The organism is Burkholderia anthinoferrum, assembly GCF_002925705.1.
Lineage (GTDB): Bacteria > Pseudomonadota > Gammaproteobacteria > Burkholderiales > Burkholderiaceae > Burkholderia > Burkholderia semiarida.
This window is the reverse complement of sequence record NZ_LFZP01000001.1, coordinates 113,049-170,719: the sequence shown is the minus strand read 5'-3', so window position 1 is coordinate 170,719 and position 57,671 is coordinate 113,049. Positions and strand designations below refer to the sequence as shown.

Below are 57,671 nucleotides of genomic sequence, written 5' to 3'. Positions count from 1 at the left end.
CTTTTTTTTTCGCCTGCAGGCGGGCGTGCGAGCCGGATCGCGCCGGCCACGCCCGCGTCGCCCGCCCGACGGCCGCCTCGATCATCCCGGGCGGCCGGCCCGACGATGCGCGAGCGCGGCTTCCCGCCGCGGCGCGATCCCGCTCGTCACGCGTCCCGGGGCGCCGTGTCGCCGCCGGCGTAGCGGGCCCACATGCCGTGCAGCGCGTCCTCGAGGTTGCGTGCGAAGCGCGACGCATCGCACAGCGGCGACGCCAGCGCGCGCTCGCGCAGCGTTGTACGCAGCGTCGCCAGCCCGTCGCGGTCGCGCGCGAACGCGACGGCCTTCGCGAGGTACGCCGCCTCGTCTTCCGCGATCCATTCGCCCATGCCCGCCGCGTGCAGCAGGCTCTCGCAAATGTGCGTGACGAACCGGCTGCCCTTCATCCCGAGCACCGGCACGCCCATCCACAGCGCTTCGGCGGTCGTCGTGCCGCCCGGGTACGGAAACGGGCTCAGCGCGATGTCGATGCGGTTGTATGCGGCGAAGTATTCCGCACGCGGCGAGCCGCCTTCGAGGATCAGCCGGTCCGCGCCGATGCCGTGCCGCGCGAAGCGGTCGAGCGTCGCCTGGTTCACGTCGCCGGCGCCGAGCTCATGCGCCTTCAGCAGCAGCCGCGCGTCCGGCAGCGCGTGCAGGATGCGCGACCACAGCGCGACGACCGCGTCGCTGATCTTGATCAGCTTGCCGAAGCAGCCGAACGTGACGCCGCCGTGAGCCGCCATCGGCAGCGGGCCGACCGCGACGTCGTACGGCGGCGGCGTGAAGCACAGGTAGCTGTCCGGCAGTCGCCACGGCCGTTCGGTGAAGTGATGCGCCTCGTCGGCCGGCAGCGTATACGCATCGCCGATGAAATAGTCGATCGCCCGGCACCCGGTCGTCGCGAAGAAACCCAGCCAGCTCGCCTGCACCGGCGCGGGCTTGTGCCCGAAGATCGGCAGGCCGCTCCAGTTGGTATGGCCCGCCATGTCGATCAGGATGTCGATGCCGTCGTCGCGAATCAGTTGCGCGGCCTCCTCGCGGCCCAGACTGACCACCTTCTTCCAGCTCGCGAAGTTCGGCCTGAGCCGCGCGGTCACATCGTCCTCGCCGACGAACGTCACATAGGCATGCGGCTCGATGCGCGACCGGTCGATCCGCGCGAGCACGCTTTCAAGGAAGATGCCGACCGGGTGCTGCCGCAGGTCGCCCGACACGAAGCCGACGCGCAGCGGGCGCCCCCGCGCCTGCGCGACGCGCTGTGCGCGGTCGTGCTCGAACGGACGCGCGTCGCGCTCGAGATGCTCGCCGTAGCGGCGCGCTTCGGCGACCCACTCCTGCGGCTCGAACGCGGGCGAACTCGACATGTTGAACAGCATCCGCGAGTACGCGCGATGCAGGTCGTGCCGGATCGCCGAGCGGAACGCATCCAGCGCGCCGGCGAGATCCCCTTTCGCCCACAGGATGTCGCCGAGCGTCATCTGCACCTTCAGCGGATCGATGCCGAGCTTCCGCGCGATCTCGGTATGCTTCATCGCCTCGTCGAGCTTCTCGAGCCGAAACAGCGCGGCGGCGAGGTTGTGATGTGCGTCGGCATCGTCCGGGTTCAGGTCGATCGCATGCCGGTGGCTCAACTCCGCGGCGGCCAGCAAGTTGAGGTTGTGATACGCGAAGCCAAGGAAGTTGTATGCGTCGGCCAGTTCGGGATCAAGCTCGATCGCGTGCCGGCACACCTGCACCGCCTGCCCGTATTCGCCCTGCTGGTTGCGCAAATCGCCGAGCCATGCCCATGCCCGTGCATGCGCGGGGTCGATCGCGATCGCCTGCTCGAGCAGTTCGAGCGCCTTGTCGAAATCGCCGATGCGCTGCAGCAGCCTTGCCAGTACGCAGTGCGCGTCCGCGTCGCCCGGATCGAGTCCCTCGCGCGCATGGTCGACCGCCCCCCGCAGATCGCCTGCCGCGCGCAGCGTCGCGCTCAACCCCTGGTGCGCGACGCGCAAGCCCGGTTGCAGCGCGATGGCGCGACGATAGGCATCCGCGGCCTCGTCGAATTTCTCCTGCGCATGCAGCGCGTTGCCGAGATTGCAGTACGCCTCCGCGTATTGCGGCTGGTGCGCGACCGCCTTGGCGTAGCTCGCCGCCGCCGCCTCGTGCTCGCCCAGATCCTGCAGCGCGTTGCCGAGGTTGTTGTACGCCTGCGCGTAGCCGGGGCGCAGCTCGATCGCGCGCGCGCAGCTCTGCATCGCGGCCGTCGGTTCGCGCGCGTCGCGCAACGCGTTGCCGAGGTTGTTGTGCGCTTCCGGATAGTCCGGCCGCAGCGCCACCGCGCGCCGATAGTGCGCGATGGCGTCGTCGAGCCGCCCGCTTTCGCGCAGCATGTTGCCCAGATTGTTGAAGTACGACGCGTCCGGCCGCTCGACGAGCGATTGCTCCATCAGCGCGAGCCCTGCGTCGTACTGCTTCAACTGGCACGCCAGCAGCCCGAGGAAATGCAGCGCATCCGGCTGGCCCGGCCGCGCGGTGAGGATCGCGTCGTACAGCGTCTTCGCTTCCGCGAGACGCCCCGCCTGATGATGCGCCAGCGCGGACTGCAGCGTGTCGTGGATATCGTTCATGCTTCCTGCTCCGAGTTCGTATAGCGTTGCCACATGGCGACGAACGCCGCTTCGAGATGCGCGGCGAACCGGCGCGCGTCGCACAACGGCGATGCGAGCAGCTGCGCGCGCAGCCCGGCGCGCAGCGCCGCGAGCTGCTCGCGATCGCGCATCGCCGCGATCGCCTTCGCGACATAGGCGTCCTCGCCGTCAGCGACCCATTCGCCCATGCCCGCCGCGTGCAGCACGCTTTCGCAAATGTGCGTGACGAACCGGCTGCCCTTCATCCCGAGCACCGGCACGCCCATCCACAGCGCTTCGGCCGTGGTCGTGCCGCCCGGATACGGGAACGGGCTCAGCGCGACGTCGATGCGGTTGTATGCGCCGAAGTATTCCGCGCGCGGCGAACCGCCCTCGAGGATCAGCCGGTCCGCGTCGATGCCATGCCGCGCGAAGCGCGCGACGGTCGCATCGCGCACGCCGTCGCGGCCGAGCTCGTGCGCCTTGAGCAGCAGCCGCGCGTCCGGCAGCGTGTGCAGGATGCGCGACCACGCGCGCACGACGTCGTCGCCGATCTTCACGAGCTGGCCGAAGCAGCCGAACGTCGGATGGCCGCTCGCCGCCATCGGCAGCGGGCCGACCTCGACGTCGCAGGCCGGCGGCGTGAAGCACAGGAAGCTGTCCGGCAGCCGCCACGGCTTCTCGACGAAGTGATGCGCTTCGGCATCCGGCAGCGTATAGCGGTCGCCGATGAAGTAGTCGATCGCGTCGCAGCCGGTCGACGCGAAGAAGCCGAGCCAGCTCGCCTGCACCGGCGCGGGTTTCCAGCCGAACACGGGAAGCCCGCTCGACTGCGTATGGCCCGCGAGGTCGACGAGGACGTCGATCTCGTCGTCGTGAATCATCCGCGCGGCCGCCTCCGGACCCAGCGCGGCAATCGAGCGCCAGCCGTTCGCGTGCGGCTTCAGTTTCGCGGTGATCGCGTCCTCGTCGTCCGTGGTCACGTACACGCGCAGGTCGATGCGCGTGCGCTCGAGGTGCGCAAGCACGCTTTCCAGGAAGATCCCGACCGGGTGCAGGCGCAGGTCGCCGGACACGAAGCCGACGCGCAGCGGCCGCCCTTGCGCGCGCGCGGCCCGCTCGCGCGGATCGTGCACATGGCGCGTCGAACGCGCGGCCACGTGCCGGCCGTAGCGCCGCGCGTCGGCCAGATAGTCGGCGGGGTTCACGCAAGCGGACGCCGCCGCGCTGAACAGCAGCCGGTTCAGCACGGTCGCCGCGACGTCGTCGGCGTCGTCGCGCACCAGCGCAAGCGCATCGCGATACGCGTGGACCGCGGCATCGACGTTGCCCTGCGCGCGCAGGATGTCGCCGAGATTGACGTGCATCAACACGGCCGGCGGGCCGGCCTGCAACGCCTGCCGGCAATACACAAGCGCCTCGTCGAGCCGCTGCAGCTTCAGCAGCACGACGGACAGGTTGTGGCACGCGCCGGCGTCCGCCGGATTCAGCGCGACCGCCGTGCGATGGCACGCTTGCGCGTCGTCGAGCCGGTTCAGTCCGTGGTACGCGTTGCCCGCGTGGTTGTGTGCGTCGCCGAGGTTCGGCGCGAGCCGGATCGCGTCCAGCGCGTGCGCGAGCGCCTCCGCGCAGCGCAATTGCTTGTGACGCACGGCGCTCAGGTTCGCGTGGGCCATCGCCATCGACGCGTCCAGCTCGATCGCGCGGCCGTAATGCGTGGCGGCGCCGTCGAGGTCGCCCAGATCCTGCAGCGCGTTGCCGAGGTTGTTGTACGCCTGCGCGTAACCGGGGCGCAGCTCGATCGCGCGCGCGCAGCTCCGCATCGCGGCCGTCGGTTCGCGTGCGTCGCGCAACGCGTTGCCAAGGTTGTTGTGCGCTTCCGGATAGTCCGGCCGCAGCGCCACCGCGCGCCGATAGTGCGCGATGGCGTCGTCGAGCCGCCCGCTTTCGCGCAGCATGTTGCCCAGATTGTTGAAGTACGACGCGTCCGGCCGCTCGACGAGCGATTGCTCCATCAGTGCGAGCCCCGCGTCGTACTGCTTCAACTGGCACGCCAGCAGCCCGAGGAAATGCAGCGCGTCCGGCTGGCCCGGCTGCGCGGTGAGGATCGCGTCGTACAGCGTCTTCGCTTCCGCGAGACGCCCCGCCTGATGATGCGTGAGCGCCGCCTGCAATGCCTGTCCTGTTCCGTCCATCTCGTCTGCTCTGCTCAATAGGGATGCGGTGCGCGTCCGAAGTCGATCAGCCTGCCGCCGTGCCCGATCGTCACGGCCGGCGCCGCCATCCCGTCGCGCGCCATCCCGACGACGGCGTCGCGCACGCGCCGCCGGTCGGAACGCCGATCACGCCGGCCGGCGCGGCGTTCAGCGCGACGGGCGCCATGTTCCGCTTGCCGCCGCGTGGAAATGACCCCGCACGTCACGTCGTGCGCGGCCTCACACGGATGCGCCCGCCGCGGCTTCGACGTGCTGCGCCCACATGCCGTGCAGTGCGTCCTCGAAGTGGCGCGCGAAGCGGGGCGCGTCGCACAGCGGCGACGCGAGCACCTGCGCGCGCAGCGTCGTGCGCAGCGCCGCCAGCCCGGCGGGCTGGCCGACCTGCACGACGGCCTTCGCGACATACGCGTCGTCGTCGTCCGCGATCCACTCGGGCAGCCGCGCCGAATGCAGCAGGCTCTCGGCGATGTGCGACAGGAAGCGCTCGCCGCGCCGGCAAAGAACGGGCACGCCCATCCACAGCGCTTCGGCGGTCGTCGTGCCGCCCGGATACGGGAACGGGCTCAGCATCAGGTCGACGCGCCGGTACGCGGCCAGGTATTCGGCGCGCGGCGAGCGGCCTTCGAGGATCAGGCGCCGCGCATCGATGCCGTGCGCCGCGAAGCGCGCGGCAAGCGCCTGCTGCTCGCGCGGATCGTCGAGATGCTCCGCCTTCACGAACAGCTTCGCGCCCGCGACCGATTGCAGCACGCGCGACCAGACCGCGACGACGTGAGCGGTGATCTTCGCGAGCTTGCCGAAATAGCCGAAGGTCGGATGGCCGTTCGCGAGCATCGGCAGCGCGCCGACGTCGACAGGCTCGGCCGGCGGCGTGAAGCACAGATAGCTGTCCGGCAGATGCCACGGCCGCTCGGTGAAATGCGCGGCCTCGGCGGGCGGCAGCACGTGACGGTCGCCGATCACGTAGTCGATCGCGCGCACGCCGGTGCTCGCGAAATAACCGGGCCAGCTCGCCTGCAGCGGCGCCGGCTTCCACGCGAACAGCGGCAGGCGGTTGTAGACCGTGTGGCCCGCCGCGTCGAGCAGCACGTCGATGCGGTCCGCACGGATGCGCGCGGCCGCCGCTTCGTCGCTCAGGCCGGCAATGCAGGTCCACGTCGCGAAGGCCGGCTTGATGCGGGCGGTCACGTCGTCCTCGACGTCGCGCGTCGGGTACGCATGCATCTCGATCCGGTTCGCGTCGAGATGCTCGAGCATGCTCTCGATGAAATAGCCGACCGGATGCGCCTTCAGGTCGCCAGACACGATGCCGACCTTGAGCGGCCGCCCGGCGCGCGGGGTCAGGTCGACGAGCCAGTCCGTCCACGGCGTCGCGCAGCGCGTGACGACTTCGTCGTAGCGCGCGGCCTCGGCGAGATAGGCGTCGTGGTCGAACGCTTCGCTGCAGTGGCTCGCGAACAGCAGGTTGCTGCGCGGCTCCGGCAGCTCGGGGCGCAGCGCCACCGCGTGCCGGTAAGCCTCGAGCGCGGCCGGAATCTCGTTCACGTCGAACAGCGCATTCGCAAGGTTGTTGTAGGCCTGGCCGTTGTCCGGCTTCAGCGAGATCGCGTGGCAGAACGCATCGACGGCCGCGCGGGCGTCGCCGGCGAGCCGCAGCGCGTTGCCGAGGTTGTTGTACGCATCGACGTAGTCGGGCCGCAGCTCGATTGCGAGACGGAAGCACTCGGCGGCGGCGGCGTGACGATTGTCCGCCTGCATGACGTTGCCGAGGTTGTAGTAGTACATCGCGTCCGGCCTGATCTCGATCGCCGCCATGATCAGGTCGGATGCCTCCTGATAGCGCCCGTACCGATGGCCGATCAGGCCGAGCAGGTGAAGCGCGTCCGCGTGCCGGGGATCGGTGTCGAGGATCTGCCGGTACAGCGTCTCGGCCTCTTCCAGCCGGTCGGCCTGATGGTGTGCCAGCGCCTGTTCGATCGTGGCGGCGGCGGGGGAGGTGGGCATCATGAGCTATGTCGTCCTGGTAGCCAATACGGATTCGAATCGCGGCCGGCTCCGCTGCGTCGGCGCACGCCTTCGCCCGCGGACGCACGCACCGACGGTCTCCGACGTGTCCGAATTCTCCTCGCGCACGCCGCGTTCCAATCTGGCGAGCAAGTGCTGGAATTGGTCGCTATTCCCGCTACTGCGAGCCGCACCCGCGGGTGCCCCGAATTCGCGCCGGACAGCCGCGAATCCATCGAAATGCGGGGTGAAACCACCCGCTAATCCGACATTCGATCCTGGCGGCGCTCGCTAGACTTGATCGCAGAAAGATGTCCGACCTGCGACGCTCGGACGGCTGCGCATTCCGATGCCGCCGCGCCGACGCGCGCTCGTCCGGTCACACCCTTTGTGCCTGGAGCCCTGTGTATGCACGAATCAGCGATCATCACCAACGCAGATGGCGATCAGCTCGCGGCGCGCCGCGAACTGTTCGACCTGATGCAGACCTACCCCGCGACGCGCGAGGAACTGGAACGGTCGCTCGGCCTGTTCGTGCGCGGCTCGCTCCTCGCACGCATTCTCGCGACCTTCGAGATCTATCAAAAAATCGTGCCGCTGCCGGGCGCGATCCTCGATCTCGGCACGTGGCGCGGACAGACCGCCGTGCTGTGCGAGAACTTCCGCGCGATTCTCGAGCCGCTGAACTTCCAGCGCCGCATCCACGCATTCGATACGTTCACGGGCTACACGGGCTTCGCCGAGCACGACACGCGCGACCGCAAGCTGTTCTCCGACGGCACGTACTCGCTGTCCGGCGAGTACGCCGACCTGCTGCGCAAGCTGCTGAACCTGCACGAGCGCAGCAACGCGATGGGGCACGTGCATGACAAGCACCACGTGTGGGAAGGCGATTGCCGCGACACGCTGGCGGCGTTCGACGAAGCGCATCCCGGCGAGATGGTCGCGCTCGCGTGGTTCGACCTGAACGTGATCGAGCCGACCCGGCACGCGTTCGACGCGGTGATGGAGCGGCTGGTGCCCGGCGGCGTCGTCGCGTTCTGGCAGCTTACCCGCGGCGGCCAGCTGCCCGCGGAAGGTATCCATTACCTGCGCGACCTGCTCGGCAACCGTCCGCACCAGATCCACAAGGCAGCGGCCTATCCGTCGCTCTGCTACCTGTCATTCCCCGAAGGCGGGGGCGCACGCAAATGAAGATCGCGATCCTCGGCAACGGCATTCTTGGCCTGATGACGGCCCGCGCATGGCAGCAGGCCGACCCGGGCGTCGAGCTCGTGATCGTCGGCCACGCGCATCGGCCCGGCTCGGCCACGCGCGCCGCGGCGGCGATGCTCAATTCGTTCACCGAACTGGAAGGCGATTCGCTCGGCACGCCGATCGACCGCTTCAAGTTCGAACTGAGCCGCGGTGCGACGGCAGCCTGGCCCGCCGTATTCGCCGAAATCTGCACGCCGGAGCGCGCGATCGCGTACGGCTTCGGCACTTTCGTGCTGAACAACGCGGCGACCGACGCACTCGACGACGAGAACTTCGCGGCCATGCAGCGGTTCTGCCGCGAATTCGAGGAGCCCTGCGAGGCGGTCGATCCGTCAGGCATCCCGAACTATCATCCGGACCCGCGCTATCGCGCGCTGAAGGCGGTCTTCCTGAAGCGCGAGGGCTGGGTCAATCCGAAACAGTTTCTCGACGCGCTGACCGAGTCGGTCGCGCGAGCCGGCAACGTGCGCTTCATCGACGCCGAGGTCGAGCGGCTCGAGACCGCGGCCGGACGCGTCACCGGGGCGCGCCTGTCCGATGGTGGCGTGCTCGGCGCGGACCGCTTCATCCTCTGCAACGGCGCCAACGTGACGCGCGTGCTGCAGGCGAGCCTGCCCGAGTTGCCGGTGCAGCGGATGTTCTATGGCATCGGCATGTCGATCGAACTGCAGAGCGCGGAGAACGTGCACACGCACTGCGTGCGCACGACCAACCGCGGCCTCGCGTGCGGCGTGTATTCGGCGCCGTACGGGCCCGACCGGACCCTCGTCGGCGCCAGCAACTACATCAGCCCGGTGCCGCACGAGCACGGCCACGCCGGCAGCGCGTACACGCTGCTCAAGTCGGCGATGGACCAGATCAACACCCGCTTCTCGCGCGCGAACCTGGTCAACGTCAACGTCGGCTGGCGGCCGACGACGTCCGACCTGTATCCGCTGTTCGGCGAAACCAGCGTGCGCGACCTGTGGATTCTCGGCGGCACCAAGCGCGACGGCTTCCACCTGTCGCCGGTACTGTGCCGCGATCTCGTCGCGGCGATGCGCGGCGAGCCGATCGATCCGCGCTACGCGGAACTGGCGCCCGAACGCCCGCTGATCCGCAACATGACGCGCGAGGCCGCGATCGCGAAGACGGTGCGCCATCAGATCAATGCCGCGTACCAGCACGACTTCGTGCCGGCGCGCAACCGCATGGTCGACCAGCTCCGGAACGCGATGCGCGCGGACCTGGAGGCGCTGCACGACAAGCTGGGCGCAACGGACTGGGGCATTCCGCCCGAGCTCGTCGACATGTACCGGTACGGCCACATTCCGGCATGAGCGGTGCGACCATGAACCGCGACGCGAAGCGGGTGGCGATCGTCCAGTCCAACTACATTCCGTGGAAGGGCTACTTCGACCTGATCGCCGCCAGCGACGAGTTCATCCTCTACGACGACGCGCAGTACACGCGCCGCGACTGGCGCAACCGCAACCAGATCAAGACGCCGCAGGGCGTGCAATGGCTGAGCGTGCCGGTGAAGGTGAAGGGCAAGTATCACCAGTCGATCCGCGAAACCGAGATCGACGGCGCCGACTGGGCGCCGCTGCACTGGAAGGCCCTGCAGCAGAACTACGCGCGCGCGCCGCACTTCGCGCGCTATGCGGACGAGCTCGAGGCACTCTACACCGGCCGCACCTACGGGATGCTGAGCGAGCTGAATGTCGCGATGCTGACGTGGGTCCTCCGGCAACTGGAGATCGGCACGCGCGTGTCGTCGACGTCGGACTATGCGCTGCACGGCGACCGCACCGAGAAGCTGCTGAACCTGTGCGTGCAGGCGGGCGCGACCGAGTACCTGTCCGGCCCGGCCGCGCGCAGCTACCTCGACGAGAACCTGTTCGCCGATGCCGGCATCGCGGTGCGCTGGTTCGACTATCCGGCCTATCCCGAGTATCCGCAGCAGTGGGGCGATTTCGTCCACGGCGTGACGGTGCTCGACGTGCTGTTCAACTGCGGTCCCGAAGCGCGCCGGTACGCGCTGACCTCGAAAGATTGAGGTGATGTCCATGAGCGAATCCCGGCATGCGAGCCTGCTGGAAGAAGTGGCCGCGTACTACAGCGCGCGGCTGGCGGAGCACGGCGCGACCGCGCGCGGCGTCGACTGGAACGGCGAATCCGGCCAGTTCCTGCGCTTCGAACAACTGACCAGAATCCTGCCCGCGTCCGGCGGACACTCGGTGAACGATATCGGCTGCGGCTACGGCGCGCTGGTCGATTTCCTGAAGGCGCGCGCGCTGCCGGACGGCTTCGCGTATGCCGGCTACGACATCTCGTCCGACATGGTCGACGCCGCGCGGCAGCGCTACCGCGACGACGCGAACGTCACGTTTCATGTCGGCGCGGTGCCGCAGGCCGCGTCGGACTACGGGATCGCATCCGGCATCTTCAACGTCAGGCGCGGTCACGGCGACGACGCGTGGCTCGACTACATCCACGCGACGCTCGACACGCTGCACGCGACGAGCCGGCTGGGCTTCGCGTTCAACTGCCTGACGTCGTATTCCGATCCGCCGTTCATGCGCCCGGACCTCCTGTACTACGCGGACCCGTGCGCGCTGTTCGATCGCTGCAAGCGCCGCTATTCGCGCCACGTCGCGCTGCTGCACGACTACGGCCTGTACGAATTCACGATTCTCGTCCGCAAGGACATCTGAGCGGTGCCGCGCGCAAGCTGCGCGGCCGAACGTCCCACCCTTACCGCGGAGCCTGACCATGTTCGGCCCACCCAATCTCGACAGCATTCCGTTCGGCCGCCCGTTCGTGGTCGGCAAGGAGCTCTACTACATCGCGAAAGCGGTCGAGCAGGGCGGCCTCGCCGGCGACCAGGCGTTCACGAAGCTCTGCCACCGCTGGCTGGAAGCGCGCATCGGCTGCCAGCGCGCGCTGCTCACGCACTCGTGCACGGCCGCGCTCGAGATGGCCGCGATCCTCGCCGACGTGCAGCCCGGCGACGAAGTGATCATGCCGTCCTACACGTTCGTGTCGACCGCCAACGCGTTCGTGCTGCGCGGCGCGACGCCGGTGTTCGTCGACATTCGCCGCGACACGCTGAACCTTGACGAGACGCAGATCGCCGCCGCGATCACCAAGCGCACGCGCGCGATCGTGCCGGTGCACTACGCGGGCGTCGCATGCGACATGGACGTGATCGGGCAGCTCGCGGCGGACCATGACCTGTGGGTGATCGAGGACGCCGCTCAGGCGCTGCAGTCGACGTGGAACGGCAAGCCGCTCGGCGGCCTCGGCCACCTCGCGTGCCTCAGCTTCCACGAGACCAAGAACGTGATTTCGGGCGAAGGCGGCGCGCTGCTGGTCAACGACCCGCGCCTCGTCGAGCGCGCGGAGATCATCCGCGAGAAGGGCACCAACCGTAGTCAGTTCTTCCGCGGGCAGGTGGACAAGTACACCTGGGTCGACGTCGGCTCGTCGTTCCTGCCGGGCGAGCTGATCGCGGCGTTCCTGTACGCGCAGTTCGAGCACGCGGACGTGATCACCGCGCAGCGGCGCACGACCGTGCAGCGCTACCAGGACGCGCTGCAGCCGCTGCACGCGGACGGGCTGATCGAGCTGCCCGCGATTTCGCTCGCCGAGCGCGGCAACGGCCACATGTTCTATTTCCTCGCACGCGACCTCGCCGAACGCACCGCGCTGCTGCAGCAGATCCGCGCGGTGGGCGTGAACGCCGTGTTCCACTACGTGCCGCTGCACAGTTCGCCGGCCGGCCAGCGCTACGGGCGCTGCGGGTCCGGCATGGCGGTGACGGACCTCGTCGCCGACCGGCTCGTCCGGCTGCCGCTGTACCACGACATGACCGAAGCCGAACAGGATCGCATCCTCGACGTGGTCTTCGATTTCTACCGCACCCGATAACGATGACGATTCCCCAATCTGGCCTGGCGCACGGCGGTTCGCGCATCTTTACGCGACTCGACCACCCGTACTACATACTCGCGCCGAATTTCCGGCAAACCTCCGGCGGGATCCGCGCGATGCACTACCTGTGCCACGTGCTGAACCTGCTCGGCCACGAAGCGTACGTCTGCACGCCGGTCGTGCATCCCGACCTGCGCACGCCGCCGCTGACCAACGACATCGTACAGGCGCACGCCCGCGCGAATCGCAGCCCGATCGTCGTCTACCCGGACGTCGTCACCGGCAATCCGTTCAACGCGCGCTGCGTCGTGCGCTACCTGCTGGCCGAGCCCGGCCGCATCAACGGCGAACCGATCGCCCTGCAGCCGGACGACCTCATCTTCACGTTCGGGCCGTCGCTGGTGCCCGAAGAATGGAACGCGGACCTGCTGCGCATGCCGCTGGTCGACACGCGCATCTTCAACAGCGACGGTGTCGACGACGCCCGCCGCAACGGCACGGCCGTCTTCATCAATCGCCACCTGCGGCGCGGCGGCACGCTGCATCCGGTCACCGCCGAGTCGATCGAAATCTCGACCCGCGTGCCGGAACGTTCGGCGCACGAACTCGCGGCGCTGTTCCGACAGGTCGAGTGCTTGTACACGTACGAATGGTCCACCGCCGTGTTCGAAGCGCTGCTGTGCGGCTGCCCGGTCGTGTGCATCATGAATGACGCGTCGCTGTCGGAGCCGACCCGGTGGGTGATGGACGGCAAGGGCATCGCGTGGGGGCTCGACGAACACGAGATCGCCCATGCGAAGGCCACGGTTCACGAAGCGCGCAGCGTCTACCTGAAGGAAGAGGAGACGTTCTGGCAGCAGTTGCAGAACTTCGTCGAGCGAACCCAGGCCCACGCGGACAAGCTCGATGCGCGGGCCGTCGCGCCGGGCGCCGCCGCCCGGGAACAGGCCGCGTCCGCGCCGCGCTCGTGCATCGCGGTCGTCACCGCGGAACCGGCCGACCACGCGCGCGCCAGCCTGCGCTTCGCGCAGCCGTTCGCGCGGCTGGACCGCGAATGGGCACTGACGTTCCCTGTCACGCCAGCCGGCATCGATCCCGACGCGCTGCAGCGCGCGGACCTGATCGTGCTGCAGGGCGACACGCCGGGCCTGCTGTCCGCCGCCACGCTGGAACACCTGTTCTCGCTCGGCAAGCCGGTCGTCCTCGAGATCGACGCGCCGCTCGACACGCTGCTCGCCGACATCCCCGGCGCGGCCGACAACGCGCGCCGCAAGGCGGGCATCCGCAGCGCCGTGCAGCGCGCGCATGCGCTCGTCGTGCCGTCGGAAACGCTGGTGCGGGAATACCGTCACGTCAACGCATCGGTCCACGTGCTGCCGACCGGCGTCGATCTCGAGCGTCTGCACCGCGCGGCGCCCGGCGCGCGTGACCACGTGAACCTCGCGGTTTCCGGCACCGGTCTCGACGGCGTGCGTCTCGAGCAGGTCCGCCTGGCGCTGGCCGAGCTACGCCGCCGATTTCCGGGGAAGCTCCGGGTGTCGTTCGTCGGCGCGGCGCTGCCGGCCGGCTGGGACGGTGAACCGGACGTCACGCTGATCGCGGAGCCTGCCCCTTACGACAGCTACGCCGACGCGCTGAAGCGCGCGGACCTCGACATCGCGCTGGTCGCGGCGCCGGTCACGTTGCGCGACGATGCGCCGCCGCGCGCATGGCTCGAATGTTCGGCGGCCGGCGCGGCCACGGTGCTCGTCGCCACGCCGGCCGAAGGCTGCCCGGTTGTCCACGGCCGCACAGGCTGGCTCGTCGCCGACACCGCCGACGCGTGGGTCGACGCGATCGCGCACCTGATCGAGCATCCGCACACCCGCTCGCAACTCGCCGCGGCCGCGCAGGATGCAATCCGCGCGCAGCACGACATCGGCCGCAACGCCGCGCGCCACGGTGCGCTGTATGCGCGGCTGCTGGCGGAGAACCGCACGCTGGCGCCCGTCGCCGCGACCGCGGACGCCGCACCGCGCCGCAAGCGCCTGATCGTGTATTCGATCGATCCGGACGCATGCGCGTCGTCGCGAATTCGCCTCACGCTGCCGTTCGGTCTGCTGAGCGACGAATGGGAACTCGTCCCGGGCATCCGGGACGGCCAGATCGACAGCAGCGTGCTGGCCACGGCCGACGCCGTCCTGCTGCATCGGCTGACGCCCGGCCTGCTGACGGGCAACGACCTGTACACGATCTTCAAGCATGAAAAGCCGGTGATCTACGAGACCGACGACCTGCTAACCGACCTGCCGGCCGCGCATCCGCTCGCCGCGCAAGGCGGGATGGCCCGCGCGGGGATCGAGCTCATGCTGCGCAACGCAGACGCCGTGATCGTATCCACGCCGTTCATCGCCAGCCGCTACCGGCTGTCGCACCCGCGCGTTCACGTGCTGCCCGACAGCGTGGACTTCGACCGGTTCTACCGCCCCGTGACGGCGCGCGACGACGACTGCGTGACGATCGGCGTCGCCGGTGCGTCGCTGCGCGCCGACAACTTCGCGCTCGTCGACGCGGCGCTGCACGCGATCTGCGCACGCCATCCCGGCAAGGTCAGGGTGAGTTTCGTCGGCGCGGACGTCCCGCCGGGCTGGGCTGGCCACCCGGCCGCCGGGTGCGAGCCCGAGCTTCACGACTACGACGCGCACGCACGACGCCTGCGGGAACGGTGCTGGGACATCGCGCTGCTGCCGCTCGCCGACCATGACTACAACGCCTGCACGAGCACGATCCAGTGGCAGGAATACGCGGCGGCCGGCATCGCGTCGATCGTCAGCGACCGGCCAGCCTATCGCTTCGCGCTGCACGACGGCTGCGACGGCCTGCTGGTCCCGGATGCGCCGCAGGCCTGGGTCGACGCGCTCGACCGGCTGATCGCGAATCCGGCGCTGCGCCGCGGGCTCGCGCGCACGGCGCAGGCGAAGGTCCGCAAGCATCACGCGCTGCAGCAGGCGCTGCCGCGCTATCGCCATGTGTATCAGCAGTGCATCGACAAAGGCGCGGTCGGCCACCCGCCCGCCCGGCCGGATGCGCCGATCGCCGGCGCGCTGATTCTGGACGCCGAAGGCGACCTCGACAAGGTCCGGCTGAGCCTGCAGGAAATCGCAAGGCGGCCGGAACAGGATCTGCTGGCGGTCGTGCTGACGACGTCGCAGGCGCCGCTTCCCGAATGGACCGACAAGGTGCGCTATCTGCACGCGCCCGCGCACGAGTACACGGCCACCGTCGAGCACCTCTGCGCACTGCCGGCGTTCGACTGGACGCTGATCGTCGAGGCGGGCGACGGACGTGCTGCGCAGGCACGAACGCCCGCCGATGCCGCGATCGCGTAGTCCGGCGCGCGCCGTGCCGCTTGCGCGATGCTGGCGGCCCGGCGCGCTGCCCCGGCAGTGCGCCCTGTGCTCAGTTGCTCGAACAGCCGCCGCAACTGCTCGAGCTGCATGAGCTCGACGAACTGCAAGAACTCGAACTGCTGTCCCCGGCGGCCAGAGCCAGCCTTTGCGCTGCAACGCCACGGCACAGTCCGCTTCGCGCCACGCGAGACGCTGACGAAACGCGTGGCAGCTCGTCTCCCCGCCGGGTTTCGAAAGGACCGGTTTGAGCTTTCGTTACAAGCAAGCCGGCGTCTTCTTTGATGCGAGTTCGTTGCCTTGCAGGTGTCGATGCACGTAGCGGGGCGGGCGGCCGTAAGAGCGAAGGCCGCCGGGGACTACCACGGGAAAACTGTCCAGATACGGACTGATATCGACGGGAAAGCAACCAATTCATGTCGAAAACGACACTAATTGATTATCCGCAGGGAGTGTGCAGTTATTCAATTCCTGTCGCTCGCAGACAGGCAATTCTTGGCGCGGAAAGACCGAAAATCCCCTGTCCAGCCCACGCCCACGCCTGCCATCCCAGCTATTCGTGTCGTGCGTGTCTACGGGCGCTTAATCGTTGCATGGTCGAGACCCAAATTCAGCCGAGGGTGCTGGAGTGTGTTGACACGACGCTCCGACCGGGAACCGAGCCTCTCCTCCGAACGCAGCCCGAGCCGTTGCGCGCAGTCGTATGCAGGGACTACGCCCGGCGTTTCAGGGGCTCGCTCTACAATCTGACGACCAACCGATGATTCATCTTTACGATTCACGCATTGAAAAAATCGAGAATGCTCGATATATGGCACTTGCCTACACGCCAAACATATGCTCATATATAAATAAAATCCAACTCAATTACAGAGCAGACTATCTATGCGCTTCGTTTCAATGTTACGCGTTCAGCAGGGTCAACCACGACTCGTCCCTGACCCATTGGAACCGCGGTTCGACCTCTCCGTATTTCTTGCAGCCTTTGAGGCAAATCATGATGGGTCTGCGGAGGACTTTCAAGCACGTAGATTCGGAGAGCTCATTGCGTGGCGGGCAAAACGTCTCTTTGACACACTTGATGACGTAGAGAAAAGGTGTCGGCGTTTTAGCTATGATGAGGTAGCAACAGCGGTGGCAATCTTTACGCATAGGCAGCAACTTACGTTGTCTACGGAATATGCAGACGCACTATCCAATGTCACTGAAATTACTCGCGATGCCTTATTCACGCTGCGAACCGCCACTGACCACTGCGGAAACTCCTATACCCCGCCAGAAATATTAGAGGCCACAATTGACAGCGTTCGACATGTTCTCCGTCACACGCATGACAGAAAAGGGTTTGGCGGAACTGGTGACAACCCAGAATCCGCAAGCATTGATGCCGTGTTACCGGTAGTTATCAGACTTGGTTACTTGTTCGAATCTCTCCGAAATCTATGGCATTCCGTTCTGTGGGGCAGCGCTCACGCCTATGTAGGGCCCAACCCGCCACACAACTATGCCATTGATAAAACAGCCTCTGCTTTGGAACTAATGGCATGCGTCGATTTGCAGAGAAGACAGGTTGTAATCGCACGCGACGTAGACGAATTCACTGATTTTGACCTTCATCATCAGCTGGGTAGACGCCAAATTCTCGCACTAAATCGAATAGGTTCAGAAGAATCGCGCCTAGTAGCCACCACAATCGATGCATTGCCTGAGGAGCAACGGCAAGTTGCGTTGGAGCTTGCAATTTTACAGGCCACACAAATCAACCTTCACGTTAAATTCTTTTTGGAAAAATCCCATCCATCATTGAAAGAACTTACTTACCAAAAAGTTCTTGACGCTTGGTATTGCATCGCACTTTTGACGACTGACGATTTTATTTACTTCAAAAGGGCATCTGAGGAAAATCGGTTGAATGATAGCCTCCCCCTTACAATTCTACCAGCCGAACAACTTTATCAAGCCTTATCTAGGGTTATAGATGTCCAACCTCAAGAGGCAAAAGCGATTGTCAACTTCCTAACATACAAGGGCGGGCGTCAGACTATCTGGACCCGGCCGCTTCTCGAAATCGGCGCCGGCCTGATACCGCTTTGGCAACCGCTTCAAAACGGCCACCTCATGAGACTTGTGGCAGATTGGGGGACGTCTGACACGGAAAGTGGTGTCAGGTTTTCCGACAAGGGGCACAAATACGAGGATGTCGTACACCTTGCGCTAGATGCACTGGCCCGTTTCGGACACCCAGCCATAGGGCGTCCGGCGATGCACTACATACCGCTTGGACCACGGCTACCCGTTCCCGAGAAGGCGGCAGACGGAAATGAGGTCGGTGATGTCGACGCCGCAATTATTTCTGGCACAACTCTTTTCATTCTCGAATGTCTAGCAATCGGATATCCAGCCGAGCCCTATGAGTTTTGGTCTGCTCACGAAGCACTTCAGGACAAGATACATCAAGTTATGAGAAAGAGAGAACATCTCGTTTCGAATCCCAGCGTTATCGCGTCATGGCTTAGGCGGATACAAGCGACAGAAACTCCCCCCAAGATTGAAAGAGTCGTGGCTCTTGTGGTGTCAAATTCATTTCTTCTAGAGGGGGAACGTACCGAAGAGCCTTACTTCGTGCACGCGGATACACTGTTCAATATTTTGCTATCTGGCAGCAGTATCTTTGGAGGGGGATTTGACGCGGAAGGAAGGGAGATAGAATTTCATGTGGACTTTCGCAGCGAGGGGGTACCCGATGCGGATGCCATCATCATGGCAGTGAAGAACCCGCCCAAGCGAGAATCGTACGGAGCTTGCGTCAAGCCGTTGGATATGGAAATCCCTCCATTTGACGAAACTGATTCGGCAGGCCGAGTACGCAGTCCGGTCGTCGAGATGCCTAGCAATACTCGAGAAATCGAAGCCCTCATCAAGCGTTGCAGTTTCGCTCAGCACACCAGGCGAGTAGTGAAGCCTGTGAAAGTGTAGTGCCCCTCACTTGACCCGGCTCAGCACGCTCGATGGGACCTTAAGCTACCTGCGGTAGACTTACGGCAATCCACACGCCCGGCACGATTTTCGTGTCGCAATCGGCGCGTCGAAAATGGGCATGCTGTACGTCTTGCTGGCGCCCACAACGCGTGCACGACCTCTGCTTGCCCTTTGTGTGTCAGTCGAAAGAGTCCCGCTTGCCACGCTGCGCGGTGGGCAGAGTCCAGACGGGATTGCCCCATACGCCCTGCACGCTTATCGCACAGGTCCGCTCCCCAGTGTAGAGGAGCTTCGCCAGTTCTCCGCGCGCCTGCAGAACGCGGAGCTGTACTGTGGAGATTTCGCCCAGGCGGTCCGGGGCACGACCGAGAACGATTTCATCTACCTCGACCCTCCGTACTACTATGGCAGCGTTCGCAACCGTGGCGAATACGGCTGGAACGCCTTTTCAGACGATGATGTCGAGCGACTGATTGACGAGGTCCGTTCGGCGGACGAGCGTGGCGTCCGGATTTTGATTTCCTACAACCAGGCGCACACGCTACGCAAGGCCCTCCCGGGCTGGCACCTGACATACGCGCCGGTACGCCGGAGCATCGCGGGGTTCTCGAAAGGTCGGAAGTCCGTACGCGAGTACCAGCTCCGCAACTACGAGTAGGTGTGGACGGATGAGCCAGCAACCTATCACGTTTGCGGTCTTGAGCGAGCCTTTGGGCGAGCAAGAGAGACAGCGTTCTTCGTAAGGCTGCACCTGTCGCGGCAGTTCGTGACTTTTTCTTGCACGAGTCCAAAAAGGGCGAGGTAGCTGCGCGTCAACGAAAGACGCTCGAGCTTTATGCTGGGGCCGACTCGATTTTCGCCATTACGGAGGGCAATCCTCGGTGGTTCATCAGTCTTGTTTCACCACTTATCAACTTTCTTGTCGAAAGTGGTGAGCGAAGAGTTCCTGGGTCCGAACAGGCGAAGGAAATTGACGCCGCGGCCGACAGGATGATTGCGCTTCTAAAGACGATTCCTGTAGAGCACACTGGCGCTCAAGGTGACGAATTGCCGCTGGACGCGCTTTTAGAGGAAATCGGCTCCCGGTTGCATGCCGAGCTTGTCGAGCAGCACTTCAGCATTGACCCAGCACAAAGTTTCATGGTGGACGAAAACGTCTCCGAGAGAACTCAGGCCCTATTGGCTTCTGCGGTAAATCGCGGGGCGGTCATGCTCGTCGATGAGTCATCTTCGAAAGCGATTGTCGGCGAGATGCTCAACGCGAACTTGCGATTGAGTTTTCTGCTCGCGGCAAAATATGGGTTGCTCCTTCGCAAAGGAAAAACTGTTCGCCTCTCGAACCTCCTACCGCGTCGTGAGCGCCAGCCTGAGAGGCAGGGGAACGGGCAAACCCAACTCTCATTTGATATGGATTGAAATGCTCACACTGACTTCGATTCGAAATGTTGAGAGCAAACCTTCGGACGACATCGACGTATTTATCGCCGCATGTGGCTACGAAGGTCGTGCCCGGGCAGCCGCCCGGGAATTTCACGAAACTGCGAAGAAGAGACTAGCCATTGGCTTCGTGTCGCAGCGTGAACTCGAATATGAGACAAACAAAGCATGGTTCGAGAGCGCAGGCTTTGATTTGATTGAGGTCGATGACGACGCATTTCGAGAAACGCTCGACCAGTATCTACGCCATCAAGCACGGGACGGCGGCATACGAAAGGTGGAAGTCGATATCTCGTGCTTCAATCGCTTCCGCTTGGCCCATCTAGTTGATGCACTGCGCGCCCTATCCAGTACCGAGGTGACCGTCACATTTCGGTATTCCATCGCTGAATTTACGCCGCCGGTGGAAGACACTGCGCCTACCGTCACAGTGGAACCCGTCATTCCACAGTTTGCTGGCTGGACAACCCGGCCGGACCGGCCGCCGGCTGCCATCGTGGGCCTTGGCTACGAGCCGAACAAGGCTATTGGAATTGTGGACCATCTGGAAATCAACAACGCCACGTGGGCCTACTATCCGCTCGGGCCAATTCCTGAGTATTACCAGCAAGTCCTAGCGGCAAACCAGTCCTTGCTCGACATCATTCAGGCTGACGGGCGGTGTCAGCCGTATGACCTAAACGAACCTGCTCAACTATTCCACGAGATGAACTCGCTCGTCGATATGTTGAAGCCACACTTCAATGCGGTGCTGATTCCATTCGGCCCGAAGCTTTTTGCCTTGGTCACGCTCCTGGTCGCCAGCTTGAATGATGATGTTGGGGTCTGGAGGGTAAGCAGCGGTTCGTTGGAGGCTCCGGTTAATCGCAAGCCGTCGGGACACATTGTGTCTGTCTCTGTAATTTTTCGCGCAGCACACTGAAAGCAATAACAAATTCGTCAGTGGATTGAGTGGCCGGCGTGCCTCTTCACCGCGCCGGCGACAAGAAGCTCATGCTCTGCGTTCAAGCTCCCCGAGCGCGGGTTGGGAGCGATATGCGCCTGACCGGTCCGGAGCGAACACTTCCGGCATGCGCTCGCCTTGTCGCACCATAGAGCCTGGAACGTGATGCCCTTGCGCTTTCCAGATGCCGACCAAATTTCTGCGTTCGCTCTCGCCCACGCTGAACCAGCAACTCGTGCATGCCGGGCAGGAGCGTGTGCGCCGCACCGCAAGGGAATTGGAAGATTTAAAGTTCGACGAGTTTCGGAAATCGTTCGACGCTATTGTCGCGAAACAGGAAAAGCCCGTGAGACGGCGAATACAGCAGGATGTTTTCGAAAGGACCGGTTTGAGCTTCCGGTACAAGCAAGCCGGCATCTTCCTTGAGCGAGTGCGTTGCCTTGCAGGCGTCGATGCAAGCAGCGAAGCGGGCGGCCGTAAGAGCGGAGGCCGTCGCAGACGACGACAGGAAAATCGTCCAGCTATGGACTGATATCTATGGCAAAACAACCAATTCGTGTCGAAAACGACATTAATTGGTTAACTCCACAGGAAGGAAACCGCTGAGAGCCTGACTAGACTTGGCGCGCCCGGCTGGGATCGAACCAGCAACCCCTGCCTTCGGAGGGCAGTACTCTATCCATTGAGCTACGGGCGCGTGAGACAGTGAAACGACCCCATATACAGGCCGTCCACGATTGGCAAGATGGCAAGGATACCCGGTTTCCCATGACGCGTCCACCTTGCCCGACGAATCGGCGTCAGAGCGCGATCCGTGCGGGTAAACACGCGCCATCGCGCCGCTCGCCGTGATGTAAACGTTCCGTCTATAATCGTCCGTGCTTCATTGGACTGCCATTTTGCCGTTGCACCGCGCTCACAATTCCTATTCACGGAGACGAGGCAAGCATGAGCGAAGCACCCCACGAATCTCCCGTCAAAACCCCCGGGCAGTTGATTGCCGTCATCATCGCGTCGTTCGCGATTCCGATCGTCCTGATCGTCCTGTTCGCCAATTACGCGAACCATGCATTCCGTTCCGGCGCCGGCACGGACGCGCTATCCGACGAGCAGGTCGCCGCCCGTATCGCGCCGATCGCGAAGGTCGACGTGAAGGACGCCAACGCACCCCGCACGTACAAGACCGGCGAGGAAGTCTACAAGGCCGTCTGCGTGACCTGTCACGGCACCGGCGCCGCCGGCGCGCCGAAATTCGGCAACAAGGACGACTGGGCGCCGCGCATCTCGCAAGGCTTCGACACGCTGCTGAAGACGGCCCTCGCGGGCAAGGGCGCGATGCCGCCGCGCGGCGGCACGAGCCCCGACGACGTCAGCGACTATGAAATCGCCCGCGCGATCGTCTACATGGCGAACAACGACGGCGCGAACTTCCCCGAACCGGCCGCGCCGGCCGCCAACGCGGCGCAACCCGCCAGCGGCGCACCCGCGTCGGGCGCCGACGCATCGAACGCGCAGGCCGCCGCGGCCATGGCCGCGATCGCCGCGATCCCGAAGGCCGGCGAAAAGCCCGCGGCCGCGCCGACCAGCGCCGACGCCGCATCGGCCGGCAAAGCGCTGTATACGCAGGTGTGCCAGGCTTGCCACGCGGCCGGCGTGCTCGGCGCGCCGAAGTTCGGCAGCAAGGAAGACTGGGCGCCGCGCCTGAAGGAATCGATGGATACGGTCTACAACTACGCGCTGCACGGCAAGGGCGCGATGCCGCCGAAGGGCGGGTCGAACGCGTCGGATGCCGACGTGAAGGCGGCCGTCGACTACATGGTCAACGCGTCGAAGTAACGCCTCACCCGGCCATCCGTAAAAGACCCCCGCGGCGCCTGCGCATCGCGGGGGTTTCGTTTTCGGGTTGCCGGTTCGCCGCGCCCTCGTGCGCGCGGCAGCGCCGCCACGTCACTTCTGCAACAACGCCTTCAGGCTGGCGAGCCGATCCTTCGGCGACATCGGCGCCTCTTCCGGCGTCGGCGGCGGCGCTTCGTCGAGCCCCATCTCGGGAATGAAGCGCGACGGTTCGCACACGACCGTCTCGCGCGCCCGCTTGCGCTTCTTGCACCAGTTCAGGTGCAGGCTGCGCTGCGCGCGGGTGATCGCGACATACATCAGCCGGCGCTCCTCCTCGATCCGCTCGTTGTCGATCGGGCCGTCGTCGTCGCTGCCGCCGCGGTGCGGCATGATGCCTTCCTCGACGCCGACCAGGAACACGTGCGGATACTCGAGCCCCTTCGACGCATGGACGGTCGACAGCCGCACGGCGTCCGGGTCCTCGTCCTTGCCCTCGAGCATCGACATCAGCGCGACGGTCTGGATCAGGCCGAGCAGGTTCTTGCCCGTATCGGCGAGCCCGTCCGCGTTGTGGAAACCTTCGGCCTCGCCGTCGACGGCCTCCGTCTCCGGCTTGGTGCCCTTGCGCTTCAGCCATTCGAGGAATTCGAGCACGTTCTGCCACTTCGACTGCGCCTGCCGCTCGTCGAACGCGTCGTACAGGTACGCCTCGTAGTGGATCGCCTCCATCATGTCGTCGAGCACGACGGTCGCCGGCTCCTTGTCCGCGCGTTCGGTCAGGCGCTGGATGAAGTCGCAGAACATCCGCAGCGGCTCGACCTGGCGCGCCGACAGCCGCGCCTCGATCCCGCCCATGTACACGGCCTCGAACAGCGACACCTTCGCCTGCCCCGCGAACGAGCCGAGCGCCTCGAGCGTCGTGTTGCCGATGCCGCGGCGCGGCGTCGTGACGGCACGGATGAACGCGGGATCGTCGTCGGCGTTCGCGATCAGGCGCAGGTACGCGCACAGATCCTTGATCTCGGCCTTGTCGAAGAACGACTGCCCGCCCGACAGCACGTACGGGATGCGCTCGCGCCGCAGCACCTGTTCGAAGATGCGCGCCTGGAAGTTGCCGCGGTACAGGATCGCGTAGTCGCGGAACTGCGCGCGCCGCTCGAACTTGTGCGCGGACAGCCGGAACACGACCGATTCGGCCTCGTGTTCCTCGTCGTTGCACGCCGTGACGGTGATCGAATCGCCCATTCCGTGCTCGGACCACAGCTTCTTCTCGAACAGCTTCGGGTTGTTCGCGATCACGTTGTTCGCGGCGGTCAGGATCCGCACCGTCGACCGGTAGTTCTGCTCGAGCTTGATCACGTGCAGCTTCGGGAAATCCTTGCCGAGCTGCGCGAGGTTCTCCAGCGTCGCGCCGCGCCAGCCGTAGATCGCCTGATCGTCGTCGCCGACCGCCGTGAACGCGGCGCGCGGGCCCGCGAGCAGCTTCAGCAGCTCGTACTGGCACGCGTTGGTGTCCTGGTATTCGTCGATCAGCAGGTAGCGCAGCTTGTTCTGCCAGCGGTCGCGCACCTGCTCGTTCTTCGCGAACAATTCGGCCGGCAGGCGGATCAGGTCGTCGAAGTCGACCGCCTGGTACGCGTGCAGCGTCGCCACGTAGTTGCGGTAGACCAGCGCGGCCTGATGCTCGTCCTCGTTGGCCGCGATCGCCATCGCCTCGTCGGGCATGATCAGGCCGTTCTTCCACAGCGAGATGATGCTCTGGATCTTGCGGATCAGCCCCTTGTCGGTCGTGCCCAGTTGCTCCTGGATCATCCCGAAGCAGTCGTCCGAATCCATGATCGAGAACTGCGGCTTCAGGCCGACGTGCTCGGCCTCCTGGCGCAGGATCTGCACGCCGAGCGAGTGGAACGTGCAGACGGTGAGCTGGTTGACGGGCACCTTGCGGCCTTCCTTGCCCGGCGTGGTGAGCGTCTTGCCTTCCAGCAGCTTCGACACGCGCTCGCGCATTTCGGCGGCCGCCTTGTTCGTGAACGTGACGGCGGCGATGTGGCGCGGCTCGAAGCCTTTCGCCTCGATCAGGTGCGCGATCTTCTGCGTGATCACGCGGGTCTTGCCGCTGCCCGCGCCGGCGAGCACGAGACAGGGACCGTCGAGATAGCGCACCGCTTCGTTCTGAGCGGGATTGAGGCCTGCTGACATGATGGCGGATGGTGTTGCGGGTTGACGGCGGAACGCCGGGAGGATGCCGTGCGCGGCAGGCTGGCGAAGCAGGCGGACACGCAGGCAGGACGCGCATGTTAACACGTCGGCGGCGCGTATTTCGGGCGCACCGCCGGACGGGGGCGCGCGGGCTCGCCGGGCGGGCGCCCCCTGTCCGTTCGGCGTGGTCGTGGCTGGCCGCTCGGCCAATCGGGCCCTGTCGGCGCCGTGATCGGACACAATAGGCCCTTCTCCCGCGCCACCTCGCGCCGCGCCGCTTCGACTCACTTGAACCCTCACCGGATCGACCTCATGGGATACCCGTTCGCCACCGCCGCCCTCGGCCCGCTGCTGTTCGCACAGGGGCGCTACGTGCGCCGCGTCACGCCGCGGCTGCCCGAGGCGGCCGGCCCGCGCAGCGGCGTGGCGGGCGACGGCCCGCCGCTGCGCGTGCTGGTGGTCGGCGATTCGGCCGCTGCGGGCGTCGGCGTCGCGACGCAGCACGATGCGCTCGCCGGGCAACTGGCGAACGCGCTGGCGGCCACGCACCGCGTGAGCTGGAAACTGCTCGCGCGCACCGGCCTGACCACGCGGGAGCTGGTCGACTGGCTCGCCACCGAACCGGCCGAGCCGTTCCACGTGGCGGTCACGTCGCTCGGCGTCAACGACGTGACGGGCGGCGTGCCGCCCGCACGCTGGGTCGCGCAGCAGGCCGAGCTGGTCCAGCTGCTCGGCACGCGCTTCCAGGTCGGGCACGCGATCCTGTCGGCGGTGCCGCCGATGGAGCGCTTCCCGGCGCTGCCGCAGCCGCTCGCGTGGTATCTCGGGCGGCGCGCGCGGCGGCTCAACGCGGCGCTCGCGGCTTGGGCCGGCGCGCAGCCGCACTGCACGTTCCTGCGGGTCGACCTGCCGCTCGAACGCCATCTGATGGCCGCCGACGGCTTCCATCCCGGCGCATCCGCGTGCGCGGTGTGGGCCGCGCAGGTCGCGGCCGCCATGCGCCAACGGGTGGGCGGATGATGTGGCACGCGATGAGGCCGCTGGCGGCTCGGAGCGCCGAGCAGCGCCGCGCCGAGCCCGAGCCCGAGCCCGAGCCCGAGCCCGGGTCCGGGTCCGGGTCCGCGTCCGGGTCCGCGTCCGCGTCCGAGCCGAGCCGAGCCCGGAGCCCGGAGCCCGGAGCCCGGAGCCCGGAGCCCGGAGCCCGGAGCCTGGAGCCTGGAGCCTGGAGCCTGGAGCCTGGAGCCCGGAGCCCGGAGCTGGAAGCTGGAAGCTGGGAGCTGGAGGCGGGCAGTCGAGAGCCGGACCCGGTCAACCGTACCGCACTGCGCCCCGTCCCGCGCAAAATGCCGGCATTCCTTGCGCAAGCGCCGCTCCGCCTCGCGCGTTTCGCCCGACACGTCTGTGCAAGCGACGCCGCCATGCCAAAATAGCCGGTCGTCTTCGCGCCGCTCCGGCGCGCCATCCTTTAGTTTCCTTCGCAGCCAGGAATTGCCATGTCGTCATTGCTCAGGATTGGTTTGATGGGTTTCGGTTTCGCCGGCGCGACGTTTCACGCGCCCGTGATCGCCACGAGCGGCCGCACTGAAGTCGCGGCGATCGCGACGGGTCAGCCCGATCGCGCGCACGCCGCGTATCCGGGCGCGCGCATCGTCCCCGACCTCGACGCGCTGCTCGGCCTCGACGACATCGAATGCGTGGTGATCGCCACGCCGAACGACACCCACTTCACGCTCGCGCGCCAGGTGCTAGAAGCCGGCCGCCACGTGGTCGTCGACAAGCCCGTGACGCTCACCGCCGACGAGGCGCTCGCGCTCGCGCGGCTCGCTAACGCGCGCAGCCGGCTGTTCGCGCCGTTCCACAACCGCCGCTGGGACGGCGATTTCCTCACCGTGCGCCGCATCGTCGAATCGGGCGAACTCGGCCGCCTCACCTACTTTGCATCGCACTTCGACCGCTTCCGGCCGACGCCACGCACGCGCTGGCGCGAGGAACCGGCCCGCGGCGGCGGCCTGCTGCTCGACCTCGGCCCGCACCTGATCGACCAGGCGCTCGCGCTGTTCGGCACGCCGGAAACGGTGAGCGCCACCGTCAAGACGCGCCGCGACAACGGCACGGCGCCCGATTTCGTGCACCTGCTGCTCGGCTATCCGGACAAGGACGTCGCGCTGCATGCGAGCGCGCTGTCGGCGATCGAGCCCGCGCGCTTCACGCTGCACGGCACGCGCGGCAGCTACCAGAAATTCGGGCTCGACACGCAGGAAGACCAGCTCAAGGCCGGCCTCACCGCGGACGACGTCGAATTCGGCGGCGGCAATCCGCCCGGCCTGCTGCGCGTGCTCGACGGCGAGGTCGAGGTCGAGCGTCCGGTGCCGACGCTCGACGGCCAGTACGCGGAGTTCTACCGCGCGCTCGCCGCGTCGATCCGCGACGGCGCACCCTTCCCCGTCACCGCGCAGGACGCGGTCGACGTGATGACGATCATCGAGCTCGCCGCGCAGAGCGAACACGACGGCCGCCGGCTGCCGTTCGTGCGCCGCATCGTCTGACGGGCGCCGGCCGGGGCGGCACCGGCCCGGCCGCCCATCGCGCCACGCCGCCACGCGCCGGCGGCGGCGCTGCCGTCTGCCGCCGCCCCGCCCCGTCGGCACGGCCGGAACATTCCGTTACAAATGGTGCGGGAACGAAAGTCAGCGGTCGTCCGGTCTGACGCGTTTCTCAAAAAGTCGATTCGACACCTATCCGTCAGGAGAATGTGATGCAACGGTTGATTCGCGCAGCGGCATGCTGCGTCCTGGTTTCCTCGCTCGCGGCGTGTATCGTGCAGCCGCAGCGGCCGGCCCGGCAGGCGCCGCCGCCGCCGCGACCGAATCCGCAGGTCGTCGCGAACGACCGCATGCAGGAGGTCCAGGGCCGGATCGATAACCTGCATCGCCGCATCGACGCGCGCGTGAACGGCGGCTACTACCCGCCGCCTTACGGCGCGCAGCTTCACCACCGCCTCGACGTGATCCGCCAGGAAGCCAACGACATGTCGGCCCAGCACAACGGCGGCCTGTCCGGCGACGAGCAGCGCGTGCTGAACCAGGAACTCGACACGGCCGCGCGCGCGATCGGCGAATAACGCGCCGGCGCCTGCCGGAGCAAAGAAAAGCGGCGGCGCCCGTTGCCGCCGCTTGTCGCGAAGCGACATTCTTTTGCTCAAATTGACAACGCCCACCCGCTCGCGTACAGTCGCCCGCACGCGTCGGGAGAGCGTGTGACCGGGTGTTCCGACACCGGTTGCGCCGCCGAAGGGGCACACCCGCAAACTCTCAGGCAAAAGGACCGACCGCGTCGGGGAATCGCGTCCGCGCACTGCGCGGGCCATACGCTCCCCGCACTCTGGAGAGCGGCAGTAGCCCGCAGCGCATCGGCTGCGCGGGCAAGCTGCCCACCGAAGGGGCGCGCGTTCGCCGGGCTTGGCCCGCAGCGCAATCTCTCAGGTATCGAGGACAGAGGGGCATGTACCGGATCGCTCGAGGCCATCGGCCGCGGCGGTCGGCACATGGCCGTTCTGATCCGCGCGCAAGCGCCTTGCCTGAGGCCTCGATGACTGCACTGAATCACACCCCGCTCAACGCCGCGCACCGCGCGCTCAACGCCCGCATGGTCGACTTCGGCGGCTGGGACATGCCCGTCAACTACGGCTCGCAGATCGAAGAACACGCGGCCGTGCGCACCGACGCCGGCATGTTCGACGTGTCGCACATGTGCGTCGTCGATTTCACCGGCAGCCGCGTGCGCGCGTTCTTCGAGCATGCGATCGCGAACAACGTCGGCAAGCTCAAGACGCCCGGCAAGGCGCTCTACTCGTGCCTGCTCAACCCGCAGGGCGGCGTCATCGACGATCTGATCGTCTATTATTTCACCGAAGAATTCTTCCGCGTGGTCGTCAACGCCGGCACCGCCGAGAAGGACATCGCGTGGTTCAACCAGCTGAACGAGCAAGGCGGCTACGGCCTGACGATCGCGCCGCGCCGCGATTTCGCGATCATCGCCGTCCAGGGTCCGAACGCCCGTGAAAAGGTCTGGGCGACGGTGCCCGCCGCCCGCGCGGCCACCAGCGAGCTCAAGCCGTTCAACGCCGCGCAGGTTGCCGGCACGCCGTTCGGCGATCTCACCGTCGCGCGCACCGGCTACACCGGCGAGGACGGCTTCGAGGTGATCGTCCCGGCCGTGCACGTCGAAGCGCTGTGGCATGCGCTGCAGCAAAACGGCGTGCGCCCGTGCGGGCTCGGCGCGCGCGACACGCTGCGCCTCGAGGCCGGCATGAACCTGTACGGCCAGGACATGGACGACACCGTGTCCCCGCTCGACGCGGGCCTCGCGTGGACGGTCGACCTCACCGCGCCGCGCGACTTCGTCGGCCGCGCCGCACTCGAAGCCAACGGCACGCGCGCCGCGTTCGTCGGCCTGATCCTGCAGAAGGAAAACGGCAAGGCGGGCGGCGTGCTGCGCGCGCACCAGAAGGTCGTCACGTCGCATGGCGAAGGCGAGATCACGAGCGGCACGTTCTCGCCTTCGATGCAGGAATCGATCGCGTTCGCGCGCGTGCCGGCAGCCGTCCAGATCGGCGACACCGTCCAGGTGCAAATTCGAGACAAGCATCTTCCCGCACGCGTGGTAAAACTGCCGTTCGTGCGCAACGGCAAGGTCCTCGCTGCGTAACGACCGAGAAGCGGCCCGGCAGGCCGCCTCCCGGCAAGCCGGGAGATGGCGCCCGGCGCAACCCCATCCGGCGCACCATGGCGGCGCGCCAGCAGAACGAACAAACCCTTTTATCCAGGAGCATCCGATGAGCAACGTCCCGGCCGATCTGAAGTACACCGACGAACACGAGTGGATCCGCACCGAGGCGGACGGCACGCTGACGGTCGGCATCACCGATCACGCGCAGAGCACGCTCGGCGACATCGTCTTCCTCGAGCTGCCCGAAGTCGGCAAGTCGGTGAGCGCGGGCGACGCCGTCGGCGTCGTCGAATCGGTGAAGGCGGCATCCGACATCTACTCGCCGGTGTCCGGCGAGATCGTCGCCATCAACGAAGCCGCCACCGATGCGCCCGAAGAAGTGAACGGCGACGCGTACGGCGTGTGGCTCTTCAAGATCAAGCTCGCGGCCGGCGCATCGACCGACAAGCTGATCGACGCCGACGCCTACAGCAAGCTGATCGACTAATTTCCCTACCCGAACCGCGCGGCGCCGGCCTCGGCGCGCGCGGGACCAGAGTCACGCCATGAAGCTCGAACACCCGGACCGTCTGATGAACCGCACGCCCCTCTCGCTCGCCGCGCTCGAAACGCATGACGCGTTCGCCGAACGCCACATCGGCCCCGATGCCGCCAGCCAGCAGGCCATGCTCGACACGCTCGGCTTCGCGTCGCGCGCCGCGCTGATCGACGCCGTGATCCCGGCATCGATCCGCCGCGCCGACACGCTGCCGCTCGGCCCGTTCGCGCAGCCCAAGAGCGAGGCCGAAGCGCTCGCCGCGCTGCGTGCGCTCGCGGACAAGAACCAGGTGTTCCGCTCGTATATCGGCCAGGGCTACCACGACACGCACACGCCGGCCGTGATCCTGCGCAACGTGCTCGAAAACCCGGCGTGGTACACGGCCTACACGCCGTACCAGCCCGAAATTTCCCAGGGCCGCCTCGAGGCGCTCCTGAACTTCCAGCAGATGGTGGCCGATCTCACCGGCCTCGCGATCTCGAACGCATCGCTGCTCGACGAAGCCACCGCCGCGGCCGAAGCGATGACGCTGCTGCAGCGCACCGGCAAGCCGAAGTCGAACGTGTTCTACGTCGCCGACGACGTGCTGCCGCAAACGCTCGAAGTGATCCGCACGCGCGCGCTGCCGATCGGCATCGAGGTCAAGACGGGCCCGGCCGCCGACGCCGCGAACGCGAACGCGTTCGGCGTGCTGCTGCAGTACCCGGGCGTGAACGGCGACGTGCGCGACTACCGCGCGCTCACCGAAGCGATCCACGCGGCCGGCGGCCACGTGGTCGTCGCGGCCGACCTGCTCGCGCTGACCGTGCTGACGCCGCCCGGCGAATGGGGCGCGGACGTCGCGATCGGCAACACGCAGCGCTTCGGCGTGCCGATGGGCTTCGGCGGCCCGCACGCCGCTTACATGGCCGTACGCGACGAATTCAAGCGGCAGATGCCGGGCCGCCTCGTCGGCGTGACGGTCGACGCGCAGGGCAAGCCCGCGCTGCGCCTCGCGCTGCAGACGCGCGAACAGCACATCCGCCGCGAGAAGGCGACGTCGAACGTGTGTACCGCGCAGGCGCTGCTCGCGATCATGGCGAGCATGTACGCGGTCTACCACGGCCCGCACGGCCTGAAGACGATCGCGCTGCGCGTGAACCGCATCGCGGCGCTGCTCGCCGCCGGCGTGAAGCAGCTCGGCTTCGCGACCGTCAACGACACGTTCTTCGACACGCTGACGATCGACACCGGCACGCGCACCGCGCAGATCCACGAATTCGCGAAAGCCAAGCGCATCAACCTGCGCCGCGTGAGCGACACGCAAGTCGGCGTGTCGGTCGACGAAACGACGACGCGCGACGACCTCGCCGATCTTCTCGACGTGTTCGCGCAGGCCGCGGGCGGCACGGCACCGGCCGTCGATGCGCTGGACGCGGGCCTCGCCGGCGTCGCCGCGCTGCCGGCCGGCCTCGAGCGCACGAGCGCGTACCTGACGCACCCGGTGTTCAACCGCCACCATTCCGAAACCGAAATGCTGCGCTACCTGCGCAGCCTGTCGGACAAGGATCTCGCGCTCGACCGCTCGATGATCCCGCTCGGCTCGTGCACGATGAAGCTGAACGCGACGTCGGAAATGCTGCCCGTCACGTGGCCCGAGTTCGGCGGCATCCATCCGTTCGCGCCGGCCGAGCAGACCGTCGGCTACCGCGAGATGATCGACCAGCTCGAACAGATGCTCGTCGCGGCCACCGGCTACGCGGCCGTGTCGCTGCAACCGAACGCGGGCTCGCAGGGCGAGTACGCGGGCCTGCTGATCATCCACGCGTACCACGCGTCGCGCGGCGAAGGCCATCGCGACGTGTGCCTGATCCCGGCGTCCGCGCACGGCACGAACCCGGCGTCCGCGCACATGGCCGGCATGAAGGTCGTGGTCGTCGCGTGCGACGCGCAGGGCAACGTCGACATCGACGACCTGAAGGCGAAGGCCGAGCAGCATTCGGCGAACCTCGCGGCGATCATGATCACGTATCCGTCGACGCACGGCGTGTTCGAGCAGAACGTGCGCGAGATCTGCGAGATCGTCCACGCGCACGGCGGCCAGGTGTACGTCGACGGCGCGAACATGAACGCGATGGTCGGCCTGACCGCGCCCGGCCAGTTCGGCGGCGACGTGTCGCACCTGAACCTGCACAAGACCTTCTGCATCCCGCACGGCGGCGGCGGCCCGGGCGTCGGCCCGGTGGCGGTCGGCACGCACCTCGCGAAGTTCCTGCCGAACCAGCGCTCGACCGGCTACGCCCGCGCGGAAGACGGCATCGGCGCGGTGTCGGCCGCGCCGTACGGCTCGGCGTCGATCCTGCCGATCTCGTGGATGTACATCGCGATGATGGGCGCGAAGAACCTGACCGCCGCGACCGAAACCGCGATCCTCAACGCGAACTACATCGCGAAGCGCCTCGCGCCGCATTACCCGGTGCTGTATTCGGGCCCGGGCGGGCTGGTCGCGCACGAGTGCATTCTCGACCTGCGTCCGATCAAGGAAACGAGCGGCATCACCGTCGACGACGTCGCGAAGCGCCTGATGGACTACGGCTTCCACGCGCCGACGATGAGCTTCCCGGTGCCGGGCACGCTGATGGTCGAGCCGACCGAATCCGAATCGCAGGAAGAACTCGACCGCTTCATCGCCGCGATGATCGCGATCCGCGAGGAAATCCGCGCGGTCGAGGAAGGCCGCGCCGATCGCGAGGACAACCCGCTGCGTCACGCGCCGCACACGGCGGCCGTCGTCACCGCGAACGAATGGCCGCACGCGTACTCGCGCGAGCAGGCCGCGTACCCGGTCGCGTCGCTCGGCACGAACAAGTACTGGCCGCCGGTCGGCCGCGCGGACAACGCCTATGGCGACCGCAACCTGTTCTGCTCGTGCGTGCCGATGTCGGACTACGCATAACGCACGTCTCGCACCGGAGCGTCCGACCGTGACCACCCCGCACGCAGCCACCGGTTGCGTGCGGTTTTTACGTTCGCCGCCCGGCCAACCGTTTCACGCTTGCGCGCCAATCCGGCTAACATCACACGCGATCCAGCCAATGAAGGAGTTCCGCATGGTGCGTCCGATGTTTCCGGGCCATGGCGCAACCGCGCGGCGGCCGCGCGTGCGCGCAGGCCGCTACGTGCCGATGCTCGTCGCATCGTTGTCGCTGGCCGCCGCCGGCCTCGGCGTGTCCGGCAGTGCGCGCGCGGCAATGAATTTCTGCGCGGCGCCCGCACTGCAGGCAAGCGAGACGACGCAGGCCGAGCCGGGCGTGCAGGCGCTGATCCGCAGCGTCGACGCACGCATCGGCGAGCAGCCGAAGGCGATGGCGCGCGTGCATACCGAGGGCACGCTGCCGCATGAAGGCATCCACGACCAGAGTGAAGCCGCGCTCAAGGACATGGACCTGATGCGCGATGCGGCGCTCGCGTGGCGCGTGACGAACGCGCCGCGCTATCTGCAGCTCGTCGACCGCTTCCTGTCCGCGTGGGTCTCGACCTACCAGCCGAGCTTCAACCCGATCGACGAGACGCGCTTCGACAGCCTGATCGTCGCGTACGACATGACCGCGAGCGCGCTGCCGGTGAAAACGCGCAACGCGACGGCCGCGTTCATCGCGAAGCTCGGCGCCGGCTACGTCGCGCAGGTCGACGCGCAGAAACGCCCGCTCACCGGCATCTGGCGCAACAACTGGCAGAGCCACCGGATCAAGCTGATCGCGTTGTCCGCGTTCACGCTCGGCGACCGCAAGATGATGAACGCCGCACAGCGGCTGTTCGTCGAGCATCTCGCCGACAACATCGGCCCGGACGGCAAGACCTGGGATTTCGAGGAACGCGATGCGCTGCATTACGCGGTCTACGATCTGCAGCCGCTGGTGACGGCCGCGCTCGCCGCGCGCCGCTTCAACCGCAACTGGCTGCGCGAGCGCGGCGCGAACGGCGCGACGCTCGCGGCCGCGCTCGACTGGCTCGTGCCGTACGCGCTCGGCGAGAAAACCCACGAGGAATTCGTGAATTCGCCGGTGCCGTTCGACGCGAAGCGCCGCGAGGCCGGCTTGCCGGGTTATACGGGGCAGTGGGACCCGAAAAACGCCACCGAACTCTTTCATCTGGCCGTGCGGCTCGACGGGCGCTATGCCCGCGTCGCGCAGCAGCTTTCCCCAACGCCGCCCGCATGGCTCGCCGCGTGCCTGCCATTGCAGGCGCGCTAGCACCATTCTCACAGCAAGGCAGGTATCGAAATGGCAGTCAGCGTGTTTGACCTCTTCAAGATCGGCATCGGTCCGTCCAGTTCGCATACGGTCGGGCCGATGCGCGCCGCGCTGATGTTCGTCCAGGGCCTCGAGCGCGACGGGCTGCTCGACGCGACGGCTCACGTGAAGGTCGAGCTGTACGGCTCGCTCGGCGCCACCGGCAAGGGCCACGGCACCGACCGCGGCGTGATGCTCGGCTTGCTCGGCGACGCGCCCGACACCGTCGATCCCGACACGATCGACGCGCGGCTCGAAGAAGTCCGCAAGACGAAGCAACTCGCGCTGCTCGGCACGCACCCGGTGCCGTTCGTGCTGAAGGAGCACATCGCGTTCTACCGCCAGGCGCTGCCCGAACATCCGAACGGGATGAAGCTGCGCGCGAGCGATGCGAACGGCGCGGTACTGGTCGAGCGCACGTACCTGTCGGTCGGCGGCGGCTTCGTCGTGACGGCCGGCGCGCCGAACACGAAGGTGCTGAGCGCGGCCGAGCAGATGACGCACCCGTTCCGCACCGGCGCGGAGCTGCTCGCGCTGACCGCGTCGACCGGCAAGTCGATCGCGCAACTGATGTGGGAAAACGAGCGCGCGTGGCACACCGAGGAAGAAACGCGCGACGGGCTGCTGAAGATCTGGGCCGTGATGCAGTCGTGCGTGTCGCGCGGGTGCGGGATCGGCAACCCGGACGCCGACGGCAACCTGCCCGGCCCGTTCCAGGTCAAGCGCCGCGCGCCGCAGTTGTACCGCACGCTGACCGGCAGCCCCGAGCGCGCGCTGCAGGATCCGCTGTCGATGATCGACTGGATCAACCTGTACGCGATCGCGGTCAACGAGGAAAACGCGGCCGGCGGCCGCGTCGTCACCGCGCCGACCAACGGCGCGGCCGGCATCATCCCGGCCGTGCTCCACTACTACACGCGCTTCACGCCCGGCGCGAACGAACAGGGCGTGATCGACTTCCTGCTGACGGCCGCCGCGATCGGCATCCTGTACAAGCTCAACGCATCGATCTCGGGCGCGGAAGTCGGCTGCCAGGGTGAAGTGGGCGTTGCGTGCTCGATGGCGGCCGGCGCGCTCGCGGCCGTGCTCGGCGGCACGCCCCAGCAGGTCGAGAACGCGGCCGAGATCGGGATGGAGCACAACCTCGGCCTGACCTGCGACCCGGTCGGCGGGATGGTGCAGATCCCGTGCATCGAGCGCAACGCGATGGCGTCGGTCAAGGCCGTCAACGCGGCGCGCATGGCGCTGCGCGGCGACGGCTCGCACTACGTGTCGCTCGACTCGGTGATCAAGACGATGCGCGAGACGGGCGCCGACATGAAGACCAAGTACAAGGAAACGTCGCGCGGCGGGCTGGCGGTGAATATCGTCGAGTGCTGATGCGGGACCCGGCGGCAATGCGAGGCCCGTCGGCCGACGTATTGCCGCCGGGCTCGACACCCGGCACTAATCGTTCAGCCAGTTCTCCACGCGCAATCCCGGATAGCTGACGAAATCCCGCTCGTTGTTGGTCACCAGGACGACATCGAGCGACACCGCATGCGCGGCGATCAATTTGTCGAGGTGATCCTTCTTCCGTTCGCGGGTGGCCTCGCGGATCGGACCATACGCTTGCGCGGCCGGGGCGTCGAAAGGCGCGACGGGAATATCCTCGATCAACGCCGCGAGATTGCGGCGCTCGCGGGCAGGGCTCGTGCATGCGGTCACGCCGTACTCGAGCTCCGCATAAGTGACCGCCGACATGACGACGTCGCCCGTGTAGCACTGCGCAAATCGTCTCGCGACCTGCTCCGGCTGATTTTTCATCAGATAGATGCACATGTTGGTGTCGAGCATGAAGCGCGGCATCACAAGCCCTCGCGTTCGGCCTGTTCATGGTCGCCACGCCCTTCGGTCATGAAGTCCGGCCCGAATTTCGCGAATTTCTCGAGTACGTTGGTCAGAGGCCGCCGCATCGGCCGAATGCGGATTTCGTCACCGACCCGCTCGATTTCCAGTTCGATATCGCTGCGTTCATAGGCAAGGTCCGCAGGAATACGCACGGCCTGCGAGTTGCCGTTTCTGAATACCCTCGTGGTATGCATGTCGATCTCCGCCCGGATGTACATTGTATGTACATTATCCGATGCGGGCCGAGATGTAAATCCATGTGTGTACATAACAGGTGTTCCTTCGGCTGACGAGCCGGCAGTGAATACGCGCGTCACGGCCATTGCCGTCGCGCATGCAGCACGCGGAGGATCTCCACGATGCCCTCGGCCGGCCGGATGCGATACACGAGCACATCGTTCGGCGCGACCACCAGCTCACGCGTGCCGGCCACCCGCCCTCGCCGATACAACTTGGCATGGGCCGGTAACGCCGCCGCCCTTTCTTCCAGCAGTTCGTCGAGTTCGAGGGCGGCCAGCGGGTCGTCCTCGGCGATGGCGTCCATGATCGCGGCGCGATCCTCGTACGCCTTCGGATTCCAGTGCAACGCAAGGGTCAAGAAGCATCCCCGCGCTTGCCGGCAAGCCGGTCACGCAGCGCCGCACGTCGCGACGCGAAGTCGGCGCTGACTTCGGCATCCGGAATCGACGCACGCGGGTCGTCCAGCGCCTGCTGCACCTGCTCGCGAAACCAGCGATCGTGGGCCGCCGCCTCGTGTGCCGCCTTCAGCGCCGCCGCGCGATCGGGCCGGGTCGCCCGGCCGGCCGCATCCGGGTCGAATGCCGACGCGTCCACATCGAATCGGCTGATACCGATATCGCGCAGAAAGCCGACCAGCGTTTCAAAACGGCGAAACACCCGCACGTCGCCGCGCTTGGCCGACAGGAAACGTTCGTGTGCGCCGCACCGGGCCGAGAACGCCCAACCGTTGCCGCAACCGACCACGCGGGCCGCACGCACCGCGCCGGCTGCGACCAGCTCCGTCAGCGTCTTTTGATCAATCGTTTCGGTCGTCATGGCGATTCTCGCCCCTTTCTCCACGCATTCGCTGAAATTTTACTATTGAGTGGCATCCCAATTTATTGTTAGTTGGGATGCCCCGCTCCAGATCGAGACAAGCGTCAGCCCGCCATCCATAGCACTCACTTTCCGCCGTCGCGCCAGTCTGCACAAGCTGGCCGGTCGGCCAACCGAAGCCGGTGCGCGCTCGCCGAACCGCCCAGCGTTCCGACACTTTTCATCGTCCGCCGTACCGGCGCGCCGCCAACCGGCGTAAGCTGTACGTCCCGCTACCCAGGGAGACGGCAGCCCATGTCGCATTCCAAGGATCTCGAGCCGCGCGCCACCACCGGTGCGCGCTTGCTCGTCGATGCGTTGCTCGCCAATCACGTCGAACGCGTGTTCTGCGTGCCGGGCGAGAGCTTCCTCGCCGTGCTCGATGCGCTGGCGGACGACACCGCCCGCATCCAGACGGTCGTCTGCCGCCACGAGGCGGCCGCCGCGAACATGGCCGAGGCGGTCGGCAAGCTGACCGGCCGCCCCGGCGTCGCATTCGTCACGCGCGGGCCCGGCGCGACCCATGCGTCGATCGGCGTGCACACCGCGTTCCAGGATTCGACGCCGATGATCCTGTTCGTCGGCCAGTGCGCACGCGAGCACCTCGACCGCGAAGCCTTCCAGGAAATCGACTACCGCCGGATGTTCGGCCAGATGGCCAAATGGGTCGCGCAGATCGACGATCCGCGCCGCATTCCCGAATACCTGAGCCACGCGTTCCACGTCGCGACGTCCGGCCGGCCCGGCCCGGTCGTGCTCGCGCTGCCGGAGGACGTGCTGTCCGACGCGTGCGCGCCGCAGCCCGTCGCGCCAGCCGCGAAACGCATCGCGGCCGCGCCGTCGGCCGCGCAGATCGACGAGTTGCGCGAGCGGCTCGCGCGCGCGGAACGGCCGTTCGCGATCGTCGGCGGCAGCGGCTGGACGCCGGACGCCTGCGCGAACCTGCGCACCTTCGTCGAACGCTGGCAACTGCCGGTCGCGTGCGCGTTCCGCTTTCAGGACACGATCGACAACGCGCACCCGAACTACGCGGGCGACGTCGGGCTCGGAATCAACCCGGCGCTCGCGAAACGCATCCGCGACGCCGACCTGCTGCTCGTGATCGGGCCGCGCCTCGGCGAAGCGACGACCGGCGGCTACACGCTGCTCGACATCCCGAAGACGCGCCAGACGCTGGTCCACGTGCACCAGGGCGCGGACGAACTCGGCCGCGTGTACGCCGCCGACCTGCCGATCGTGTCGGGCATGCCGGAGATCGCCGCGCCGCTGGCCGCGCTCGAACCGCCCGAGCGGCCCGCGTGGGCCGGTACGGCCGCCGACGCGCACCGCGCATACCGCGAATGGCATGCGCCGCTGCCGATGCCCGGCGACGTGCAGCTCGGCGACGTGATGGTGCAGTTGCGCGAGCGCCTGCCGCACGACGCGATCCTGACCAACGGCGCGGGCAACTATGCGATCTGGCTGCATCGCCACTTCGCGTACCGGCACTTCCGTTCGCAGCTCGCGCCGACGAGCGGCGCGATGGGCTACGGGCTGCCGGCCGCGCTCGCCGCGAAGTCGCTGTATCCGCAGCGCGCCGTCGTCGCGCTCGCCGGCGACGGCTGCTTCATGATGGCCGGCAACGAGCTCGCGACCGCGATGCAATACGGGCTGAACATCGTCGCGATCGTCGTCAACAACGGCCATTTCGGCACGATCCGCATGCATCAGGAGCGCAACTACCCGGGCCGCGTGCACGGCACCGGGCTCACGAACCCGGATTTCGCGGCCTATGCGCGTGCGTTCGGCGCGCATGGCGAGACGGTCGAGCGCACCGCCGATTTCGCGCCCGCGCTCGAACGCGCATTGACGTGCGGGCTGCCCGCGGTGATCGAGATCCGCATCCCGCAGGACGCGAGCACGCCGGCCGCGACACTTGAGCAAATCCGCGAGCAAGGCCGCCGCGCGCGCGGCGCATGACGGCGATGGACATGCACGCCGCACCGCCCGCCGCCGTGCTGTCGCACCACGACGCACTGGCCTGCCCCGGCACGCTGCTCTCGCCCGACGGCACGCTCGTCGCGCCGTACGATCTCGAGCATGGCGACGAGCGCGCCGACGGCTACGTGCCTGCCGCATCCGCACTCGGCCTGCTGCACGCCGCGCACCGGCCGTTCCGGCTCGATTACGGCGACGCGCGGCACGTGCACGTGATCAACGGGATGGGCGTCGCGCTCGGCGATTCGGTGATCGGGCTGACGGCCGTCGCCGCGCTGCGTGCGGCCCATCCGGGCCTGCGCTTCACGCTGTACCGGCCCGCGCGCGCACCGCGCTATGTCGAGGCGCTGTATGCGCTCGCGGCCGACGTCGTCGCGCCGTCGCGCGCGCTGCCGTGCCCTGCCGAAGCGCTGCCTGCCGATGCGCACCGCATCGACGTCGGCAATCACCTGTACTGGCCCGCATTCGCGCGGCTGCCGATGATCGACTTCTTCCTCGACGCGCTCGGCGTCGATCCGGCCGCCGTGCCGGCCGCCGGGAAACGCAACCGCTGGCTCGCGCGGCTGCCGCTGCCCGCGCTGCCGGCCGAATGGCGGCGGCCTTACGTGCTGTTCTGCCCGAATGCGAGCACCGCGGTGCGCAGCGTGCCGCCCGCGTTGCGCGTCGCGTTCGTGGAACGGCTCGCGCAACGTTACGGGTTGCCGGTGGTCGGCTTCGGCCCGATCGCGCATCCGGCTTACGTGGACGTGAGCCGCCACGCGACCGACACCGCGCGCTTCATCGCGTGGATCAAGGGCGCGAGCCTGCTGTTCGCGCCGGACACGGCGGCGCTGCATCTCGCCGACGGTTTCGACGTGCCGACGCTCGCGTGCTTCACGACGATCGGGCCGGCGCTGCGCGTGCGCGACTATCCGCATTGCGTGCCGGTCACGCTCGACGTGCCGGCCGAATTGCACGGGCTGCATCGCAGCGAACAGCCGGACGATCTGGCGGCGGTCGACGCCGCTTACCGTGCAATCGACTGGGACGCGCTGGCGTGGCCCGCGCCGCGCGACGCGGCGGCAGCGGCCACCTGAGCAAGTCGGCGCGTCGGCGAGCGTGGCGATCGAATCGGCAGCGGCACACGCACTGCGCCGGCACGGGCGCCGCTTCGGCTGCCCGGCTGATCCCGCCAGGCTCGCACCGGCCGCCTGAGCGAAGCCGGCGCGGCGGCGCGCGGAACGATCGAACCGGCAACAGCGCGCGCGGCACCACCACCGCCGCGAGCGCCGCGCCGGCCGCCCGGCTCACCGCGCCGAACGCGTCACGCGCGATCGCGCAGCGTCTCGGATGGCCGTTTGCCGAACAGGCGCCGGTAATCGGTCGCGAACTGGCTCAGATGCCAGAAGCCCCACGCCTCCGCGACGTCCTGCACCGAGCCGGCCGCGCGCCCGCACAGGTCGCGCCGCGCGCCGTTCAGCCGCAGCGTGCGCAGGTAGGTCGCGGGCGCCATCCCGAGCACGTCCTGGAAGCAGTATTGCAGCGTGCGCCGGCTCACGTGCAACTGTTCGCACAGCTCGGGCACGCCCACCGGGCGCGTGCGGTGCGCGAGCACGTAGTCGCGCGCCTGGTCGACGATCCAGCGGCGCGTCGACGGCGCGGCGCCGCTGCCGTCGTCGGCCGGTTGCGCGCACGCATCGAACAGCGCGGCCAGCACTTCGGCCTGCAGATCGTCGCGCTGCGCATCGGGCAGCGGGCCGGCCATCGCCACCGCGCCGTCGAGCCGGCGGCCGAGCAGCGCGCACAGATGCGCGAGCCGCGCGTCGCCGACCTGCATCACGCGCTGCGTGAACAGCCGCTCGTCGAGCGCACGGTGCTCGACTTCCTCCGCGTAGCGGCGCAGCACGTCGCCGCGCACGACGACGCCGTAGATCGAGAACTGCGCGGGCGTCACCAGTTCGAATTCGACGTTGCCGGGCCGGAACGCGAGCGCGCCGGGGCCGATGCGGCACGCATCGACGCGCGCCGAGCCGTCGCACACGAGCGGGATGCCGAACCAGTACGCATCGCCGCGCACTTCGCAGGCCTGGCGCAGCAGGTGGCTGGTCGATTCGCGGAACAGCTTCATCGTGTCGAGCGGCAGCTCGGTCAGCGTGCCGACGAAGCGGCCGGCCGCGAGCTGGTCGTAGGTCTGCCGCCAGCCGATCAGGTTGCGCGCCTGCTCGTCCGCATCGTGCGCGACGCTGACGACGGCCTGCCCGGCGAACGCGTCGTCGCCCTGCGCGCTGCGCCGCGTGTCTTCGGCGGTCGGCTCCTCCGTACACGCCACATGTCGATTCATCGTGTCCTCCCTCACCTGCGCGGAACCCTGCGTATCACGCAAGTCCCGTGCCGAACCGCACGGCCCGGCGAACCATCCGCCATTGCACGCTGTCCGGCCGATGGGCGCCATGCGGGCGCACCCGAACGCGGCATGCCGCGCACGCCGCCGGTGCGCTCCGCGCGGCCACCGCGCATGCGCGCCGCCATACGCAGGCCGGGTACCGGGCCGGCTACGGGGCCGGCCTCAGCCGCACGACCCGCGTACCGCAATTGCCGTATGCCTGCGCGATCGCCAGTTCGACGATCGCGCTGCCGGCCGCCCACGGCGCCGCGTCCGCTTCCGGCAGATCCGCGCGCAGCGTGGCGCGACCGTTGATCCGGTAGCGCAGGCCGCGCACGAAATCGACGAACAGCAATCCGACGCCGCGGCCGTCGCAGGCGGCCGCGTCGATCCGGGCGCCGTCGCCGTCATGCGCGGCGGGCAGCGCGAAGCGCAGCGTCTTCGTGTCGATGACGCGCACCACCGGCAGCAGATCGCCGTTCGCGTCGCGCCGGCTCTGCACGATGTCGCAGGTCATCGACGCACCGGCGCCCGATGCCATGCCGACGAACATGAACGGCTGCGATTCGACGAACTGCCGCACGCCGACGCTCAGCCGCGTGGTCACGGCGTCGCTCATCCGCTCGGCTTCGTCGGCGACGCCGAAGCGGTGCTGCGCATCGAGTTCGCCCGGATGGAATACCGGGTGGCGCGGAAAGGATCGGGGCGGTTCTGCCATGCTGGGAGCGGTTGCATGCATCGGCGCACCGTGCCGCCGCGAACAGGCGGCAGCCGGCGGCGTTGCCGGCGCCGGCCGTGCAGGGAAACGCAGCCGGCGCTGACTGTCGAACAAGGAAATCGAACCGGGCGACGTGCCGGGCCCGACCGGCCACGACACGTCGCCACGGCTTCGGCGATCAGAAGAACCCGAGCGCCTCGGCCTGATAGCTGACCAGCAGGCACTTCGTCTGCTGATAGTTCGACAGCGCCATCTTGTGCGTCTCGCGGCCGATGCCCGACTGCTTGTAGCCGCCGAACGCCGCATGCGCGGGATACAGGTGATAGCAGTTGGTCCACACGCGGCCGGCCTCGATCTCGCGGCCCATGCGGTACGCACGCGTGCCGTTGCGGGTCCACACACCCGCGCCGAGCCCGTAGAACGTGTCGTTCGCGAGTTCGATCGCTTCCTGCTCGTCCTTGAACGTCATCACCGACGCGACCGGCCCGAAGATCTCTTCCTGGAACACGCGCATCTTGTTGTTGCCGAGCAGCATCGTCGGCTTCACGTAGTAGCCCGTGCCGAGTTCGGCGGCCGGCGCCGTGCGCTCGCCGCCCGTCAGGCATTGCGCGCCTTCGCCGCGGCCGATGTCGATGTACGACAGGATCTTGTCGAGCTGCTGCTGCGACGCCTGCGCGCCGATCATCGTCTGCATGTCGAGCGGGTGGCCGGCCTTGATGCGCTCGACGCGCGCGACGGCCTTCTCGATGAAGCGGTCGTAGATCGATTCCTGGATCAGGATCCGCGACGGGCACGTGCACACTTCGCCCTGGTTCAGCGCGAACATCGCGAGCCCTTCGAGCGCCTTGTCGAGGAACGCGTCGTCCTGGTCGAGCACGTCGGCGAAGAAGATGTTCGGGCTCTTGCCGCCCAGTTCCACCGTCGACGGGATCAGGCTTTCGGCCGCCGCGCGCAGCACGTGCTTGCCGACCGGCGTCGAGCCCGTGAACGCGATCTTCGCGATCCGCTTGCTGGTCGCGAGCGCTTCGCCCGCTTCCTTGCCGAAGCCGTTCACGATGTTGATCGCGCCGGCCGGGAACAGGTCGCCGATCAGTTCCATCAGCACGAGCACCGATGCGGGCGTCTGCTCGGCCGGCTTCATCACCACGCAGCAGCCGGCCGCGAGCGCGGGCGCGAGCTTCCACGCGGCCATCAGCAGCGGGAAATTCCACGGGATGATCTGGCCGACCACGCCGAGCGGCTCGTGGAAGTGGTACGCGACGGTGTTGTCGTCGATTTCGGAGATACCGCCTTCCTGCGCGCGGATGCAGCCCGCGAAGTAGCGGAAGTGGTCGATCGCGAGCGGCAGGTCGGCCGCCATCGTCTCGCGCAGCGGCTTGCCGTTGTCGATCGTCTCGGCCACGGCCAGCAGCTTCAGGTTCTTTTCCATCCGGTCGGCGGCGGCGAGCAGCAGGTTCGCGCGTTCGGCAACCGACGTCTTGCCCCACTTGCGGCGCGCGGCATGCGCGGCGTCGAGCGCCAGCTCGATGTCGTCGGCGCCGGAGCGCGGCACGCGGCAGAACGGCTGGCCGTTGATCGGCGACACGTTCTCGAAATACTCGCCCTTCACGGGCGCCACCCACTTGCCGCCGATGTAGTTGTCGTATTGCTGGCGGTACGGGTATTCGACGTCGAGGCCCAGTTGTTTCAGGTCAAACGGGTTCATACATGTCTCCTGTTCATCGTGCTTGTGTGAGTACAGCGCCGGTTGGAATGCGCTGATCCCGTTTACGCAACATGCGTGCCAAACGGAACGGGAGCATGTCGATCGCGGCCGGCGCGCGTGCGCACCGTGCGGTGTTCACGCAAGCAACACGACGGGTGTACCGATTCTGAACACCGCGGTTGCGCAGCGCTGCGGCCGGTGTTCGGAATTTCCACAGTGCGCGGCTGGGCGCTGCACGCGCAGAACGCCGCGTCGCGTGGCATGTCGCTTGCGTGCTTGTTGCGGATCCACACGCCACGGCGCACGCGCCGACCGACACCATGAACGATCGCGGCCCCCTGACCGACGACGCCATCGCGTTCATCCGCGAGCAGGCTTTCCTGATCGTCGCGACCGCCGACGCGGCCGGCAACGGCGACTGTTCGTATCGCGGCCGCCAGCCGCGCGCCGACGGTTCGTTCACGCCGCTCGTCGATATCCCGGACCGCCGCACGCTGGTGCTGCCCGACTTCGCGGGCAACAACCTGCTCAACACGATCGGCAACCTGCTGGTGAATCCGGCCATCGCGTTGCTGTTCGTCGATTTCGTGCGCCAGACGACCTGGCTCGTGCAGGGCCGCGCGACGCTCGACGAGGATGCGCGACGCCACGCGGACCTGTGGCCGGATGCGCTGCGGTGTCTGGTGATCGACGTGGAATGCGCGCAGGCGCGAACGGATGCGGACTTGCCGCCGCTCGTGCTGGCGTGATGCGCGGCGGGTGACGCGCTCATCGACGGAGGACCATGCGGGTACGGCGGCTGCGTCGACCGATGTGCTGATGTGCTGATACGCCGATGCGCCGATGAGTCGATGGGCCGACCCGCCGACCCGCCGAATCACCGCGCTGCAACGCTCAACGCCCATGCGTCTCCGCACCGGCCGGCGCGACGCGGCCGCGCGCCGACGCCTCGGCATGCGCGCGGCCGTCCGCGTCGTCGCCCGCTTCGTCGGCAACCGGCCGCCCACCGAGGAACCCGAACACCACCACCGCGCACAGCACCGTGACGACGGCCAGCCCGATCAGCAGCCGGTCGAACGCGTGCGCGTAGCTCGAGATCAACGCGGCACGGCCGACACCCGGCAACGCGGCAGCCGCGCCCGCGAGATCGCCGGTCGCAAGCCGCGCGGCGGCGCGCAGCGTCGCGTCCGGCGCGCCGACAGCTCCTGCCGCCTGCACGAGGCCCGTTTGGGCGAGCGCGGCCAGCACCGCGCCGACGATCGCCAGCGCGATTCCCTCGCCGGCCACGCGCGTCGTGCTGAAAATGCCCGTCGCCATCCCCGCGCGCTCCTTCGGCACGACGCTCACCGACAGCCCGTCCATCAGCCCCCACGGCATGCCGGCGCCGACGCCGATCGCGAGCATCGGCGCGATCGCCGCCGGCCCCGCGCCGCCGCGCAGCGCGATGCCGAGCCACACGAGCCCGCCCGCCGCGACCAGCAGCCCGAGCCCCGAAATCACGCCAGCCGACAGCCAGCGCGTGAGCGTCGCCGCGACGAGCGGCACGAAGAGCATCGGCGCGGAGATCGCGAGCATCAGCCAGCCGGCGTCGATCTCGCTGAAGCCGTCGATGCCGATGAAGCGCAGCGGCAGCACGACGAGCAGCACGATGTAGCAGCAGCAGGTCGACACCGGCAGCACCTGCACGCCGACGAAGCGCGCGATGCGAAATAGCGACAGGTCGAGCATCGGCCGCGCGACGCGCGTCTCGATCGTCACGAACGCGCACGCGCCGAGCGCCGCGCCGGCCAGCAACGCGATCACGAGCGGGCTCGACCAGCCGCGCGCGGGCGCTTCGATCACGCCGAACGTGAACAGCGTCAGCGCGGCCGTGAACGCGGCCGTGCCGGGCCAGTCGAGCCCCGTTGCGTGCGGGTCGCGCGACTCGTGCATGCGCGGCAGCCCGAACGCGAGCGACAGCACGCCGGCCACCGCGCTCGTCACGAAGATCGCGCGCCAGCCGTAATGCCCGATCAGCCCGCCGGCGAGCACGGGCCCGAACGCGAGCCCGATCCCGAAGGTCGTGCCGAGCAGGCTGAACGCACGCGTGCGCGCCGCGCCGTCGAATTCCTGCGCGAGCGCGGCCGTGCCGCCGGCCAGCGCCGCGGCCGCCGCGAGCCCTTGCGCGGCGCGCAGCAAGTCAACGGCGAGCATCGACGGCGCGAACGCGAGCGCGACCGACATCAGCGTGAAGCCGCCGACGCCGATCGCGAACAGGCGCTTGCGGCCGAACTGGTCGGCCAGCGCGCCCGACGCCATCAGAAAGCTGCCGAACGCGAGCATGAACGCGTTGGTGATCCAGTTCATCGCGACCGGGCTGCCGTGCAGGTCGCGGCCGATCGCCGGCGTCGCGACCGCACCGCCGGAAAACGACAGCGGCAGCGCGACGGCGGCCATGCAGACGGCGGCCAGCACCCATGCGTGCCGGCGCGCGGCCAGGGCTGCAGCAGTAGAAACAGGGTGATCCATCATCGCTCCTCGAAAAGCCGGCGCGGATGCGCCATCAGAGCGACAGAAGATAAATCGGATTCAATTCACGAAAAACCACGCAAAGCTCCGCATATAACGGACTAAAATTCCGCAATTGACCCGCTGGCGTGCGTCGCCGCACGCCCCTCATTCGATGGAAAACCTCACCGGCATCGTCGCGTTCGTCCGCACCGCCGAAGCGCTGAGCTTCGTCGCGGCCGGCCGCACGCTCGGTATCTCGGCGTCGGCGGTCGGCAAGACGATCGCGAAGCTCGAGCAGTCGCTCGGCGTGCGCCTGTTCAACCGCACGACGCGACGCGTGACCCTCACCGACGAGGGACGGCATTTCTACGAGCGCTGCCAGCGGATCCTCGAGGATTTCCGCGACGCGGAGGCGACCGTGACGGCGTCCGCGCAGCGCCCGCGCGGCAAGCTGCGCGTGAGCCTGCCGGTGATCGGCTACCGCTTCCTGCTGCCGGTGCTGCCCGAATTCCGGCGGCGCTATCCGGACGTCGAGCTCGATCTCGATTTCAACGACCGAATGGTCGACGTGGTCGAAGGCGGCTTCGACGCGGTGATCCGCAGCGGCCCGCTGTCCGATTCGAGCCTGATGTCGCGGCGGCTCGGCCCGTTCGCGTTCGTGCTATGCGCGACGCCCGCGTATCTCGCGCAGGCCGGCACGCCGCGCACGCCGCGCGAACTCGAAGCGCACGACTGCGTGCGCTACTGCTTCCCGACCACCGGCAAGCTGCAGGACTGGGCGCTCGCGGCCGACGACGGCACGCCGCTCGCACTGCGCACCGCGATGACCTGCAACAACATGGAGGCGCTGCGCGGCGCCGTGCTCGCGGGGCTCGGCATCGGCTACATGCCCGACTTCCTCGCGCGCGACGCGCTCGAGCAGGGCGCGCTCGTCACCGTGCTCGACGCCTACCGGATCGCGCCGGGGCAGTTCTCGATCGTGTGGCCGTCGAGCCGGCAGTTGTCGCCGAAGCTGCGCGTGTTCGTCGATTTCCTGTGCGAGCGGCTGTTCAGGTAGTCGCCCCGATCCGCTCCGCCTGCGCCGGCGGCAGCAGCGCGTCGCTGTCGTCCTTCAGCCCGACGCCCGTCAGCCCGAGCCTGCGCGCATGCGTCATCAGGTAATGCAGCTTGTGCGCGGCGGCCGCGTGCGGCAGCCCTTCGGGCCGTACGTTCGAGATGCAGTTTCGCAGCGCGTCGTGACAGCCGACCTTCGGCGCCCACGTCAGGTACACGCCGAGGCTGTCCGGCGAGCTGAGCCCCGGCCGTTCGCCGATCAGCACCGCGACCACCTTCGCGCGCAGCAGCTCGCCGATCTCGTCGCCGAGCGCGACGCGCGCCTGCGTCGCGACCACCACCGGGCCGATCCGCCAGCCGTCCGCGTCGAGCCGCGGCCGCACGGCCTGCAACAGCGGCAGCGCCTGCTTCGCGGCCGCGAACGCCGACAGCCCGTCGCCGACCACGAACACGACGTCGGGCGCCTCGTCGAGCGCCGCCCCGTAGCCGGCCAGCAGCCCGCGGCTGTCGTCCGACAGCTTGCGGCCGAGATCGGGCCGGCGCAGGTAATGGTCGCGATCGGGCGCGGCGCTCTGCACGCGCAGCGTCGGCAGCAGGCCGGCCGCCTCGATCTCGCGCCGCAGCGCATCCGCGTCGAGCGGCTGGTGCACCGCGTCGCGCGCCTGCGCATGCGACAGGTTGAAGGCCAGCAGCGGCGCGGTCGGCAGGCTGTTGCCCGCACGGCCGAGCGCGATCCGCGCGTTCGTGAACGACTTCAGTTGCGCCCACGGATTCTTCTCGACGGCGTCGCTCATGCGGAAATCCCCATCCAGTCGTTCGCGCCCGCGAGCAGCGGCACGCGTGCCGACGCCGCGCGCAGCGCGCCGTGCGCGTCGGCGATCTCCATCGTCTCCAGCCATTCCTCGAATTCGGGCGCGCGGCGCAGGCCGAGCACCTCGCGCACGTAGAGCTGGTCGTGGAACGACGTGCTCTGGTAGTTCAGCATCACGTCGTCCGCGCCCGGAATCCCCATGATGAAGTTGATGCCGGCCGCGCCCAGCAGCGTCAGCAGCGTGTCCATGTCGTCCTGGTCGGCTTCCGCGTGGTTCGTGTAGCAGATGTCGCAGCCCATCGGCACGCCGAGCAGCTTGCCGCAGAAGTGATCCTCGAGCCCCGCGCGAATGATCTGCTTGCCGTCGTACAGGTATTCGGGCCCGATGAAGCCGACCACCGTGTTCACGAGGAACGGCTCGAACTTGCGCGCGACCGCATACGCGCGCACTTCGCAGGTCTGCTGGTCGACGCCGAAATGCGCGTTCGCCGACAGCGCGCTGCCCTGGCCCGTCTCGAAGTACATCAGATTGTCGCCGACCGTGCCGCGCTTCAGCGCCAACGCGGCTTCGCGCGCCTCGCCGAGCAGCGCGAGCGAGATCCCGAAGCTCGCGTTCGCCTTCTCGGTGCCCGCGATCGACTGGAACACGAGATCGACCGGCGCGCCCTTCTCGATCGCCGCGATCGTGTTGGTCACGTGCGTGAGCACGCACGACTGGGTCGGCACGCCGTAGCGTTCGCGGAAACCGTCGATCATCGCGAGCAGCTTCACGATCGCCGCGAGGCTGTCGGTGGCCGGGTTGATGCCGATCATCGCGTCGCCGCAGCCGTACATCAGCCCGTCGAGCATCGATGCGGCGATGCCCTTCACGTCGTCGGTCGGGTGGTTCGGCTGCAGCCGCACCGACATCCGGCCGGCCAGCCCGACCGTGTTGCGAAAGCGCGTGACCACGCGGCGCTTCCTCGCGGCCGCGATCAGGTCCTGGTTGCGCATCAGCTTCGACACGGCCGCGACCATCTCCGGCGTGAGGCCCGGCGCGATCCGCTCGAGCGCCGCGCCGTCGGCCGCGGGCGACAGCAGCCAGTTGCGGAAATCGCCGACGGTGAGGTGCGAGATCTCCGCGAACGCGTGCGCGTCATGATCGTCGATGATCAGGCGCGTGACCTCGTCGTCTTCATACGGGATCACCGCTTCGTTCAGGAACGCCTTCAGCGGCACGCCCGCGAGCGCGATCTTCGCGGCGACGCGCTCCTCCTCGCTCGCCGCCGCGACGCCGGCGAGCTGATCGCCGGAACGCAGCGGGCTCGCCTTCGCGAGCAGCGTCTTCAGGTCCGCGAAGCGGTACGTGCGCGGACCGATCGTCTCCGTATAGGACATCGTTCGAATCTCCTTGCCAAAAGCCGACGGCGCGCCCGTTCGACGGGGCGCGCCGGATGCCGTCAGGAACGGCCTTTCACGTTCACCGTCGTCATCCTGCTCACTCCTCCAGCAACGCGTCGCCGGGGGCGCTCGCGCGCTGCGAACGGGTCGCGAGGAAGTACGCGTAGCCGACCGCGAGGAAGCCGACGAACACCAGCGCGACCAGCCCGTTGAAATACACCATCGTACCGAGGCAGACGAGCGCCGCCAGGATCGCGAACGCCGGGAAGATCGGGTACAGCGGCGCGCGGAACGGCCGCGCCATGTTCGGCTGCGAGCGGCGCAGCTTGAACAGCGCCGCCATGCTGACGATATACATCACGATCGCCCCGAACACCGACATCGTCACGATATTCGCGGTGAGCGTCTGCCCGCCGAACTGGATCAGCTCGTCGCTGTAGATCGCGGCGATCCCGACCACGCCGCCGGCGAGGATCGCGCGATGCGGCGTCTTGAAGCGCGGATGCACCTTCCCGAGCCATTCGGGCAGATAGCCTTCGCGGGCCAGCGCGAAGATCTGGCGCGAATAGCCGAGGATGATCCCGTGAAACGACGCGACGAGCCCGAACAGCCCGAGCCACACCAGCATGTGCATCCAGCCGCTGTTCGCGCCGACGATGTACTTCATCGCCTGCGGCAGCGGGTCGTTGATGTTCGCGAGCTTGGTCCAGTCGCCCGCGCCGCCGGCGAACACCATCACGCCGATCGCGAGCGCGACGAGGGTCAGGATCCCGGCCACGTACGCGATCGGAATCGAGCGCTTCGGGTTCTTCGCTTCCTCCGCGGCCATCGCGACGCCCTCGATCGCGAGGAAGAACCAGATCGCGAACGGAATCGCCGCGAACATCCCGTGGAACGCGCCCAGGCTGAAATGGTCGGCGCCCGACCAGCCGCCCTTCGTGAAATTGCTCCACGCGAAGCCCGGCGACACGACGCCCATGAATACCAGCAGCTCGAAGATCGCGAGCAGCGTGACGACGAGTTCGAAGGTCGCCGCGATCTGCACGCCGACGATGTTCAGCGCCATGAATACGAGATACGCGCCCATCGCCGCGTGTTTGGGTTCGAGCCCCGGAAACTGCACGTGCAGGTACGCGCCGATCGCGAGCGCGATCGCGGGTGGCGCGAACACGAACTCGACGAGCGTCGCCGCGCCGGCCAGATAGCCGCCGGTCGGGCCGAACGCGCGGCGCGCATACGCGAACGGGCCGCCCGCGTGCGGGATCGACGTCGTCAGCTCGGTGAAACTGAAGATGAAGGTGGTGTACATCGCCGCGACGAACAGCGCGGTGATCACGAAACCCAGCGTGCCCGCGCTCGCCCAGCCGTAGCTCCAGCCGAAGTATTCGCCGGAAATCACGAGGCCGACCGCGATGCCCCACAGTTGCCAGGTCCCGAGCGTCTGCTGCAGCGCGGGCTGGCCGGCGGACTTGGCGCCGGCGGCGGGCCGGCCATTCGACTCTGCTTTCATCGGACTCTCTCCTCAAGGGCGCCGGGCCTGCGGGCCCGCGCGACTGAGAATCGATGCTAGAGAGTCATTAAACGACGTGTTATCGAAATTCGGCAAAGATCGCGGCTGACATTTCGCTTGCGGAAATGCTTTCGGAAACGCTCGCGGTAACGCTCGCGGTAACGCTCGCGGTAACGCTCGCGGTAACGCTCGCGGTAACGCTCGCGGTAACGCTTGCGGTAACGCCGGCCGCGCGCGTTGCCACGCCGATCCGGGCCGCGCGATGCGGGCCGGATCGGCCGTGTCGAGTGGCCTTACTGGCCGCCGCCGCGCTGGTTGAACCAGCGGTCGAGCAGCTTGCCGGCCGCTTCCCGGCCGCCGAGGCCGAACGACAGCGCAACGGCCACCGCGATCGCGCCAAGCACGAGGCCGAACGCGAGCTGGACGATTTCGTTCGCGATGCCCATCGCGCGCAGCCCCATCGCGAACACGAGGCCGAGGATCGCGAACTGCGCGATGCGCGCGAACAGCACGCTGTGCTCGCGGTCGGCCTGCTCGATCACGCGGCGCGCGAGCCCGGCGAGCCATACGCCGATCACGAGGATCACGCCGCCCATCAGCACGTGGCCGCCGAATTCGATGAACAACGTGACGACGTCGCGCACCTGCGTGAAGCCGAGCCGGTTCGCGGCCTCGACCGACGCGAACAGCATCGCGAAGAACACGATCAGCCGCGCGACCAGCACCGACGGCTGCAGGATCCCCGAGAACACGCGCTCGACGCCGAGCACGGCCGGCAGCCCGTCGACGCCGGCCGCTTCCAGCAGCTTCTGCGCGAGCGACGCGACGAAGCGCGCGAAGTAGAACGTGACCAGCACGATCACGATCGCCGCGACGATGTCCGGCACCGCGCCGAGGAACTGGTTCAGCATGTTGGTCGCGGGGATCGAGATCGCGTCGATCTTCAGCGCGTCGAGCGCGGAGATCAGCGTCGGCACGAACACGAACACGTAGACGATCGTGCCGATCAGGCTCGACACGCGCACGGGCGTCGGGCTGTCGATTCCTTGGGTGAGGCGGTCGGCGCCGGCCGCGACCAGCAGGTTCGTCACGAGGCCGCGCAGCACGCGCGCGACGACCCAGCCGACGAAGCCGATCACCGCGGCCGCGAAAAGGTTCGGCACGATCGCGAGCAGCTTGTCGACCATCCCCTGCACCGGCGACAGCAGGCCCGACAGCGCGAACGACGCGAGGATCGCCGGCAGGAACATCAGGATCACGAGCCAGAACAGCACGTCGCCGAGATAGCCGCTCATCGGCTGCATGCCGGCGCTTTCGGACAGCGTGGCGTCGACCTTGCTCGCCTTCAGCGCGCGGTTCGCGAGGCTGCGCAGCAGCGACGCGATCAGCCACGCGATCAGCGTCAGCGCCGCGCCGCCGATCAGGTTCGGCAGGTAGTTGACGATGTGCGTGACGAGCAGCGAGAACGGATTGGAGACCGCGTACAGGTTGAGCACGTTGAAGATGCCCACCGCGGTGACGAGCAGCACGAGCCAGAACAGGCCGCCGGCGATGATGCGCTCGACGCACGCGCCCTGGCCGGTGCTGTCGGTGATCCGCTGATCGACCTTCAGCGCGTTGAGCAGCCGGAGCGCGCCGGCCCGCACCGCGACGGCGATCAGCCAGCCGATCACCAGGATGCCGATCGCGCCGGCGATCTTGGGCAGGTATCCGCCTAGCGTGGCCTGCAGCGACGTGATGAAGCTGGAAGCATCCATTTCTTCTTCTCCCGAAAAACGTGGCGTTGCGATTGAACATCGACGAACTACCTGCGTACTTCGAAAAACGTGCGTTGCCGCCGGAGCAACTTACCTGAGAAAAATGACGCGCTCATCCGATTTCACCGTCTTTAACTTTAGTCATAGATCGCGGAGGGACAAGACCCCATTTCGTTGAAATAAAAAGGGGACGGAATTCGGACGGCTACGCATTTCCGCAAGATTTGTCCATTCGGCCCGTGCTACCGTGGCGTCGGTTCCAGCCCGGACACGCCGATGCCCCCAGCCGACACGAAAACCGATCCGCCCGCGTGGGCTCGCTACGCGGCCAGCGTGGCGCGTGTTCACGCGTACATCGGCGCGCATCTCGACGGCCCGCTCGACCTGAACCGGCTCGCCGAAGTCGCGTGCCTGTCGCCGTATCACTGGCAGCGCGTCTACCGCGCGCTGTACGGCGAATCGATCGTGCTGACGGTGGGGCGGATGCGGATCGTGCGGGCGTCCGAGGATCTGGTCTGCACCGCGCGGCCGCTCGACGAGATCGCGCGGCGCGCGGGCTACGGGTCGACGCACGCGTTCGCGCGGGCGTTTCGCGACGCGTACGGCGTGTTGCCGGCGGAGCATCGCCGCACGGGCACACACCGGCCGATTTATCCACTACAGCGAGGAGAGGAAGACATGTTCAAGCATGAAGTCGAGATCCGGCGTCTGCCGGAACTGCGCGGCTACGCGGTCGCGCACACCGGCGCGTACATGAAGATCGGCGACGCGTTCGGCCGGATCGGCGCGTGGGCCGGGCAGCACGGGCTGATCGGCCCGGGCGCGAAGATGATCGGGATTTTCTACGACGATCCGGACACGACGCCCGAAGCACAGTTGCGCGCGAAAGCGTGCCTGATGCCGGCCGACGGCGCGCCGGACGTCGCGCCCGTGGCGCCGGTCGAGCGTGCGACGATCGCAGGCGGCGAATACGCGGTGCTGTTGCATACGGGGCCGTATGCGGACCTGAAAACGGCCTACCAGTGGCTCTACGGCGACTGGCTGCGTCACTCGGGCCGCGAAGCCGCCGACGCGCCGCCGTTCGAGCTGTACCTCAATACGCCGATGGACGCGGCGCCGGCCGACCTGCGCACCGAGATTCATCTGCCGTTGCGCTGAGTGAAGGGTGCGTAGAGGGTGCGTCGTGGAGCCGCATCCGGACGGACCGCGACGATATTGCCGGCGCGAGCATGCCCGGGACGACATCGTGCATGCCGGTGCGCCGGCCGTCGAACGAAGCGTGCCGGCCTGTGCTCATGCGCAGCCGGCACGAACGCGCGGAAATCTTCAAGCCGCCTGCGTTCCGCAGCCGGGACAGAACCGCGCGTCGGCCGCCAGCGCCGCGTGACAGCGGCTGCAGGCCTTGCCACGTTGCGCCGCGCCGCACTGCGCGCAGAAGCGTGCATCGGCCGCGTTGAGTGCGCCGCAGCCCGCGCACGCGAGCTGGCTCAGCGCCAGATTGCCGCCCTGACCACCGTTGCCCACATCGGCCGGCGCCTGCCAGCCCCAGCCGTGGCGATCGCGGCCGCGCGCATCGTGGCCGCCGTTTCCGCCCTGGCGCGGCCCGCCATGATGCCCGCCGCCGTGACCGCCGTGACCGCTATTGCCGTGCCCGCTGCCATGGCCGCCGCCGTGGCCGCCGAGAATCCGTTTCAGAAAACTCATCGCCCGCTCCTCAACGCTTGGCCGGTGCGCCGCCGAACGCTCCGGAGGACGACAACAGCCGCAAGCCGTTGGCCACGACGATCAGGCTTGCGCCCGCGTCCGCGAAGACCGCCATCCACATCGTGCCGAGCCCCGCGACCGTGAGGCCGAGGAACACGACCTTCACACCGAGCGCGAAGCCGATGTTCTGCACCAGCACGCGGTGCGTCGCGCGCGACAGCCGCACGAACGCGGGAATCTTGCGCAGGTCGTCGTCCATCAGCGCGACGTCGGCCGTCTCGATCGCCGTGTCGGTGCCCATCGCGCCCATCGCGAAGCCGATGTCGGCGCGCGCGAGCGCCGGCGCATCGTTGATCCCGTCGCCGACCATCCCGACCGCGCCCGCGCCGGCCGCCGACAGTTCCTCGACCGCCGCGAGCTTGTCTTCCGGCAACTGGTTGCCGCGCGCGTCGTCGATGCCCGCTTGCTTGGCGATCGCCTGAGCGGTGTGCGGGTTGTCGCCCGTCAGCATCGCGGTGCGGATGCCGAGCGCATGCAGATCGGCGATCGCGGCGCGGCTCGTGTCCTTGATCGTGTCGGCCACCGCGAAGATACCGAGCACGCGCGTTTCGTCGACCAGCACGACGACGCTCTTGCCCTGCCGCTCCAGCGCGTCGAGCTTCGTCTCGAGCGCCGCCGAGCAGCGCTCGAGTTCCTCGACGAGGCGGTGGTTGCCGAGCCAGTAGCGCGCGCCGTCGATCGTGCCGCGCACGCCGCGCCCGACGATCGCTTCGAAGTCCTGCACGTCGGCGAATGCCGTCGTGCCGGCGTCGCGCGCCGCGGCGGCAATCGCCTGCGACACCGGGTGATCGGAGCGCGCCGCGAGGCTCGCGCCGAGGTGCCGCACGCGCGCCGCATCGGCATCGTCCGCATGCACGTCGAAGTCGGTCTGCACCGGCTTGCCGTGCGTGATCGTGCCGGTCTTGTCGAGCGCGAGCCACGCGAGCTTGCGCCCTTCCTCGAGATAGACGCCGCCCTTCACGAGAATTCCGCGCCGCGCCGCGGCCGCGAGCCCCGACACGATCGTCACCGGCGTCGAGATCACCAGCGCGCACGGGCACGCGATCACGAGCAGCACCAGCGCGCGGTAGATCCAGTCGTGCCACGCGCCGCCCATCACGAGCGGCGGCGCCACCGCGACCAGCAGCGCGACCGCGAACACGATCGGCGTGTAGACGCGCGCGAACTGGTCGACGAAGCGCTGCGTCGGCGCCTTCGCGCCCTGCGCTTCCTCGACCGCGTGGATGATCCGCGCGAGCGTCGAGTGGGCCGCGACGGCCGTCACGCGGTATTCGAACGAACCGGATTCGTTGATCGTGCCCGCGTACACGGCATCGCCGCTCGCCTTTTCGACGGGCAGGCTCTCGCCGGTGATCGGCGCCTGGTTGACCGTCGAACGGCCGGCAACGACTTCGCCGTCCAGCCCGATCCGCTCGCCCGGCTTCACGCGCACGACGGCGCCAAGCGCGACCTGCGCGGCCTCGATCGTGCGCCACGAACCGTCGGCCTGCTGCACGGTCGCGGTATCCGGCGCGAGCTGCATCAGCCCCTGGATCGCATTGCGCGCGCGGTCGAGCGACTTCGCCTCGATCAGCTCGGCGATCGTAAACAGCACCATCACCATCGCGGCTTCCGGCCACTGGCCGATCGCCATCGCGCCCGTCACCGCGATGCTCATCAGCGCGTTGATGTTCAGGTTGCCGTTGCGGATCGCGATCCAGCCCTTCTTGTACGTGGTGAGCCCGCACGCGAGCACCGCGGCGAGCGCGAGCGCCGCCGACAGCCACACCGGCAGCCCGGCCCAGGTCGCGCCTTCGGATGCGACCGCGGCGACGCCGGCGAGCGCCAGCGGCCACCACGGCTTCGCCGGCGGCGGCGCGGTGGGCGCCGACGGCGCATCGGCCGTCGCGGCCTCCGGCGTCATCCCGAGCGTGCGGATCGCGCCTTCGATCGCCGGCTGCGCGCCGGGCACGTGCTCGACGGTCAGCATCCGCTGCATCAGGTTGAATTCGAGCGCCGACACTTCACTCATCCCGCCGAGCTTCTTGCGGATCAGCGTTTCCTCGGTCGGGCAGTCCATCTGCATGATCCGGAACGCAGAGCGCACGTGGCCCGACGCGGTCGCCTGCGCGACCGGCAGCGGCGCGAGCGTCAGCGCGGCCGGCGCGCAGCAGTCGCCGGCCGCGTGGTCGTGGCCGTGGCCGTGGCCGTGGCCGTGGCCGACATGGTCATGCGCGGCGTGGTCGTGCGAACACGTGGCGCCATGCTCGTGCGTATCGTCACGCGCCTCGTCGCGATCGTGGTCATGACCCGCGTCGCCGTGTGCGGCGTGATCGTGCCCGTGGTCGTGGCCATGATCGCGATCGCGGTCATGGCCGTGCGCGCGCGCGCCGGCCGCCGGCACCGCATCGGCCACGGCCGCCGTCTGCGTGTCGCGCGCATCGGCGCAGCACGCATCGGCGCCGCCGGCATGACGGTGTCGTGGGTCGGGGGTGCGCTTGGCGTCGGTCATGACAACCTCCTTTGTGGCTTGACGGTGTAGAGTTAACACCCTGAAGCCACTACAAGGTCAACCCTTGCACGGGAGAAAGGCATGAAGATTGGCGAACTGGCCAAAGCGGCCCGCTGCACGCCCGAGACGATCCGTTTCTACGAGAAAGAGGGTCTGATGCCGGACGCGGAGCGCACCGATTCGAACTACCGCAACTACACCGACGTGCACGTCGAGCGGCTGCGCTTCATCCGCAACTGCCGCGCGCTCGACATGGCGCACGACGAAATCCGCGCGCTGCTGCGGCTCACCGATACGCCGGCCGACCGCTGCGATTCGATCAATTC

The 57,671-nt window shown here is 67.8% G+C and carries 43 protein-coding genes, 1 tRNA gene, 1 pseudogene and 2 riboswitches (1 of these 47 only partly in view); of the genes and pseudogenes, 26 read left to right on the top strand and 19 right to left on the bottom strand.

The genetic code is table 11. The features are described from left to right. Positions 1–146: 146 nt before the first annotated feature. From C5F75_RS00785 to C5F75_RS00775, 3 genes are all read right to left on the bottom strand, one after another. Positions 147–2,633, bottom strand: coding sequence for a tetratricopeptide repeat protein (locus C5F75_RS00785; protein WP_059580647.1), 2,487 nt, complete (start codon positions 2,631–2,633; stop codon positions 147–149). Continuing rightward, the gene (locus tag C5F75_RS00780) at positions 2,630–4,828 is read right to left on the bottom strand and encodes an O-linked N-acetylglucosamine transferase family protein (RefSeq protein ID WP_059580645.1); all 2,199 of its coding nucleotides are present in this window, start codon (positions 4,826–4,828) and stop codon (positions 2,630–2,632) included. Before C5F75_RS00780 ends, C5F75_RS00785 begins: the two co-directional genes overlap by 4 nt. A gap of 240 nt (positions 4,829–5,068) precedes the next feature. Continuing rightward, entirely contained in the window at positions 5,069–6,856 is a 1,788-nt protein-coding gene (locus C5F75_RS00775) for an O-linked N-acetylglucosamine transferase, SPINDLY family protein (RefSeq protein WP_059580644.1), read from the bottom strand. A gap of 405 nt (positions 6,857–7,261) precedes the next feature. Between C5F75_RS00775 and C5F75_RS00770 the strand changes: the two genes are divergently transcribed. From C5F75_RS00770 to C5F75_RS00720, 11 genes and pseudogenes are all read left to right on the top strand, one after another. Next, on the top strand, positions 7,262–8,047 hold the full coding sequence (locus C5F75_RS00770; RefSeq protein ID WP_059580641.1) for a class I SAM-dependent methyltransferase: 786 nt from the start codon (positions 7,262–7,264) through the stop codon (positions 8,045–8,047). After that, positions 8,044–9,429: an NAD(P)/FAD-dependent oxidoreductase gene (locus C5F75_RS00765; protein WP_059580638.1), complete on the top strand. Its 1,386-nt coding sequence runs from the start codon at positions 8,044–8,046 to the stop codon at positions 9,427–9,429. The genes C5F75_RS00770 and C5F75_RS00765 overlap by 4 nt, the downstream gene beginning before the upstream one ends. Further along, positions 9,426–10,148 carry a WbqC family protein gene (locus tag C5F75_RS00760; RefSeq protein ID WP_089464449.1) on the top strand — a complete coding sequence of 241 codons (723 nt, stop codon included), beginning with the start codon at positions 9,426–9,428 and terminating at the stop codon, positions 10,146–10,148. Before C5F75_RS00765 ends, C5F75_RS00760 begins: the two co-directional genes overlap by 4 nt. A 10-nt stretch (positions 10,149–10,158) precedes the next feature. After that, on the top strand, positions 10,159–10,806 hold the full coding sequence (locus C5F75_RS00755; RefSeq protein WP_059580634.1) for a class I SAM-dependent methyltransferase: 648 nt from the start codon (positions 10,159–10,161) through the stop codon (positions 10,804–10,806). Between the two features lie 58 nt (positions 10,807–10,864). Then, the gene (gene rffA / locus C5F75_RS00750) at positions 10,865–12,022 is read left to right on the top strand and encodes a dTDP-4-amino-4,6-dideoxygalactose transaminase (RefSeq protein WP_059580631.1); all 1,158 of its coding nucleotides are present in this window, start codon (positions 10,865–10,867) and stop codon (positions 12,020–12,022) included. A gap of 2 nt (positions 12,023–12,024) precedes the next feature. After that, positions 12,025–15,393, top strand: a complete 3,369-nt coding sequence (locus C5F75_RS00745; RefSeq protein ID WP_059580629.1) for a glycosyltransferase family protein — start codon at positions 12,025–12,027, stop codon at positions 15,391–15,393. 903 nt (positions 15,394–16,296) lie between these two features. Then, entirely contained in the window at positions 16,297–18,387 is a 2,091-nt protein-coding gene (locus C5F75_RS36110) for a hypothetical protein (RefSeq protein WP_146075156.1), read from the top strand. A gap of 121 nt (positions 18,388–18,508) precedes the next feature. Further along, positions 18,509–19,048 carry a DNA adenine methylase gene (locus C5F75_RS00740; protein ID WP_181035343.1) on the top strand — a complete coding sequence of 180 codons (540 nt, stop codon included), beginning with the start codon at positions 18,509–18,511 and terminating at the stop codon, positions 19,046–19,048. Between the two features lie 74 nt (positions 19,049–19,122). Continuing rightward, a pseudogene (locus C5F75_RS00735) lies at positions 19,123–19,806 on the top strand (ORC-CDC6 family AAA ATPase); the annotation flags it as partial. A gap of 1 nt (position 19,807) precedes the next feature. Further along, positions 19,808–20,749, top strand: coding sequence for a hypothetical protein (locus C5F75_RS00730; RefSeq protein ID WP_059580619.1), 942 nt, complete (start codon positions 19,808–19,810; stop codon positions 20,747–20,749). Between the two features lie 205 nt (positions 20,750–20,954). Continuing rightward, positions 20,955–21,302 carry a hypothetical protein gene (locus C5F75_RS00720; RefSeq protein ID WP_226094247.1) on the top strand — a complete coding sequence of 116 codons (348 nt, stop codon included), beginning with the start codon at positions 20,955–20,957 and terminating at the stop codon, positions 21,300–21,302. Between the two features lie 89 nt (positions 21,303–21,391). Here C5F75_RS00720 and C5F75_RS00715 read toward each other — a convergent pair. After that, positions 21,392–21,467, bottom strand: a tRNA-Arg gene (locus C5F75_RS00715). A gap of 251 nt (positions 21,468–21,718) precedes the next feature. Here C5F75_RS00715 and C5F75_RS00710 point away from each other — a divergent pair. Continuing rightward, the gene (locus C5F75_RS00710; protein WP_059580617.1) at positions 21,719–22,606 is read left to right on the top strand and encodes a c-type cytochrome; all 888 of its coding nucleotides are present in this window, start codon (positions 21,719–21,721) and stop codon (positions 22,604–22,606) included. A gap of 111 nt (positions 22,607–22,717) precedes the next feature. Here the strand turns inward: C5F75_RS00710 and C5F75_RS00705 are convergent, their stop codons facing one another. Continuing rightward, positions 22,718–24,805 (bottom strand): UvrD-helicase domain-containing protein, encoded by a 2,088-nt coding sequence (locus C5F75_RS00705; RefSeq protein ID WP_059580615.1) that lies wholly within the window; start codon positions 24,803–24,805, stop codon positions 22,718–22,720. Between the two features lie 312 nt (positions 24,806–25,117). Here C5F75_RS00705 and C5F75_RS00700 point away from each other — a divergent pair, with 312 nt between their 5' ends. From C5F75_RS00700 to C5F75_RS00665, 8 genes are all read left to right on the top strand, one after another. After that, the gene (locus C5F75_RS00700) at positions 25,118–25,825 is read left to right on the top strand and encodes an SGNH/GDSL hydrolase family protein (protein WP_059580613.1); all 708 of its coding nucleotides are present in this window, start codon (positions 25,118–25,120) and stop codon (positions 25,823–25,825) included. A 473-nt stretch (positions 25,826–26,298) separates the two neighbouring features. Next, positions 26,299–27,351 (top strand): oxidoreductase, encoded by a 1,053-nt coding sequence (locus tag C5F75_RS00695; protein ID WP_059580610.1) that lies wholly within the window; start codon positions 26,299–26,301, stop codon positions 27,349–27,351. 209 nt (positions 27,352–27,560) lie between these two features. Continuing rightward, on the top strand, positions 27,561–27,926 hold the full coding sequence (locus C5F75_RS00690; protein WP_027811833.1) for a hypothetical protein: 366 nt from the start codon (positions 27,561–27,563) through the stop codon (positions 27,924–27,926). Between the two features lie 114 nt (positions 27,927–28,040). Then, positions 28,041–28,142: riboswitch (glycine riboswitch) on the top strand. 34 nt (positions 28,143–28,176) lie between these two features. Beyond that, a riboswitch (glycine riboswitch) is annotated at positions 28,177–28,310 on the top strand. 83 nt (positions 28,311–28,393) lie between these two features. After that, positions 28,394–29,512: a glycine cleavage system aminomethyltransferase GcvT gene (gene gcvT / locus C5F75_RS00685; RefSeq protein WP_059580608.1), complete on the top strand. Its 1,119-nt coding sequence runs from the start codon at positions 28,394–28,396 to the stop codon at positions 29,510–29,512. A 127-nt stretch (positions 29,513–29,639) separates the two neighbouring features. Beyond that, positions 29,640–30,020 carry a glycine cleavage system protein GcvH gene (gene gcvH / locus C5F75_RS00680; protein WP_059580605.1) on the top strand — a complete coding sequence of 127 codons (381 nt, stop codon included), beginning with the start codon at positions 29,640–29,642 and terminating at the stop codon, positions 30,018–30,020. 58 nt (positions 30,021–30,078) lie between these two features. After that, positions 30,079–33,006, top strand: coding sequence for an aminomethyl-transferring glycine dehydrogenase (gcvP, locus tag C5F75_RS00675; protein WP_059580603.1), 2,928 nt, complete (start codon positions 30,079–30,081; stop codon positions 33,004–33,006). Positions 33,007–33,160: 154 nt separating this feature from the next. Continuing rightward, the gene (locus tag C5F75_RS00670; RefSeq protein ID WP_059580711.1) at positions 33,161–34,303 is read left to right on the top strand and encodes an alginate lyase family protein; all 1,143 of its coding nucleotides are present in this window, start codon (positions 33,161–33,163) and stop codon (positions 34,301–34,303) included. 30 nt (positions 34,304–34,333) lie between these two features. Further along, entirely contained in the window at positions 34,334–35,722 is a 1,389-nt protein-coding gene (locus tag C5F75_RS00665; RefSeq protein WP_059580598.1) for an L-serine ammonia-lyase, read from the top strand. A 66-nt stretch (positions 35,723–35,788) separates the two neighbouring features. Here the strand turns inward: C5F75_RS00665 and C5F75_RS00660 are convergent, their stop codons facing one another. From C5F75_RS00660 to C5F75_RS00645, 4 genes are all read right to left on the bottom strand, one after another. Then, complete coding sequence (locus C5F75_RS00660) at positions 35,789–36,190, bottom strand: type II toxin-antitoxin system VapC family toxin (protein ID WP_059580596.1); 402 nt, start codon at positions 36,188–36,190, stop codon at positions 35,789–35,791. Continuing rightward, positions 36,190–36,426 carry a type II toxin-antitoxin system VapB family antitoxin gene (gene vapB, locus C5F75_RS00655; protein ID WP_059580709.1) on the bottom strand — a complete coding sequence of 79 codons (237 nt, stop codon included), beginning with the start codon at positions 36,424–36,426 and terminating at the stop codon, positions 36,190–36,192. Before vapB ends, C5F75_RS00660 begins: the two co-directional genes overlap by 1 nt. A 119-nt stretch (positions 36,427–36,545) precedes the next feature. After that, positions 36,546–36,830 (bottom strand): type II toxin-antitoxin system RelE/ParE family toxin, encoded by a 285-nt coding sequence (locus C5F75_RS00650; protein WP_104011768.1) that lies wholly within the window; start codon positions 36,828–36,830, stop codon positions 36,546–36,548. Beyond that, positions 36,827–37,288: an antitoxin PaaA2 family protein gene (locus tag C5F75_RS00645; RefSeq protein ID WP_059580590.1), complete on the bottom strand. Its 462-nt coding sequence runs from the start codon at positions 37,286–37,288 to the stop codon at positions 36,827–36,829. Before C5F75_RS00645 ends, C5F75_RS00650 begins: the two co-directional genes overlap by 4 nt. 294 nt (positions 37,289–37,582) lie before the next feature. Between C5F75_RS00645 and C5F75_RS00640 the strand changes: the two genes are divergently transcribed. Together C5F75_RS00640 and C5F75_RS00635 are read left to right on the top strand one after the other, a co-directional pair. Beyond that, a complete protein-coding gene (locus C5F75_RS00640; protein ID WP_059580588.1) occupies positions 37,583–39,286 on the top strand; it encodes a thiamine pyrophosphate-binding protein in 1,704 nt (567 codons plus the stop codon). Further along, positions 39,283–40,380 carry a glycosyltransferase family protein gene (locus tag C5F75_RS00635; protein ID WP_059580585.1) on the top strand — a complete coding sequence of 366 codons (1,098 nt, stop codon included), beginning with the start codon at positions 39,283–39,285 and terminating at the stop codon, positions 40,378–40,380. Before C5F75_RS00640 ends, C5F75_RS00635 begins: the two co-directional genes overlap by 4 nt. Before the next feature lie 227 nt (positions 40,381–40,607). Here the strand turns inward: C5F75_RS00635 and C5F75_RS00630 are convergent, their stop codons facing one another. The 3 genes from C5F75_RS00630 to exaC form a co-directional block, all read right to left on the bottom strand. Next, positions 40,608–41,624: a helix-turn-helix domain-containing protein gene (locus C5F75_RS00630; protein WP_059580707.1), complete on the bottom strand. Its 1,017-nt coding sequence runs from the start codon at positions 41,622–41,624 to the stop codon at positions 40,608–40,610. 211 nt (positions 41,625–41,835) lie between these two features. Continuing rightward, positions 41,836–42,384 (bottom strand): hypothetical protein, encoded by a 549-nt coding sequence (locus tag C5F75_RS00625; RefSeq protein ID WP_059580703.1) that lies wholly within the window; start codon positions 42,382–42,384, stop codon positions 41,836–41,838. 178 nt (positions 42,385–42,562) lie between these two features. Continuing rightward, positions 42,563–44,089 (bottom strand): acetaldehyde dehydrogenase ExaC, encoded by a 1,527-nt coding sequence (gene exaC, locus C5F75_RS00620; protein ID WP_059580582.1) that lies wholly within the window; start codon positions 44,087–44,089, stop codon positions 42,563–42,565. 320 nt (positions 44,090–44,409) lie between these two features. Between exaC and C5F75_RS00615 the strand changes: the two genes are divergently transcribed. After that, a complete protein-coding gene (locus C5F75_RS00615; RefSeq protein WP_059580579.1) occupies positions 44,410–44,838 on the top strand; it encodes a pyridoxamine 5'-phosphate oxidase family protein in 429 nt (142 codons plus the stop codon). A 145-nt stretch (positions 44,839–44,983) separates the two neighbouring features. Here the strand turns inward: C5F75_RS00615 and C5F75_RS00610 are convergent, their stop codons facing one another. Next, positions 44,984–46,597, bottom strand: coding sequence for an MFS transporter (locus C5F75_RS00610; protein ID WP_059580576.1), 1,614 nt, complete (start codon positions 46,595–46,597; stop codon positions 44,984–44,986). Between the two features lie 154 nt (positions 46,598–46,751). Between C5F75_RS00610 and C5F75_RS00605 the strand changes: the two genes are divergently transcribed. Beyond that, a complete protein-coding gene (locus C5F75_RS00605; protein ID WP_059580572.1) occupies positions 46,752–47,636 on the top strand; it encodes a LysR family transcriptional regulator in 885 nt (294 codons plus the stop codon). On the opposite strand, the gene eutC is transcribed toward C5F75_RS00605, so the two are convergent. The 4 genes from eutC to C5F75_RS00585 form a co-directional block, all read right to left on the bottom strand. Continuing rightward, entirely contained in the window at positions 47,629–48,426 is a 798-nt protein-coding gene (gene eutC / locus C5F75_RS00600; RefSeq protein ID WP_059580566.1) for an ethanolamine ammonia-lyase subunit EutC, read from the bottom strand. The genes C5F75_RS00605 and eutC overlap by 8 nt on opposite strands. Then, positions 48,423–49,820: an ethanolamine ammonia-lyase subunit EutB gene (locus C5F75_RS00595; RefSeq protein WP_059580563.1), complete on the bottom strand. Its 1,398-nt coding sequence runs from the start codon at positions 49,818–49,820 to the stop codon at positions 48,423–48,425. Before C5F75_RS00595 ends, eutC begins: the two co-directional genes overlap by 4 nt. Positions 49,821–49,920: 100 nt before the next feature. Then, the gene (gene eat, locus C5F75_RS00590) at positions 49,921–51,333 is read right to left on the bottom strand and encodes an ethanolamine permease (protein ID WP_059580561.1); all 1,413 of its coding nucleotides are present in this window, start codon (positions 51,331–51,333) and stop codon (positions 49,921–49,923) included. Between the two features lie 293 nt (positions 51,334–51,626). Further along, complete coding sequence (locus C5F75_RS00585) at positions 51,627–53,090, bottom strand: mechanosensitive ion channel (protein ID WP_059580558.1); 1,464 nt, start codon at positions 53,088–53,090, stop codon at positions 51,627–51,629. A gap of 276 nt (positions 53,091–53,366) precedes the next feature. On the opposite strand from C5F75_RS00585, the gene C5F75_RS00580 reads away from it, so the two are divergent. Then, positions 53,367–54,248: an AraC family transcriptional regulator gene (locus tag C5F75_RS00580; RefSeq protein WP_104011767.1), complete on the top strand. Its 882-nt coding sequence runs from the start codon at positions 53,367–53,369 to the stop codon at positions 54,246–54,248. A 168-nt stretch (positions 54,249–54,416) separates the two neighbouring features. Here the strand turns inward: C5F75_RS00580 and C5F75_RS00575 are convergent, their stop codons facing one another. Both C5F75_RS00575 and C5F75_RS00570 read right to left on the bottom strand, forming a co-directional pair. Next, positions 54,417–54,794, bottom strand: coding sequence for a zinc ribbon domain-containing protein (locus tag C5F75_RS00575; RefSeq protein WP_059580553.1), 378 nt, complete (start codon positions 54,792–54,794; stop codon positions 54,417–54,419). A 10-nt stretch (positions 54,795–54,804) separates the two neighbouring features. Then, the gene (locus C5F75_RS00570) at positions 54,805–57,345 is read right to left on the bottom strand and encodes a heavy metal translocating P-type ATPase (RefSeq protein WP_104011766.1); all 2,541 of its coding nucleotides are present in this window, start codon (positions 57,343–57,345) and stop codon (positions 54,805–54,807) included. Between the two features lie 81 nt (positions 57,346–57,426). Between C5F75_RS00570 and cadR the strand changes: the two genes are divergently transcribed. After that, a protein-coding gene (gene cadR, locus C5F75_RS00565) for a Cd(II)/Pb(II)-responsive transcriptional regulator (RefSeq protein WP_059580548.1) crosses the window boundary here: on the top strand, positions 57,427–57,671 show its 5' portion. It continues 187 nt past the right edge of the window; only the first 245 of its 432 coding nucleotides appear in the window; it begins with the start codon at positions 57,427–57,429; its stop codon lies off the right edge, out of view.

Coding starts and splice junctions, on each gene's coding strand:
- C5F75_RS00785 (WP_059580647.1), bottom strand. CDS start 2,633: ATGAACGATATCCACGACACGCTGCAGTCCGCGCTGGCGCATCATCAG.
- C5F75_RS00780 (WP_059580645.1), bottom strand. CDS start 4,828: ATGGACGGAACAGGACAGGCATTGCAGGCGGCGCTCACGCATCATCAG.
- C5F75_RS00775 (WP_059580644.1), bottom strand. CDS start 6,856: ATGATGCCCACCTCCCCCGCCGCCGCCACGATCGAACAGGCGCTGGCA.
- C5F75_RS00770 (WP_059580641.1), top strand. CDS start 7,262: ATGCACGAATCAGCGATCATCACCAACGCAGATGGCGATCAGCTCGCG.
- C5F75_RS00765 (WP_059580638.1), top strand. CDS start 8,044: ATGAAGATCGCGATCCTCGGCAACGGCATTCTTGGCCTGATGACGGCC.
- C5F75_RS00760 (WP_089464449.1), top strand. CDS start 9,426: ATGAGCGGTGCGACCATGAACCGCGACGCGAAGCGGGTGGCGATCGTC.
- C5F75_RS00755 (WP_059580634.1), top strand. CDS start 10,159: ATGAGCGAATCCCGGCATGCGAGCCTGCTGGAAGAAGTGGCCGCGTAC.
- rffA (WP_059580631.1), top strand. CDS start 10,865: ATGTTCGGCCCACCCAATCTCGACAGCATTCCGTTCGGCCGCCCGTTC.
- C5F75_RS00745 (WP_059580629.1), top strand. CDS start 12,025: ATGACGATTCCCCAATCTGGCCTGGCGCACGGCGGTTCGCGCATCTTT.
- C5F75_RS36110 (WP_146075156.1), top strand. CDS start 16,297: ATGCGCTTCGTTTCAATGTTACGCGTTCAGCAGGGTCAACCACGACTC.
- C5F75_RS00740 (WP_181035343.1), top strand. CDS start 18,509: ATGCTGTACGTCTTGCTGGCGCCCACAACGCGTGCACGACCTCTGCTT.
- C5F75_RS00730 (WP_059580619.1), top strand. CDS start 19,808: ATGCTCACACTGACTTCGATTCGAAATGTTGAGAGCAAACCTTCGGAC.
- C5F75_RS00720 (WP_226094247.1), top strand. CDS start 20,955: ATGCCGACCAAATTTCTGCGTTCGCTCTCGCCCACGCTGAACCAGCAA.
- C5F75_RS00710 (WP_059580617.1), top strand. CDS start 21,719: ATGAGCGAAGCACCCCACGAATCTCCCGTCAAAACCCCCGGGCAGTTG.
- C5F75_RS00705 (WP_059580615.1), bottom strand. CDS start 24,805: ATGTCAGCAGGCCTCAATCCCGCTCAGAACGAAGCGGTGCGCTATCTC.
- C5F75_RS00700 (WP_059580613.1), top strand. CDS start 25,118: ATGGGATACCCGTTCGCCACCGCCGCCCTCGGCCCGCTGCTGTTCGCA.
- C5F75_RS00695 (WP_059580610.1), top strand. CDS start 26,299: ATGTCGTCATTGCTCAGGATTGGTTTGATGGGTTTCGGTTTCGCCGGC.
- C5F75_RS00690 (WP_027811833.1), top strand. CDS start 27,561: ATGCAACGGTTGATTCGCGCAGCGGCATGCTGCGTCCTGGTTTCCTCG.
- gcvT (WP_059580608.1), top strand. CDS start 28,394: ATGACTGCACTGAATCACACCCCGCTCAACGCCGCGCACCGCGCGCTC.
- gcvH (WP_059580605.1), top strand. CDS start 29,640: ATGAGCAACGTCCCGGCCGATCTGAAGTACACCGACGAACACGAGTGG.
- gcvP (WP_059580603.1), top strand. CDS start 30,079: ATGAAGCTCGAACACCCGGACCGTCTGATGAACCGCACGCCCCTCTCG.
- C5F75_RS00670 (WP_059580711.1), top strand. CDS start 33,161: ATGGTGCGTCCGATGTTTCCGGGCCATGGCGCAACCGCGCGGCGGCCG.
- C5F75_RS00665 (WP_059580598.1), top strand. CDS start 34,334: ATGGCAGTCAGCGTGTTTGACCTCTTCAAGATCGGCATCGGTCCGTCC.
- C5F75_RS00660 (WP_059580596.1), bottom strand. CDS start 36,190: ATGCCGCGCTTCATGCTCGACACCAACATGTGCATCTATCTGATGAAA.
- vapB (WP_059580709.1), bottom strand. CDS start 36,426: ATGCATACCACGAGGGTATTCAGAAACGGCAACTCGCAGGCCGTGCGT.
- C5F75_RS00645 (WP_059580590.1), bottom strand. CDS start 37,288: ATGACGACCGAAACGATTGATCAAAAGACGCTGACGGAGCTGGTCGCA.
- C5F75_RS00640 (WP_059580588.1), top strand. CDS start 37,583: ATGTCGCATTCCAAGGATCTCGAGCCGCGCGCCACCACCGGTGCGCGC.
- C5F75_RS00635 (WP_059580585.1), top strand. CDS start 39,283: ATGACGGCGATGGACATGCACGCCGCACCGCCCGCCGCCGTGCTGTCG.
- C5F75_RS00630 (WP_059580707.1), bottom strand. CDS start 41,624: ATGAATCGACATGTGGCGTGTACGGAGGAGCCGACCGCCGAAGACACG.
- C5F75_RS00625 (WP_059580703.1), bottom strand. CDS start 42,384: ATGGCAGAACCGCCCCGATCCTTTCCGCGCCACCCGGTATTCCATCCG.
- exaC (WP_059580582.1), bottom strand. CDS start 44,089: ATGAACCCGTTTGACCTGAAACAACTGGGCCTCGACGTCGAATACCCG.
- C5F75_RS00615 (WP_059580579.1), top strand. CDS start 44,410: ATGAACGATCGCGGCCCCCTGACCGACGACGCCATCGCGTTCATCCGC.
- C5F75_RS00610 (WP_059580576.1), bottom strand. CDS start 46,597: ATGGATCACCCTGTTTCTACTGCTGCAGCCCTGGCCGCGCGCCGGCAC.
- C5F75_RS00605 (WP_059580572.1), top strand. CDS start 46,752: ATGGAAAACCTCACCGGCATCGTCGCGTTCGTCCGCACCGCCGAAGCG.
- eutC (WP_059580566.1), bottom strand. CDS start 48,426: ATGAGCGACGCCGTCGAGAAGAATCCGTGGGCGCAACTGAAGTCGTTC.
- C5F75_RS00595 (WP_059580563.1), bottom strand. CDS start 49,820: ATGTCCTATACGGAGACGATCGGTCCGCGCACGTACCGCTTCGCGGAC.
- eat (WP_059580561.1), bottom strand. CDS start 51,333: ATGAAAGCAGAGTCGAATGGCCGGCCCGCCGCCGGCGCCAAGTCCGCC.
- C5F75_RS00585 (WP_059580558.1), bottom strand. CDS start 53,090: ATGGATGCTTCCAGCTTCATCACGTCGCTGCAGGCCACGCTAGGCGGA.
- C5F75_RS00580 (WP_104011767.1), top strand. CDS start 53,367: ATGCCCCCAGCCGACACGAAAACCGATCCGCCCGCGTGGGCTCGCTAC.
- C5F75_RS00575 (WP_059580553.1), bottom strand. CDS start 54,794: ATGAGTTTTCTGAAACGGATTCTCGGCGGCCACGGCGGCGGCCATGGC.
- C5F75_RS00570 (WP_104011766.1), bottom strand. CDS start 57,345: ATGACCGACGCCAAGCGCACCCCCGACCCACGACACCGTCATGCCGGC.